The 57671-nt window shown below is 58.3% G+C and carries 45 protein-coding genes and 1 pseudogene (1 of these 46 running past the window's edge); 26 read left to right on the top strand and 20 right to left on the bottom strand.

Annotation, left to right across the window (positions count from 1 at the left end; all coding sequences use genetic code 11):
- The 4 genes from AACY11_RS18650 to AACY11_RS18635 all read right to left on the bottom strand — a co-directional run.
- Positions 1 to 273, bottom strand: partial view of an acyl-CoA thioesterase gene (locus tag AACY11_RS18650; RefSeq protein WP_339431553.1) — the 5' portion only. 147 nt of this gene lie to the left of the window's left edge; the window shows 273 of its 420 coding nt (coding positions 1-273); the start codon lies at positions 271 to 273; the stop codon falls past the left edge of the window.
- 104 nt (positions 274 to 377) lie between these two features.
- Positions 378 to 1601 (bottom strand): 3-hydroxyacyl-CoA dehydrogenase, encoded by a 1224-nt coding sequence (locus AACY11_RS18645; RefSeq protein ID WP_339495491.1) that lies wholly within the window; start codon positions 1599 to 1601, stop codon positions 378 to 380.
- Between the two features lie 142 nt (positions 1602 to 1743).
- A complete protein-coding gene (locus AACY11_RS18640; protein WP_339495490.1) occupies positions 1744 to 3678 on the bottom strand; it encodes a RecQ family ATP-dependent DNA helicase in 1935 nt (644 codons plus the stop codon).
- Positions 3679 to 3840: 162 nt separating this feature from the next.
- Positions 3841 to 4344: a polysaccharide deacetylase gene (locus tag AACY11_RS18635; protein WP_339431556.1), complete on the bottom strand. Its 504-nt coding sequence runs from the start codon at positions 4342 to 4344 to the stop codon at positions 3841 to 3843.
- Positions 4345 to 4637: 293 nt separating this feature from the next.
- On the opposite strand from AACY11_RS18635, the gene AACY11_RS18630 reads away from it, so the two are divergent.
- The 6 genes and pseudogenes from AACY11_RS18630 (at position 4638) to AACY11_RS18605 (ending at position 11793) form a co-directional block, all read left to right on the top strand.
- Complete coding sequence (locus tag AACY11_RS18630) at positions 4638 to 4925, top strand: hypothetical protein (RefSeq protein ID WP_339431557.1); 288 nt, start codon at positions 4638 to 4640, stop codon at positions 4923 to 4925.
- A 96-nt stretch (positions 4926 to 5021) separates the two neighbouring features.
- A pseudogene (locus AACY11_RS18625) lies at positions 5022 to 6149 on the top strand (hypothetical protein).
- Between the two features lie 356 nt (positions 6150 to 6505).
- Positions 6506 to 6805, top strand: coding sequence for a hypothetical protein (locus AACY11_RS18620; protein ID WP_339431559.1), 300 nt, complete (start codon positions 6506 to 6508; stop codon positions 6803 to 6805).
- 310 nt (positions 6806 to 7115) lie between these two features.
- A complete protein-coding gene (locus AACY11_RS18615; RefSeq protein ID WP_339495500.1) occupies positions 7116 to 7610 on the top strand; it encodes a helix-turn-helix domain-containing protein in 495 nt (164 codons plus the stop codon).
- A complete protein-coding gene (locus AACY11_RS18610; protein WP_339495489.1) occupies positions 7607 to 8866 on the top strand; it encodes a type II toxin-antitoxin system HipA family toxin in 1260 nt (419 codons plus the stop codon). Before AACY11_RS18615 ends, AACY11_RS18610 begins: the two co-directional genes overlap by 4 nt.
- A 323-nt stretch (positions 8867 to 9189) precedes the next feature.
- Positions 9190 to 11793: an AAA family ATPase gene (locus AACY11_RS18605; protein WP_339495488.1), complete on the top strand. Its 2604-nt coding sequence runs from the start codon at positions 9190 to 9192 to the stop codon at positions 11791 to 11793.
- Between the two features lie 69 nt (positions 11794 to 11862).
- On the opposite strand, the gene AACY11_RS18600 is transcribed toward AACY11_RS18605, so the two are convergent.
- Both AACY11_RS18600 and hslO read right to left on the bottom strand, forming a co-directional pair.
- Entirely contained in the window at positions 11863 to 13404 is a 1542-nt protein-coding gene (locus AACY11_RS18600) for a phosphoenolpyruvate carboxykinase (protein WP_339431562.1), read from the bottom strand.
- 181 nt (positions 13405 to 13585) lie between these two features.
- Positions 13586 to 14488, bottom strand: a complete 903-nt coding sequence (gene hslO / locus AACY11_RS18595; RefSeq protein ID WP_221731029.1) for an Hsp33 family molecular chaperone HslO — start codon at positions 14486 to 14488, stop codon at positions 13586 to 13588.
- Between the two features lie 104 nt (positions 14489 to 14592).
- Here hslO and AACY11_RS18590 point away from each other — a divergent pair, with 104 nt between their 5' ends.
- Positions 14593 to 15393 (top strand): phosphatase PAP2 family protein, encoded by an 801-nt coding sequence (locus tag AACY11_RS18590; protein ID WP_339431563.1) that lies wholly within the window; start codon positions 14593 to 14595, stop codon positions 15391 to 15393.
- A 109-nt stretch (positions 15394 to 15502) separates the two neighbouring features.
- Here the strand turns inward: AACY11_RS18590 and AACY11_RS18585 are convergent, their stop codons facing one another.
- Positions 15503 to 15907, bottom strand: a complete 405-nt coding sequence (locus tag AACY11_RS18585) for an RNA-binding S4 domain-containing protein (RefSeq protein WP_339431564.1) — start codon at positions 15905 to 15907, stop codon at positions 15503 to 15505.
- 216 nt (positions 15908 to 16123) lie between these two features.
- Here AACY11_RS18585 and rimB point away from each other — a divergent pair, with 216 nt between their 5' ends.
- Complete coding sequence (gene rimB / locus AACY11_RS18580; protein WP_401138337.1) at positions 16124 to 16603, top strand: retropepsin-like aspartic endopeptidase RimB; 480 nt, start codon at positions 16124 to 16126, stop codon at positions 16601 to 16603.
- On the top strand, positions 16600 to 17505 hold the full coding sequence (rimK, locus tag AACY11_RS18575; RefSeq protein ID WP_221731026.1) for a 30S ribosomal protein S6--L-glutamate ligase: 906 nt from the start codon (positions 16600 to 16602) through the stop codon (positions 17503 to 17505). Before rimB ends, rimK begins: the two co-directional genes overlap by 4 nt.
- Positions 17506 to 17589: 84 nt before the next feature.
- Here rimK and AACY11_RS18570 read toward each other — a convergent pair whose 3' ends face one another.
- Positions 17590 to 18903, bottom strand: a complete 1314-nt coding sequence (locus AACY11_RS18570; RefSeq protein ID WP_221731025.1) for an ATP-binding protein — start codon at positions 18901 to 18903, stop codon at positions 17590 to 17592.
- Between the two features lie 114 nt (positions 18904 to 19017).
- Positions 19018 to 19758 carry an osmolarity response regulator transcription factor OmpR gene (gene ompR / locus AACY11_RS18565; protein WP_339431565.1) on the bottom strand — a complete coding sequence of 247 codons (741 nt, stop codon included), beginning with the start codon at positions 19756 to 19758 and terminating at the stop codon, positions 19018 to 19020.
- Between the two features lie 358 nt (positions 19759 to 20116).
- On the opposite strand from ompR, the gene AACY11_RS18560 reads away from it, so the two are divergent.
- The 3 genes from AACY11_RS18560 (at position 20117) to gshA (ending at position 24726) form a co-directional block, all read left to right on the top strand.
- Positions 20117 to 22441: a Tex family protein gene (locus tag AACY11_RS18560; protein WP_339495487.1), complete on the top strand. Its 2325-nt coding sequence runs from the start codon at positions 20117 to 20119 to the stop codon at positions 22439 to 22441.
- Entirely contained in the window at positions 22441 to 22824 is a 384-nt protein-coding gene (locus tag AACY11_RS18555) for a PaaI family thioesterase (RefSeq protein ID WP_339431567.1), read from the top strand. The genes AACY11_RS18560 and AACY11_RS18555 overlap by 1 nt, the downstream gene beginning before the upstream one ends.
- A gap of 318 nt (positions 22825 to 23142) precedes the next feature.
- On the top strand, positions 23143 to 24726 hold the full coding sequence (gshA, locus tag AACY11_RS18550; RefSeq protein ID WP_339495486.1) for a glutamate--cysteine ligase: 1584 nt from the start codon (positions 23143 to 23145) through the stop codon (positions 24724 to 24726).
- Positions 24727 to 24780: 54 nt separating this feature from the next.
- Here gshA and mgrA read toward each other — a convergent pair whose 3' ends face one another.
- The 3 genes from mgrA to epsC form a co-directional block, all read right to left on the bottom strand.
- A complete protein-coding gene (gene mgrA, locus AACY11_RS18545) occupies positions 24781 to 25818 on the bottom strand; it encodes an L-glyceraldehyde 3-phosphate reductase (protein ID WP_339431569.1) in 1038 nt (345 codons plus the stop codon).
- 190 nt (positions 25819 to 26008) lie between these two features.
- Entirely contained in the window at positions 26009 to 27970 is a 1962-nt protein-coding gene (gene betT / locus AACY11_RS18540) for a choline transporter BetT (protein ID WP_339431664.1), read from the bottom strand.
- A gap of 385 nt (positions 27971 to 28355) precedes the next feature.
- Complete coding sequence (epsC, locus tag AACY11_RS18535; protein ID WP_339431570.1) at positions 28356 to 29282, bottom strand: serine O-acetyltransferase EpsC; 927 nt, start codon at positions 29280 to 29282, stop codon at positions 28356 to 28358.
- A gap of 190 nt (positions 29283 to 29472) precedes the next feature.
- On the opposite strand from epsC, the gene AACY11_RS18530 reads away from it, so the two are divergent.
- From AACY11_RS18530 to AACY11_RS18480, 11 genes are all read left to right on the top strand, one after another.
- Entirely contained in the window at positions 29473 to 30465 is a 993-nt protein-coding gene (locus tag AACY11_RS18530) for a D-cysteine desulfhydrase (RefSeq protein WP_339431571.1), read from the top strand.
- 235 nt (positions 30466 to 30700) lie between these two features.
- On the top strand, positions 30701 to 31501 hold the full coding sequence (tcyJ, locus tag AACY11_RS18525) for a cystine ABC transporter substrate-binding protein (RefSeq protein ID WP_339495485.1): 801 nt from the start codon (positions 30701 to 30703) through the stop codon (positions 31499 to 31501).
- Positions 31501 to 32166 (top strand): cystine ABC transporter permease, encoded by a 666-nt coding sequence (tcyL, locus tag AACY11_RS18520; protein WP_339431573.1) that lies wholly within the window; start codon positions 31501 to 31503, stop codon positions 32164 to 32166. Before tcyJ ends, tcyL begins: the two co-directional genes overlap by 1 nt.
- Positions 32167 to 32170: 4 nt before the next feature.
- A complete protein-coding gene (gene tcyN / locus AACY11_RS18515) occupies positions 32171 to 32920 on the top strand; it encodes an L-cystine ABC transporter ATP-binding protein TcyN (protein WP_339431574.1) in 750 nt (249 codons plus the stop codon).
- 471 nt (positions 32921 to 33391) lie between these two features.
- A complete protein-coding gene (locus tag AACY11_RS18510) occupies positions 33392 to 34156 on the top strand; it encodes a hypothetical protein (RefSeq protein WP_339463960.1) in 765 nt (254 codons plus the stop codon).
- Positions 34157 to 34423: 267 nt separating this feature from the next.
- Positions 34424 to 35665, top strand: coding sequence for an SfnB family sulfur acquisition oxidoreductase (locus AACY11_RS18505; protein WP_339495484.1), 1242 nt, complete (start codon positions 34424 to 34426; stop codon positions 35663 to 35665).
- 36 nt (positions 35666 to 35701) lie between these two features.
- On the top strand, positions 35702 to 36895 hold the full coding sequence (locus AACY11_RS18500) for an SfnB family sulfur acquisition oxidoreductase (RefSeq protein WP_339431577.1): 1194 nt from the start codon (positions 35702 to 35704) through the stop codon (positions 36893 to 36895).
- Complete coding sequence (locus AACY11_RS18495) at positions 36895 to 38247, top strand: LLM class flavin-dependent oxidoreductase (RefSeq protein WP_339463957.1); 1353 nt, start codon at positions 36895 to 36897, stop codon at positions 38245 to 38247. Before AACY11_RS18500 ends, AACY11_RS18495 begins: the two co-directional genes overlap by 1 nt.
- Positions 38248 to 38364: 117 nt before the next feature.
- Positions 38365 to 39174 (top strand): MetQ/NlpA family ABC transporter substrate-binding protein, encoded by an 810-nt coding sequence (locus tag AACY11_RS18490; protein ID WP_339495483.1) that lies wholly within the window; start codon positions 38365 to 38367, stop codon positions 39172 to 39174.
- Positions 39175 to 39176: 2 nt separating this feature from the next.
- Complete coding sequence (locus AACY11_RS18485) at positions 39177 to 40298, top strand: methionine ABC transporter ATP-binding protein (protein WP_339431580.1); 1122 nt, start codon at positions 39177 to 39179, stop codon at positions 40296 to 40298.
- Entirely contained in the window at positions 40288 to 40932 is a 645-nt protein-coding gene (locus AACY11_RS18480) for a methionine ABC transporter permease (protein WP_339431581.1), read from the top strand. Before AACY11_RS18485 ends, AACY11_RS18480 begins: the two co-directional genes overlap by 11 nt.
- Positions 40933 to 41026: 94 nt before the next feature.
- Here the strand turns inward: AACY11_RS18480 and AACY11_RS18475 are convergent, their stop codons facing one another.
- Positions 41027 to 43804, bottom strand: a complete 2778-nt coding sequence (locus AACY11_RS18475) for an RHS repeat domain-containing protein (RefSeq protein ID WP_339495482.1) — start codon at positions 43802 to 43804, stop codon at positions 41027 to 41029.
- A gap of 146 nt (positions 43805 to 43950) precedes the next feature.
- On the bottom strand, positions 43951 to 45285 hold the full coding sequence (locus AACY11_RS18470) for a hypothetical protein (protein ID WP_339431583.1): 1335 nt from the start codon (positions 45283 to 45285) through the stop codon (positions 43951 to 43953).
- On the opposite strand from AACY11_RS18470, the gene AACY11_RS18465 reads away from it, so the two are divergent.
- Together AACY11_RS18465 and AACY11_RS18460 are read left to right on the top strand one after the other, a co-directional pair.
- Complete coding sequence (locus AACY11_RS18465) at positions 45284 to 45634, top strand: hypothetical protein (protein ID WP_339495481.1); 351 nt, start codon at positions 45284 to 45286, stop codon at positions 45632 to 45634. The two genes, AACY11_RS18470 and AACY11_RS18465, sit on opposite strands and share 2 nt — an antisense overlap.
- Before the next feature lie 146 nt (positions 45635 to 45780).
- Positions 45781 to 46407 (top strand): class I SAM-dependent methyltransferase, encoded by a 627-nt coding sequence (locus AACY11_RS18460; RefSeq protein WP_339431585.1) that lies wholly within the window; start codon positions 45781 to 45783, stop codon positions 46405 to 46407.
- Between the two features lies 1 nt (position 46408).
- On the opposite strand, the gene AACY11_RS18455 is transcribed toward AACY11_RS18460, so the two are convergent.
- From AACY11_RS18455 to AACY11_RS18440, 4 genes are all read right to left on the bottom strand, one after another.
- Positions 46409 to 48661, bottom strand: a complete 2253-nt coding sequence (locus AACY11_RS18455) for a glycoside hydrolase (RefSeq protein WP_339495480.1) — start codon at positions 48659 to 48661, stop codon at positions 46409 to 46411.
- A gap of 89 nt (positions 48662 to 48750) precedes the next feature.
- Complete coding sequence (locus AACY11_RS18450; RefSeq protein WP_339495479.1) at positions 48751 to 51816, bottom strand: efflux RND transporter permease subunit; 3066 nt, start codon at positions 51814 to 51816, stop codon at positions 48751 to 48753.
- Positions 51813 to 52877 (bottom strand): efflux RND transporter periplasmic adaptor subunit, encoded by a 1065-nt coding sequence (locus AACY11_RS18445; protein WP_339463951.1) that lies wholly within the window; start codon positions 52875 to 52877, stop codon positions 51813 to 51815. Before AACY11_RS18445 ends, AACY11_RS18450 begins: the two co-directional genes overlap by 4 nt.
- Positions 52874 to 53977, bottom strand: a complete 1104-nt coding sequence (locus AACY11_RS18440) for an efflux RND transporter periplasmic adaptor subunit (RefSeq protein WP_339431589.1) — start codon at positions 53975 to 53977, stop codon at positions 52874 to 52876. The genes AACY11_RS18445 and AACY11_RS18440 overlap by 4 nt, the downstream gene beginning before the upstream one ends.
- A 153-nt stretch (positions 53978 to 54130) precedes the next feature.
- Between AACY11_RS18440 and AACY11_RS18435 the strand changes: the two genes are divergently transcribed.
- The gene (locus AACY11_RS18435) at positions 54131 to 55291 is read left to right on the top strand and encodes an AAA family ATPase (protein WP_339431590.1); all 1161 of its coding nucleotides are present in this window, start codon (positions 54131 to 54133) and stop codon (positions 55289 to 55291) included.
- Between the two features lie 395 nt (positions 55292 to 55686).
- On the opposite strand, the gene AACY11_RS18430 is transcribed toward AACY11_RS18435, so the two are convergent.
- Together AACY11_RS18430 and AACY11_RS18425 are read right to left on the bottom strand one after the other, a co-directional pair.
- Positions 55687 to 56484, bottom strand: coding sequence for a MetQ/NlpA family ABC transporter substrate-binding protein (locus AACY11_RS18430; RefSeq protein ID WP_339431591.1), 798 nt, complete (start codon positions 56482 to 56484; stop codon positions 55687 to 55689).
- Between the two features lie 168 nt (positions 56485 to 56652).
- Positions 56653 to 57525, bottom strand: coding sequence for a sigma 54-interacting transcriptional regulator (locus tag AACY11_RS18425; protein WP_339495499.1), 873 nt, complete (start codon positions 57523 to 57525; stop codon positions 56653 to 56655).
- Positions 57526 to 57671 lie beyond the last annotated feature (146 nt).

Raw genomic sequence — 57671 nt, 5'->3', positions numbered from 1 at the left:
CACCGAACTGTTGCCCAGTTTGCCCACCCGCAGACCGATCTCGATCAAGTCCGGGAAAGCGATGGAAGCGAAGTAATCACACGCCGAACTGACCACAAAGCCCACCACCTCACCGTCATGGATATCCAGCCCACCGACCTGAATCAGGTAAGTGTTCACGGCAGTGTCGAAGAAGCTGTAATAGGTGACGTTGTTGACGTGGCCGTAGGCGTCGTTGTCGTGCCAGCGCGTGGTGATGGGCTGGAAATGCCGGTAGTCGGTGCGTTGGTTCATGCGCAGTTCTCGTCTTGATCGACCTCACACTGACAGCGAGGACGAGCACTATACCTGTGGGAGCGGGCTTGCCCGCGAAGGCGCCAGCACTGGCGCCCCATCACTCAACGGTCGGCAAACCCCTTCCCCTGCGCTGCCAACTCACCGATCAACCGCGCCGGTTTCCACTGATCGCCCTGCCGTGTCTCCAACGCCAGCAAGCGCTGATGAATATCCGCCAGCCCTTGCTGATCCGCCCAGGCCATCGGCCCGCCCTTGTCCGCCGGGAAGCCATAGCCGTTCAGATAGACCAGATCAATGTCATGCGCCGACTCGGCAATGCCTTCCTGCAAAATCTTCGCCCCTTCGTTGACCAACGCGAGCAAACACCGCTCAAGGATCTCTTGCGGGCCAATCTCACGGCGCTGGAAACCCAATGCGTCACTGACCCGCAACACCAGCGCATCGACCTCGGGATCATGCTCAGCCTGACGACTGCCCGGCTCGTAATGGTAATAACCGTTGCCGGATTTCTGCCCAAACCGGCCCATCTCGCACAAGCGGTTGTCCACCTGAACTTCTGGAGCCTCCTGGCCCTTGCCGGCCAACTCACGCGCACGCCACTCCAGATCGATGCCGACCACGTCGTACATGCGAAACGGCCCCATGGCAAAACCAAAGCCCTGCAAGGCTGCGTCGACCTGCTGTGGGTAAGCCCCTTCCAGCAGCATCTTGCGTGCTTCAAGCACATACGGATGGAGCATGCGATTGCCGATAAAACCGTGGCAGTTGCCCGATACCACACTGACCTTGCCCATGCGCTCGCCCAGCGCCAGCGCGGCGTGCACCACGGCCGGTGATGTCTTCGCGCCACGGACAATTTCAAGCAGTTTCATGATGTGCGCCGGGCTGAAGAAATGCAGGCCCAGAACTTGCTCAGGGCGTCGGGTGGCGGCAGCAATCGCATCGATATCCAGCGCCGACGTATTACTCGCCAGCAGCGCCTCGGGATTGAGCAGGCCATCGAGTTCGCGAAAGATCTTCTGCTTGAGTTCAAGGTTTTCGTACACCGCTTCGATCACCAGATCGACATTGCGGATTGCCGCGTAATCCGCCGCCGCACTGACCCGGGCGAGCCGCGCATCTGCCTCAGCCTGATCAATGCGCCCCTGACGCACGTTGTGTGCATAAGTGTCGGCCACCGTGGCGAGCGCCTGCTCAAGCATCTGTGGATTGTTGTCGACCCACTGCACCGTCACCCCAGCGTTGGCCAGGCACATGACAATGCCGCGCCCCATGGTCCCCGCACCGATCACGGCAGCCTGCTGAATATCGAATGTCTGGCTCATGTTGTTCTCTTGTTGGCGATCCATAGACGGGTCTCACCATAGTCAGCCCGCGACGGTTTTTGAAGTTTATTCCCGTGATGATCGACATTCAGCGGATGGATGCAGCCGCGCAAAGACTGTGCACTCTCCCACGGGGCGGGGCTTAATCGAGCAGGTGATTGTCAGCCCAATGGCGGACTTCAGCGTAGGGATACGCCTCCAACGCCGCATACCCGGAAATCGTCCGCGCCTTGAGCTTGGTGAACAGCGGCACACTGATCCCGCACAGAAACCGCGTCAGCCGTTCCGCCGTCGGCGCATGGCCCGTGTGCTGCTCATGCTTGTGGATAAAATCACCGCACAGTGCCGCAAAACTTTTATCCACAAGCGCAGGCAATTCCGGTGGCGCCGGCAACCGGGCAATGTGGCCATGGCACACCGAACAATGCCCACAGCGCTCAGGGGCATTGTGATCGCCGAAGTACTCGGCCAGGCGATACCCCAGGCAACGATCGGTGGCGAACACATCCAGCATGGTGTGAATCCGCGCGACTTCGGTTTGTTCATGGCGAGTGAAGTCATCGTGCAGTTCTGCGCTCAGAACATCGCTGTCGAAGTCGCTGTGCAACAAGCTGTAGACCTCGGTCATCTGCTTGCTCTCAAGCTCGATCCAGGCCTTTTCCTGGAAGTAATCCAGCGCCTTCACCACCCGATTACGCTCGGCCGAATACTGCGTATACATCGCCTCGAAATCCACCGTAGCCCAGGTGCGCGCCCGGCTTGAGGTGTGGATGATCGCCGCGACGAAATCCCGGCGCTCGCCCTCGAAACGCTCAAGCAACGCCTCGGGCTCCAGCAGGTATTTGAAACGGTATTCGGCGTAATAGGCGTAACGCGGTGCGATCAAGCCACGCAACTCCAATTGCACCAGCAAAGTCTTCAGGGGCAACGCCCGGATGTTGCTGTGATCGGCCAATGGCCCGAGCAGAAACTCCCACTGCCCTTGCGGTGCCGAAGCTTTCAATTCATCGAGTACATAACGAATGCCTTCGCGTTCCGGCGTGTCGCCGTAGACGAAGTTTTCCAGGACATTGAGGCTGTCGCGATTGGCCAGCACCAGACAGTCCGAAGGCTGCCCGTCACGTCCGGCGCGGCCGATTTCCTGGCTGTAGTTTTCGATGGATTTGGGCAGGTCGAAGTGCACCACATTGCGGATGTCGCTTTTGTCGATACCCATACCGAAGGCGATGGTCGCGACGATGCAATTGGACTGCCCGGCCATGAAGCGTTTCTGGATGCCCTCGCGCTGATCGTGGGGCAGACCGGCGTGATAGGCCTCGGCCTGAATACCGTTGCGCTCGAGGTGTTCGGCGATGTGTTCGGCGGTTTTCTGCAAAGTCACATAGACGATGCTCGGCTGGCCCGGACGCTCGGCCATCCACTCCACCAGACGCCGGCGCTTGTCCTGCCCGCGCACCGGTTCCACCAGCAAATTGAGATTGGGCCGGTAGAAACCGGTGGTCACCACATCGTCAGCGGCAATGGCAAATTTTGCCTGCATGTCGGCGATGACTTTCGGCGTGGCGGTGGCCGTCAGCAGCAAGGCTTGCGGGATGTTGAACTGGCGCTGGTAGTCCGGGAGTTTGAGGTAGTCGGGGCGAAAGTTGTGGCCCCACTCCGAGATGCAATGCGCCTCATCCACCACCAGCAAAGAGATCGGCACCTGCTGCAGGAAATTGCGGAAGCGCTCGTTTTTCAGACGCTCGACCGAAATCATCAGAATCTTCAACTCACCCGAACGGGCGCGGGCCATCACGTCATTGGCATCGTCTCGACTCTGCGCAGAATCGATGCTCCCCGCCGAAATGCCGTGGCGTTGCAGGAACGCCAATTGATCCTGCATCAGCGCCAGCAACGGCGAAACCACCAGGGTCAGATTCGGCAGCATCAGCGCCGGTAGTTGATAGCAGAGGGACTTGCCGGATCCGGTGGGAAAGATCGCCGCCGCCGAGCGCCCGGCCAGCACCGCGCTGATGGCGGCCTCTTGTCCGGGTCGAAACTGTGGATAACCAAAAACCTGTTCCAGGGTGTTGTGCATTCGCTGTCACTCCTTTGACCGCTGCCATGCCAACAGCCTAGCGGGCGATCGCAGCGAGTCGAGAAAAGGTCGGGGCCAAATCGATACGCAATGATACAGCGAAAGGCGCGGACAACTCAGTGCCCGCGAGACGGCCTGCCAAAGCCATACAACATCCAGAACTCAGGGCCGCAACACCGCCACGCGCAACTGCTCGTTCAGCATTTGCTCATGCACATCCAGGCTCTTGCTCGCCCACAGCGCATGGGCCGGGCTGATGTCTGCGGTGAACGCCGCCGCCAGTTGGCGCAGATCGGAGATGCTACGCACCTGTGGACAAAAGGGTTGCCCGTCACAGTCCTGACTGGCGTTGCGATAGGTGCTCAGCAAACGATCCCAGAGATCATTGCGCACTTGCCTGATCGACTTGAGCTGCACTTGCGGCACGCCCAGCCGTTGCTTCAAACCTGACTCGTCCAGCGCTTCGCTGGCGAGCAAGGCTTTGGCGAACATCAGCACTTCGGCGCGAGAGGCCGTGTCGACATTCGCCTGGTTGGTAAGCGCGCCTGGCCAACCGGTTCGATCCAGATGATCCAGTACCAGCGCATTGCCAATATCCGCTGCCAACGTCAAACGGTAGCCAATAGCCCACAGCAATATGATCGAGGCCATTCGTAGCCACTGCATACCTAATTCCCTTTAAGCGCGTATCAGAAGTTTGGAAACGTCCCACAGATTCTGGCGCGCACAATACAGATGTTTACCCAGAAGCGCCTGATAAAGCCGTGGGAAATTTCCTGTCTAAGGGTTTTGCCTTAAAAAGGTCATGAAAACCTGTAGGGCAAATACCCGCCCCCCCGGAAAACCCCCTACAAACGCTGTCCATCCTGGCCGTCTTGTCCCGCTGCGCAGCACCCTCCTATAGTGGCCGGCGCGACTGAACCTCGCCGTAGCGACTTCTCAAAGGACAGACTTCATCCATGAACTCACTGCATCCACCCATCAACCGCTATCGCCGCTTGAAAACTGTCTACAGCGACAATCCGGTACTGGTTATCGACACTGACGCCAGCCATGAAGACTTGCTGAATGCCGCTCAACAAAGACTGTGCGCCGCCAACAATCTGCTGGAAACGCTTTACTGCATGTGTTTTCAACAAGCGGATGTCAAAGACATCCCCAACATCGTCAATGCGCTTTACTTATTGACTCAGGATGGTTGCGAACTGCTGGAAGTGGCGAAGTTCAAAGCGAATAATAAAAACTGAAAAACAATACGCAACAAACTTGGCAACAACCCATTGCTTCACCACAAAAAACAACCGCACTAGATTGATTGCTCTTCCATTAACAGAGCAACAAACATGACGACTTTAACTGTCTTTTTTTGCGGTACCGGCTCCACCAGATTTGATACGAACAACCCGAACTACTGGAACGGCGAACTGGTTTCCACACTGGCTTCGCACCACAGCGGCCGGGAGTTTGCCGAATGGGTCATCGTCGACGGCCCGGGCACCAGCAATTTGTAGACCGATGAACTGTTTACCGAATCCGGCGATTACGACCTGAGCGGTACGCTGTTCGGAAAAGGTTGGGAGGAGAATGTCCAACATGCCGTGAACATTATCAAAGGCCAGTGCGACTGGCAGCGTGAACAACTGACCGAAGCAGAATACAACCGACTGAAAGCTGCCGGTATTCCCATCGAAGACGTAAAAATAGAAGGCTCGTGGATGTGGCGAAAATATAACTACGGAAAGCGAAGCGTTACTCAGCAAAAGTTACAGGAACAAATCATCAAGACGTTCCGTAAGGATGGCGTCATTCCCACTCAAGTCAACCTGGTGGGATGGAGTCGTGGCGGCGTCAGTTGCCACATGTTGGCCAACGCCTTGTACGCCGACGACGCGCTGAAGAATATTCCGGTCAGGATCTTCGCCATTGACCCGGTTCCGGGTATCGGCAACTTTCAGGAACACCGGGTGAAACTCAACGCCAACGTCAAAGAATACGTCGGCTTTTATGCCCGGAACGAGCGCTCCAAAGGCTTCAGTTGCGTCATCCCGCAAACCGCCACCGGCACCAGAACCAGCGTTTTCCCAATGCCCGGCCGCCACGCCACACTGGTGGGCAACGCCGCCGTTGACGGCGACAGAGGCCCTAACGTGCTGGCCGAACCCGGCCTGATCGTCCGCCACTTCGCCGAAGTGTGCCTGCAGCGCTGGGGCACGCCGCTGAGCAAAACCCTGAACCTGAGTGACGCTGACCTGCGCCAGCACACCGACGCCATCGTGAGGGCCGCCGCGAAATACCAGGCCATGGAAAAGTGTTCGTACACCTACTTCACCGAACTGGATCAAGACGAACGGTGTGTGTCGCTGGGCAGCAAAGGTGTGCCGTTTTCAGCGGTGAAAGGTTCGATTTACACACCCGAAACCGGGCTGACGACCAGTGTGCTGGATACGGCGGCGTACAAGAATCTTGGTTGACGGTGAACCGACGAAAAAACCTACAACAATCTCCTATCTGATCTTCGTACCGATCCTACAGGTCTGGACTCCGTTGCCGCCTATCGGCGCCTGGTAGTTCAAACCTATAGTCGTGACTATCGCTGCCAAATCAGCGGTTCGGGCTTGGTCACCCGTATGAGTTGTGCACTCGCACTCGTTGTATGCTGCTGGCGCTTTTTGTGTCGGCACGCTTTATGGCGGCTGAGTTCGGGACGCCTTCGGGCGTGCCGGTTGTGAGTGCCTCACCGGTTGACCAACCCGAACGCAGTCCGCCACCTATCCCTTGTGGTCACGGTGGGTGCGAATTCTCATGACATATTTCGAGGCCAAAAATAATGAAAACATGGAACCCGCTCACCCCTGATCGCTACCGCCCACTCGAATCCAACCTCACCGACACCAAGCCCCTGATCATCGACGCTGCAGCCAACCCGCAAGACATCCTCGAATGCGCCGTCCAGCGCCTGCGCGCCTCCAGCGACCTGCTTAAAACCCTCTACTGCCTCAGCTTCAAACAAGCCGACGTCGAAGACATCCCCCACATCACCCACGCCCTCTATCTGCTGACGCAGGATGGCTGTGACCTGCTGCAAGTCGCGCAGCAGCAAATGCTCAACTGGAAAGCGCCAGTCTGAAATTGAGGATCGAACCGCTCCTATGAACTCTGTGAGAGCTATCAAAAACTGTTATCAAACATCGGAGTAACCATGAGCAAATTCTTTGATGAGCTGACGGAAAGCATTATCGAAAAGTACTGGCAAAAACCGGGATGACCCGAGAAAGCGCTAACGTTCAAGTGGAAATATTCTAGCTATACGGACTAAAAACAGATGGAATAATGCCACTTAACTTCGTTTTTTCAGGGGTCTTACGGCAAACAGCGTCCTTCAGCTTAAGTGCTATTATTCTGGCAGTTAAGGTTTAAAAATGAAGGAATACTGCCATATGGCCAAAAAAACAGCGCCGCTCTTGCCCTCCACTGCTCGGCTTTTGGTCGACCTTGGTGAACGACTGAAGCTGGCGCGCCTACGCCGCAAATTGACGGCCAAGCAGGTCGCAGAAAGATCAGGCATGTCGCTGACAACCTTGCGCCATCTGGAGTCAGGAGGATCAGGCGTCACCATCGGGGCCTACCTGTCGGTCATGCAAGTGCTGGGGCTGGAAAAGGATATGAACAAACTGGCTGCAACCGATGAAATGGGTCGCCAATTGCAGGATGCGCAATTAATGCCTTCAACACGATCCGCAGCCAAAAAGCCCCAGCGAGTACGAGCAGTCAGCGCGGTAAAAAAGGGCTCACCTGAACACGTCGGGACTTCAAACGTTATCGATGCCGCCACTACCACGAAAATTCCGGCTGACTTCCCATTCAATACACACTCACTCTCCAGCCTTTTGAACAAGAAGAAAAAGGCCGCCCCCCCAACAGGTGAAGAATGACGCTGATTGCTGTTTATGCAGACTGGGAATCCTTGAAAGGCGCCAGACGCCTCGGATTTCTGCATGCAAGGAAAACACGCAACACCAACGTGTTCGAATTTGAGTACGACCCGAAAGCGCTGGCAGATCCTGAGCTGAATCTCACAGCGCTAGATCCACGAATCGGACTTTTCGAAGGCCGCCAATTCCCCGGCCAACATCAGAGCCGCTTTGGCGTCTTTGCAGACTCAAGCCCTGATCGTTGGGGCCAACTGCTTATGAAACGCCGCTTGGAAAGGGACATTCGTGACGGCTTGATCCCCAAAGACAGCAAGCTGTTCGAATCCGACTACCTGCTTGGCGTGCACGACCTGTTCCGTGTCGGCGCCCTTCGCTACAAACTCAATGACGAAGGCAACTTCCTCGACGACCGCGACGGCATTGCTGCTCCACCCTTTGTCGAGCTGCGCGCGTTAGAGCAGGCAAGTCTCGCCCTGGAAAACGACAGGGACAACACAGCCAGCGAGGGCCGCGAATGGCTAAGAATGCTCATCGCACCGGGCGGCTCACTGGGCGGCGCCAGACCGAAAGCCAGCGTCGTCGACGAGTTCGGCCAACTGTGGATCGCCAAATTCCCAAGTACGAGAGATGACCACGATGTTGGTGGTTGGGAATTTGTAGTAAACGCTTTGGCGGTCAACTGTGGTCTACGTGTTGCGACCGGCATGGCCCGACGCTACGCAAGCGATCACCACTGCTTCCTGGTGAAGCGTTTCGACCGAACCGCGCGCGGCGGCCGACATCACTTCGCATCAGCCATGACCATGACCAACCGCGTCGACGGCGACGACGCCTCAACCGGCGCCAGCTATCTAGAGTTGGCGGAAGTAATCATGGAACACGGCTCGGAACCCAACACCGACCTCCGTGAACTCTGGTCGAGAATCGTCTTCAACATCCTGGTCTCCAACACCGATGATCACCTGCGAAACCATGGTTTTATTCTGGATCCTGGCCGAGGGTGGCGCTTGTCGGCAGCGTATGACATGAATCCCGTGGCGCATGCGGATGGGTTGAAGCTCAACATCACTGATTCTGACAATGCTTTGGATTTGGAGCTGGCGAGGGAAGTGGCGGAGTATTTTCGGGTTAGCGGGAGCGAAGCCGAGCAACTCATTGAAAATTACCAAGAAATAGTCAGTCAATGGCAGACGGTCGCTGGGGCACTAGGGCTGTCGAAGCGTGAACAGGACAGCATGGCACCCGCGTTCTGGTAATTAATAAAATCTAAGGTTCACCTATCGCTCTCCGAATATTCTGCACCGACGAGTGTCCGAATTTTTTCTCCTGCCAAACTACCCCCTGCACAATTTAGACTCTACGGGATCTCCGACGAAGGTCGGAGGCCTTTTTGCTATCCAAATACTAGCAATATGAAGCTTCTCCGCTAGTCTCGTAAAGAGTGGCAAATACGCGATCGGATTAATGAAAATAAAAATAACCGTATGAAAATTTAATTACCGCAAGACGCATTAGCAACGCCTTATACGTAACAAATAAGTCATGTACGACGATAAAAACAAAAAACAGGAGCAAAAAAATGACTGCTATAGCAAAGATAGTGGAGTGGGCTAATAAAACTGGTCGACCGATTTGGTGGAAACACACAGTTAGACTGCTTATAGAAAAACAAGAGCTTACAGGAGCAAATCAAGAATCAATCTATAAATTGGCTCGAAGAGAATCTGGCTTTCCAGAGTCGATCGAAGATTATGAAAATTATAATTCAAGCATCTCGGCAGAAGGTTTTGAAATAGAGGAAAAGCCAGTAACATTAAGCTCAATTGGACCTACAGAAAACATCTCAGCCTTGGAAAACACCCAAGTTTTAAAGTTCTCAAACATAGGGTTAACCGTTATCTATGGGGATAATGGTTCAGGCAAATCAAGCTACTCTAGGATCTTGAAAAATGCATGTTTGACTCGAGGTGAAAAACCCGCCGTCATAGGAAATGCTTTTACACCCTCAAAACTTAATTCAAATGCAAAAATTTCGTTTAACGAAGGTGGATTGGCTTTTAATGACATTAACTGGACATACAAAGGCGACGAAATAACAGCTCTAAAATCAATTCGCGTATTCGATTCAAAGTCAGCATTTCACTATATAGAAAAAGAAGGGGAGTTAGACTACCGACCTGCAGGCCTTCACATACTAGACGAACTGGTTGACATGTGTAACAAAATACGAACTACAGTCGACGAAAAAATAAAACCTCTTAAAAACCCTATAGTAGTTCCTGCAGCTGAACTCTCTACAAAAGCAGGTAAATTCATAAATTCGCTTTCTGCAAAAACTTCTTCTAGCGAACTTGCTTCATTTTGCATAACTGAGCAAGAACTGCTTGACTTAAACAACATTCAAACAGAGCTTAGAACTCTTAAATCACAATCCGCTGAAGAACTTAAAAAAAACCTAATAAAAATAGTCAACTCTGCAAACCCCCTACTAAACACTTTAAAAAAAGCAAACACATTAATCTCTGAGGAGAGTTTCGCAGGCTTCGCGAAGCTTATCGAAAACCAACAAGAAACCTACGACGCATCAGAAAAACTTAGAACTAGTACGTTCGCAAACCTTCCGATTCAGAAAATTGGAAATGAGGTGTGGAAGACCTTATGGACATCGGCTAAAGCCTTTGTGATGGATGTGTCACCTGTCGGAGGTTTTCCACCGAAGGCTGGTGAGAGTTGCCCACTATGCTTACAGCCTATCGGTGATGAAGCAGGCAAAAGGCTGGATAAATTTGAAACCTATATTAAGGACGAAATACAAAAAACAGCAAATAGCGCGAAAACAGCAAAAGATCAGCGAAAAAAAGAATTAGAAACAACAGCTTTCGACCTATCAATATTTGAACAAATAATTATAGACCTTGAAAACAGAATAGTAGGATTTCGAGAAAAAATATCGACCTACAACTCAAGCTACTCATCAAGAATAAAAACACTACTAGACGAAGATATCGACATTATAAGGACTAAAGCTAGTGATCTTGATGAAAGCATCGTAGCCACGCTTGAAAATCAACTAAACGAAATCAACAAAGAAGTAGCCAGCTTAGTAGATGAACAAAATATGGCTCTGCTAATCACCTCTAAAGAAACCACCGAAAAAGAATTAATTGCCAAAAAACTCGTAACAGATAACAAAGCTACAATTGAACTCGAAATAAAACGCAGAAAGACACTTGAGATTTACGAGAAGATAAGAGAACAAACCACTACGAGAAAAATCACGACCTTAAGCTCAGAAATTAGTGAAGTCTACTTAACTGCTTCACTGAAGAGCCACTTTACGGATGAGCTACGCCTCCTTGGATTCAAACACTACTCTGTTGAAGCAAATACGAGAAACGCCACTGGATCCCAACTATTTAAAATAGTACTCCCAGAGTCTACAGCAGCTAGCGTCCATCAAATTGCTAGTGAAGGAGAACAAAAATGCCTTGCTCTCGCTAGCATTTTTGCAGAGCTGCGGGCAGACAACAGGGCATCGGGCGTAATTTTCGACGACCCCGTAAACTCTTTAGATCATAAGTGGCGTTTAAAAATCGCCAATCGACTCATGAAAGAGTCTCTCGTGAGGCAAGTCATAATATTTACCCACGAGATCGTTTTCCTCAAGTTTTTAATTGAGGCCGCAGAATCTGACCCTAGTTACACACTTCAAATTACCAGTCTAGACAGAAACATGACTTCGACTGGGATTGTTAGAAACTCCCCACCATGGGATGCACTCACCACGGCAAAAAGAATTAAATATCTTAACGTGCTTTATGGTGAGCTAAAAAAATCAGAAACTAATGATACAGAGTCTGAATACAACAAACTCGCCGGGCAATTCTACGGTTTCTTAAGAGAGGCTTGGGAAAGACTAGTAGAGGAAAAACTGCTAAACAAAGTGGTAGAGCGATTTGGCCGAGGAGTACAAACGCAACGCCTAAATAAACTGAAAGATATTTGCGACGAAGATTTGGACAAAGTAAGCAATGCGGTGGCTAAGTGTAGCGGATTATTTAAGGGGCATGACTGCGCACCAGGTGTATATGAATCAATGCCAGCAGCAAATGAAATACTCGAAGACATCAATCTCATTAAAGATTTTGAGCAGGAGTTAACCAATATCAGAAAGAGAAATTAGTATAACTTTTTAAAACTCACAAAAAAGCCGCCCCGAAGGGCGGCTTCTTCATTCACCACAAACCAACGCTTACAACTTCGGCCCAGCAGCCTTGATCGCGTCGCTCACTTCGAACTTCTTGAAGTTCTCGATGAACAGACCGGCCAGCGCCTTGGCAGCCTCGTCGTACGCAGCCTGGTCAGCCCAGGTGTTGCGTGGGTTGAGCAGGTTGGTTTCAACGCCCGGTACGGCCAATGGCACGTCGAGGTTGATGGTGTCCAGGTGCTCGGTGGTGGCGCCGATCAGTGCGCCGCTCTGGATAGCGGCGATCACTGCGCGGGTGGTCGGGATGTTGAAGCGTTTGCCGACGCCGTAGCCACCGCCGGTCCAGCCGGTGTTGACCAGGTAGACCTTGGAGCCGAAGCCGCGGATGCGCTTGATCAGCAGCTCTGCGTATTCGCCGGCCGGGCGCGGGAAGAACGGTGCGCCGAAGCAGGTGGAGAAGGTCGACTTGATGCCGCTGCCCGAACCCATTTCAGTCGAGCCCACCAGTGCGGTGTAGCCGGACAGGAAGTGGTAGGCCGCTTGTTCTTCGTTGAGGATCGACACTGGCGGCAGCACGCCGGTCAGGTCGCAGGTCAGGAAGATCACAGCGTTCGGCTCGCCACCGAGGTTGTGCTCGGAGCGCTTGGCAACGTGCTCCAGCGGGTACGCGGCGCGGCTGTTCTGGGTCAGGCTGACATCGGCGTAGTCGGCGTGCTTGGCGTCATCGATGACGACGTTTTCCAGCACAGCGCCGTGCTTGATGGCTTTCCAGATGACCGGCTCGTTCTTCTCGGACAAGTCGATGCACTTGGCGTAGCAGCCGCCTTCGATGTTGAAGACAACGCCTTCGCCCCAGCCGTGTTCGTCGTCACCGATCAGGTAACGGCTTTCGTCGGCCGACAGGGTGGTTTTACCGGTGCCCGACAGACCGAAGAACAGGGTCACGTCGCCTTCTTCGCCGATGTTGGCGGCGCAGTGCATTGGCAGCACGTCAGCGGCCGGCAGCAGGAAGTTCTGCACGGAGAACATGGCTTTCTTCATTTCACCGGCGTAACGCATGCCGGCGATCAGCACTTTCTTCTGGGCGAAGTTGAGGATCACGCAACCATCGGAGTTGGTGCCGTCACGCTCAGGCACGCACTCGAAGTTGGCCACGTTGAGCACTTGCCACTCGTCACGACCAGCCGGGTTGTACTGGGCCGGGTTGATGAACAGGCAACGACCGAACAGGTTCTGCCAGGCCGTCTGGGTGGTCATTTTCACGGCCAGGTAGTGATCTTCAGCCGCGCCGACATGCACATGGGACACAAAGTGCTCTTGCGCGTTGTTGAACGCCTCGACGCGAGCCCACAAGGCATCGAACTTGTCGGCCGGGAACTTGCGGTTGATCGGGCCCCAGGCGATAGCGGCCTGGGTGGAAGGCTCTTCAACGATGAAACGGTCGACTGGCGAACGGCCGGTACGATGACCGGTGCGAACAACCAGAGCGCCGGTATCGGCAAGCTCGCCTTCACCGCGGTTCAGGGCTTCTTTTACCAGATCATCAACACTCAGATCGGTGTACACGGCGTTATTGGCTTGCGTCATGAGGTTCCCCGTCGGCCAGTGGCCGAGTGTGCTCCAAACGTTTTGTAGTAGAAAGTTGCGCACTACTACCGCGAAAAAAGTGGGCCGGATTATGCCAGAAAAGCCCAAAAAGAGTAGGGTCCTCCCGTCGTAACGGCGAAATTCCGTCGTTGAGCAGTGAATTTACCTGCGCTGAACCGTTTTAGTGCCGGGTATCTGACGGCGTGTCGACGCCCGCACCAGCGAACAATTGAGCGATGTCGGCCGCATCGAACAAGTAGCGTTCGTTGCAGAACTGGCAATCGATCTCGACGTTGCCGCCCTGTTCGGCAACCAGCGCCTGCGCATCTTCCAGACCCAGACTGACCAGCGCATTGCCCGAGCGTTCACGCGAGCAGCTGCAACGGAAACGCAGCTTCTGCACGTCGAACAGGCGCACTTGCTCTTCATGGTAGAGACGATGAAGCACGGTTTCGTTGTCCAGGCTCAATAATTCATCGGCGGTCAGCGTGCTAGCCAGCGCGGTGATGTGCTGCCAACTGGCGGCGCGGTCTTCTTCGTCTTTCAGACGATCGGCCGGCAGTTGCTGCAGCAGCAGACCACGGGCGCGGCGGCCGTCGGCGAACAACTTGAAGCGGGTGCCGACCTGTTGCGACATGACGAAATAATTGGTGAAGCAATCGGACAGGGTTTCGCCGTCGAGATCGACGATGCCCTGATAGCGCTGGCCAACCGTCGGGTCGACGGTCAGGGCCAGCACACCCTTTGGCATCAGGTCGCTGAGGGTCGCATCGGCGGCAATCTGATCGGCGTGGTAGCGCGCCAATCCTCGGATCTCGCGCTCGCTGGAGCATTCGATCATCAGCATCGGGATCGGGCCTTCAGAGCGCGCCTGCAAAATCAGCAAGCCGTCGAACTTCAGGGTGCCCACCAGCAAAGAGGCCGCCGCCATCAATTCGCCCAGCAATTGCGCGACCGGCTCGGGGTATGGGTGTTTGGCGAGCACTTCAGCGTAGCTGCGCTCAAGCGCCACCAGTTCGCCACGGGTGTCGCTGTCATCGAAGATGAAGCGTTGGGTGAAATCGGTATCCGTTAGGTCGGTCATAGGTCCGGTATCTGAAAGTGATGACAAAATGATTACAAAGAATGAAAATTCGCGTTTCTTGGCACCCTCTTTGGTGCCGACTGCTACGCCATGGGAGGCATTTTATGAACAATCCGGGTTTGTTCCAATCAAGGTGGAACCTCGGCCGGCTGGTTCTGTGCAACGTGGTGCCGTTAGCGCTACTGGCTTTCTGGTTATGGCCTACGGGTAACTCGCTGTGTGTGATTTTCGACGAGTGGCTGTTCCGCTCGCTCAATGCACCACTGGCCAGCAACCCCATATGGCTCCACATCTGGGCAATTGCAAGTATGCGTCCGTTCGACATCGTCGTCGGGCTGATTCTGCTGACGCTGCTGATCAAAGGTGACTGGGTATTCAAGGCGATTGATGCGCGCCGTGCTTTTTTCGGTTTTTTATCGATTCTGCTGTTGATGGTGGTGATCCGTACGCTGTTTTCCAAGTTCGCCGATTTCATGGACTGGCAGCACAGCAGTCCGTCGATGGTGCTTGAAGGCGCGGTACACCTCAGCGATTACTTCCCGCATCTGGAAAAGACCTGGGAGTTGAAAGATCGCTCGAGCCAGAGCTTCCCGGGCGACCATGCTTCGGTGTTGCTGATCTGGGCATTATTCATGGGGGTGTTCAGCCGCTCGGTTGGCCAGTTCCTGACGATCTGGGGCCTGGCGGTGCTGTTCATGCTGCCGCGGCTGGTGGCCGGGGCGCATTGGGGTCAGGACGATTACATCGGCGGCGTGTTGCTGGCGGTGCTGGCGTTGGGCTGGGGCTACTACACGCCATTTGCGTATCACGCCGCGAATTTCTGGCTGAAAGTGACGGCGCCGATTTTCAGTTTGCTGGGCAAGCTGCCGCTGATTTCGCGGATGAGTGTGGTGCGTAGCGCCTGATATCGCGGCGTCCATGGCGAGTGCTGTGCACTCGATTCGCCAACAGGCTAGCTCCCACATTGGAATGCAATCTTGTGTGGGAGCTTGCTCGCGAAGAGGCAGTGACGCCCTACTCGCTGCCGCTACCCCGAAACTTGAACAGATCCCGCCGCTGCTTCTTGCTCGGCTTGCCATCGGTGCTCACGCCCAACGCACCGGCCTTGCGCATCGCCGCAGCCGCTTCGCGCTTGGCGATACTCGCCTCGGTCTCCGCATACAGCGTTTGCGCTTCGGGCGCGCCACGACGCACGATAGACAGTGCCTCGACCCTCACTATGCGCACTTCGAAACCGGTGCGAATCTCAAATTCGTCGCCAATGCGTGGCTCTTTGCCAGGCTTGCAGCGCTCGCCTCGACAATGCACCTTGCCACTCTCGATCGCTGCTTTGGCCAAGGCCCGGGTTTTGTAGAAACGCGCGGCCCATAGCCACTTATCGAGACGGACCTTGTCGTCGTCTTCGTTTTTTTGTGCCATGGAATGTCCTCATTCTGAAATATTGGTGAACTGTACTACCGTTTCTGTCGTGCCATGAATGACCCCATCCCGGATTACAATTCACACATTCCGGCGCCTGCTTCAGGCGCCGGTAATCCGGGCTGTAGATATCTGTCGCCTTTTAACCATTATTCTGCGTGAATACCGCGAATCCGGCCCCTGCGGACTGAGCGGTTGTCACGGTTGAGCATTTTTTTGAAGACATTTGACCATTTGACCGTTGTCGGTCTGCGCGAGTGGGTGGCGCTCCCTGATTTGGGAGTCGCGGGCCTGCGGGCAAAAATCGACACCGGTGCCAGCACCTCCAGCCTGCACGCCACTGACATCGAGCCGTTCGAACGCGACGGCGCGAAGTGGGTGCGCTTCACTGCGCACCTGGGCACAGTGGTGCAGTTGCGTCACCGGCGTTGCGAAGCGCCTTTGGTGGCGCGCAAGACCATTAAAAGCTCCAACGGTCAGGCTCAGGTGCGCTATGTGATCAGCACCACCCTGGCCCTCGGTGATCGGGTCTGGTCGGTCGAGTTCACCCTCGCTTGCCGCAAGTCCATGCGTTATCGCCTGCTACTCGGTTCCAAAGCTTTGATTGACGGCCAACTGGTGGTCAATCCGGGCATCAAATATGTACAAGACAAGCCGGTGTTCCCGGTATCTACCTCCTCCACAGGTGTTGCATGAAGATCGCTGTGCTGTCGCGGAACCCGCGTCTGTATTCCACCCGTCGCCTGGTCGAAGCCGGCACCGAGCGCGGGCATGAAATGGTGGTGATCGACACCTTGCGCGCCTATATGAACATCGCCAGCCACAAGCCGCAGATCCACTATCGCGGCAAACCGCTGGAAGGTTTCGATGCGGTGATTCCACGGATCGGCGCGTCGGTAACGTTCTATGGCTGCGCGGTGTTGCGTCAGTTCGAAATGATGGGGGTCTTCCCGCTCAACGAATCGGTGGCCATTGCCCGTTCCCGGGACAAGTTGCGCTCGTTGCAACTGCTGTCGCGCCGGGGGATCGGCTTGCCGGTGACCGGGTTCGCTCACTCACCGGATGACATTCCGGACCTGATCGACATGGTCGACGGTGCTCCGCTGGTGATCAAAGTGCTGGAAGGCACTCAGGGCATTGGTGTGGTGCTGTGTGAAACCGCGACGGCGGCGGAGTCGGTGATCGAAGCGTTCATGGGCCTGAAGCAGAACATCATGGTCCAGGAATACATCAAGGAGGCTGGCGGTGCGGACATCCGCTGTTTCGTGGTCGGCGACAAGGTGATCGCGGCCATGAAACGTCAGGCCAAACCGGGCGAGTTCCGCTCCAACCTGCATCGTGGCGGTAGCGCCAGCCTGATCAAGATCACCCCGGAAGAACGCATGACAGCGCTGCGGGCGGCCAAGGTCATGGGCCTGGCGGTGGCGGGGGTGGATATCCTGCGTTCCAATCACGGGCCGCTGGTGATGGAAGTGAACTCGTCGCCGGGGCTTGAAGGGATCGAGACCACCACCGGGAAGAATGTGGCGGGGATCATCATTGAGCATCTTGAGAAGAATGGCGGGCCGAATATGACTCGCACCAAAGGCAAGGGCTAAACCCGGAAATATGTGGCGGCTCAGAGGCCGCCTTCGCGGGCAAGCCCGCGAAGGGGCCATCAGCCTCACCCTGGATGTCAGTGTTTAAACAGCATCGCGAGGCAGCATCAACCCCAACGGCAACCTGACCCGCGCCTCCAGTCCACCCCCGGACCGATTACGCAACTCAACATTGCCGCCATGCATCGAAGCGATCCGCTTCACGATCGCCAACCCCAAACCGGTGCCTTTGCCGCCACGAGCGCGGTCACCACGGGTGAACGGGTTGAAGATCGCCTCAAGCTCCGAAGGATCGATCCCCGCCCCACGGTCCATCACACTCAGCACCACATACGGGGCACTGGTGTCGCCAGACACATACGCGGCGACTTCAACGCCGCTGCCGGCATGATTCAAAGCGTTGCCAATCAGGTTGTTCAACAAGCGCTTCATTGAAACCCGACGCAGCGGAAACGGCTGGATCGGTTCCAGACGCAACCGAACCTTCTCTTCACTCTGGTTGTACGGCGCCACGACTTCACGTACCAGATCGCTGAGATCCACTTCCTCCACAGACTCGTCCCGACCGTCGCGAATGAACGCCAGGAACTGGTCGAGAATCGCATCCATGTCCTCGATGTCGCGCACCATGTCGTCGGTCAGGTCGTTACGGTCGCCCATCAATTCAAGCGACAGCCGCAACCGGGTCAACGGCGTGCGCAAATCGTGGGAAACCCCGGCCAGCATCAACTCGCGCTCACGCCCGGCCTGTTCGACGTCCTCGGCCATCTGGTTGAAGGCGCGATAGACCTCGGTCATCTCGCTTGGCGTGTCGCTGATCGGCAGGCGCACGCTGCGGCCCTGACCGAGTTGCCGGGCGGCATACACCAGTCGCTTCAAGGGTTGGTTGAGCTGGCTGACGAAAATCCATGCCGACGCGGTCGACAGCAAACCAATGGCGAGGAACCAGCCGAGGACGTTCCAGATTTTCTGGCCACGCAATGGATGCGGGTACAGTGGGACTTTCAGCCAGCCATCACCCAGGCTCGGTGCTCGGACCCAGAGCGCCGGCGGTGAGTGCATGCGTAATCGCACCTCGGTGTCGGGGCCCAGCTCTGTCTGCATCTGCCGCTGATAGATTTCGCTATAAGGCCAATGTTGTTCGCCTTCCGGCACACCCGCCCCGACCACCCTGATCAGGGGCACCTTATCGGCGATCTTCGCGCGGTTTTCTTCGTCTGCGGCCCAATAGGCGCGCAGCGTCAGAGCGACGCCGTGACTGTATTGACGATCCACCAGCACGTCCTCGTTCATCAACAGATAAACCAGGGTCAGCGCCTTGGAAAACAGCACGACGATGAGCACCAGCCAGAGGGTGCGGGAGAAAAAACTTTGGGGAAACCAGACGGGGGTTTTCATCTTTAACCGCTACACACTTGCAGGAGCGAGCCATGCTCGCATATTGCGGATTGCGAGTCTGTGAGATGGGTCATTCGACCCGCCCCCGACAGACTCGCTCCTACAAATCACCGATCACTTGGTGGCGGTGCCATCCGGTACAAACACATAGCCCACGCCCCAGACCGTCTGGATGTAGCGCGGTTTGGACGGATCGGGCTCGATCATCCGGCGCAGACGGGAAATCTGCACATCGATGGAACGCTCGAGGGCATCCCACTCGCGGCCACGGGCCAGGTTCATCAGTTTATCGCGGGTCAGTGGCTGACGCGCGTTCATGACGAGGGCCTTGAGTACCGCAAACTCACCGGTGGTGAGCATGTGTACTTCGTCGCCGCGCTTCAGTTCGCGAGTGGCCAGCGACAACACGTAATCACCGAAGGTGACGTTTTCGTCTTCGCTGCCAGGTGCGCCCGGCACCGGTGCGGCCTGACGGCGCAGCACTGCTTTGACCCGTGCCATCAGCTCGTCCGGGTTGAACGGCTTGGCCAGATAGTCGTCGGCACCCAGTTCCAGGCCCTTGATGCGGCTCATCTCATCGCCCTTGGCGGTGAGCATGATGATCGGAATCTGGTTGTTCGCCGCCCGCAGACGGCGGCAGGCGGTCAGACCGTCTTCGCCAGGCAGCATCAGGTCGAGGACGACCAGATTGAAAACTTCACGCGAGAGCAGACGATCCATCTGCTCGGTGTTCGGTACGGTACGGGCACGATAGCCCTTGCTGACGAAAAAGCGTTCCAGCAGGCTACTCAGCCCTGGATCGTCGTCAACGATAAGAATTTTTTCGCCTTCAGCAGGTTGTGCAGTGCTGCTCATTGGATGCTCCTTTTAGCTCGGCGCGCATTATGGCGTAGCTGCCGTTATACGCACCGTGTGCATTGTTAGCAGATTTTTCCTTCACTGCCAGAAAACCGGGGTTTATGCCTACAGACTGCAACGCCCCCGAATGACAGAACGCTGGTTATAATGCGCGGCGTTTTGTGCCAGGCAACGTCTGAATCGTTACCGGAGTTGGCCGGGCTTTTTTCCCGGTGGCCGCAGTAATTGTTCGATTTCACGGGTCAATGGGGTGCCTTTTGACCCAGGCAGCGGCAATCCTCTAGCCGTTCAACCAGACTCCGGGCCTTTGTTTCCGTGCCTGCGAGCCTGCTTTCACACTATGTCAGGTGGTTTTATGGACAGCATCAACAGCCGCATTGCCGAGGAACTCGGTGTACGCCCACAACAGGTCGAAGCGGCCGTCGCGCTACTCGATGAAGGCTCTACCGTTCCCTTCATCGCCCGTTACCGGAAAGAAGTGACCGGCAGCCTTGATGACACGCAACTGCGTCATCTGGAAGAGCGTTTGCGCTACCTGCGAGAACTCGACGAACGGCGTATCAGCATCCTCGCCAGCATCGAGGAGCAAGGCAAACTCACCCCCGCCCTTGAACGCGATATCAAACTCGCCGACACCAAGACCCGCCTTGAAGACTTGTACCTGCCGTACAAGCAAAAGCGCCGCACCAAGGGCCAGATTGCCCTGGAAGCCGGCCTTGGCGACCTGGCTGACGGCCTGTTCAACGACCCGAATCTCGCTCCGGAAACCGAAGCCGCACGCTTCGTCGACGCCGAAAAAGGCGTGGCCGATGTGAAGGCTGCGTTGGAAGGCGCCAAATACATCCTGATGGAACGCTTCGCCGAAGACGCCAGCCTGCTGGAAAAACTGCGCAGCTACCTCAAACAGGAAGCAACCCTCAGTGCCCGCGTGATCGCAGGCAAGGAAGAAGAAGGCGCCAAGTTCCGCGACTACTTCGAACACGACGAGCCGCTCAAAAGCATGCCGTCGCACCGCGCACTGGCGATTTTCCGCGGCCGCAACGAAGGCATCCTCAGCTCCGCACTGAAGGTCGGCGACGAACTGCCGGGCGCCATGCACCCGTGCGAAGGCATGATCGGCCAGCAGTTCGGCATCCAGAATCAGAACCGTCCGGCCGACAAATGGCTCGGCGAAGTGGTGCGCTGGACCTGGAAGGTCAAGCTCTACACCCACCTGGAAACCGACCTGCTGGGCGAGTTGCGCGACGGCGCCGAAACCGAGGCGATCAACGTGTTCGCCCACAACCTGCACGACCTGCTGCTGGCGGCACCGGCCGGCCCGCGTGCGACCCTGGGTCTCGACCCGGGCCTGCGTACCGGTTGCAAGGTGGCCGTGGTCGACTCCACCGGCAAGCTGCTGGATCACGCCACGGTTTACCCGCACGTTCCACACAACAAGTGGGATCAGACCATCGCCATCCTGGCCGCGCTGTGTGCCAAGCACTCGGTTGACCTGATCGCCATCGGCAACGGCACCGCCAGCCGTGAAACCGATAAACTGGCGATCGAGCTGATCAAAAAATACCCAGCCATGAAGATGACCAAGGTCATGGTCTCCGAGGCCGGCGCATCGGTGTACTCGGCGTCGGAACTGGCGGCCAAGGAATTCCCCGATCTGGACGTGTCGATCCGTGGCGCGGTGTCCATCGCCCGTCGTTTGCAGGATCCGCTGGCCGAGCTGGTGAAAATCGACCCGAAATCCATCGGGGTCGGCCAGTACCAGCACGACGTGTCGCAGCTGAAACTGGCACGAGGCCTGGACGCGGTGGTCGAGGACTGCGTGAACGCCGTCGGTGTCGACGTCAACACCGCTTCGGTAGCGCTGCTGGCACGGATCTCCGGCCTCAACGCCACACTGGCGCAGAACATCGTGGCGCACCGCGACGAACACGGCGCATTCAAAACCCGTGCAGCGCTGAAGAAAGTCGCACGCCTGGGCGAAAAAACCTTCGAACAGGCCGCCGGTTTCTTGCGCGTGATGAACGGTGACAACCCGCTGGATTCCTCGGCGGTTCACCCGGAAGCCTATCCGCTGGTGCAGCGTATTGCCGCTGAAACCGACCGCGACATCCGCTCGCTGATCGGCGACGCCGGGTTCCTCAAGCGTCTGGATCCGAAGAAGTTCACCGACGAGACCTTCGGTCTGCCGACCGTGACCGACATCCTCCAGGAGCTGGAAAAACCGGGCCGCGACCCGCGTCCCGAGTTCAAGACTGCCGAGTTCCAGGAAGGCGTCGAAGACCTCAAAGACCTGCAACTGGGGATGATCCTCGAAGGCGTCGTCACCAACGTGACCGCGTTCGGTGCCTTCGTCGACATCGGCGTGCATCAGGACGGTCTGGTGCACATCTCGGCGCTGTCGGAGAAGTTCATCAAGGACCCGCGTGAAGCGGTGAAAGCCGGTGACGTGGTGAAAGTAAAGGTCATGGAAGTCGACATTCCTCGCAAACGCGTGGGCCTGTCGATGCGCATGGGCGACACCCCGGGCGAGAAGATTGATGGCGCCCGTGGCTCGCGTCCGGGCTCGGCGCAACGCCAGCCGTCGAACAATGCGCCACGCAAGGAAACCGCAACAGCGACGCCCGTGAACAATGCGATGGCCTCGCTGTTCGCCAACGCCAAGCAGTTGAAGAAACGCTGATGGACATTCCGGCCGGGCTCGTCGAGAGCGCGTTTTTCAAGCTGTTGGGCTGCCGCCTGCACAGCCTGGAAACCGGGGTGGCGCAAGTCGCCCTGGTGCTGGAGCCGGAACTGCGCAATCGCGGCGGCAAATTGCACGGTGGCGCGCTGTTCAGCCTGGTCGACATCGCCATGGGTCTGGCCTGTTCCAGCACCCACGGTTTCGATCAGCAGAGCGCGACCATCGAATGCAAGATCAACTATATCCGCGCCGTTTCCGACGGCGAGGTGCTGTGCACGGCGCGGGTCATCCACCCGGGCCGCCGCACGCTGGTGGTCGAAGCCGACGTGATGCAGGGCGAAAAACTGGTCGCAAAAGCGCAAGGCACGTTCGCTGTCCTGTAGATGTTGTTCATCATTTTGAGTTAATTTCGGCGCAGTGATCGCCGCGTCGAGCTTTTCTGTGAGAGCGGGCTTGCTCGCCAAGGCTGTGTGTCAGTTTGCATGTCTGTGACTGATACACCGCCTTGGCGAGCAAGCCCGCTCCCACAAGGATCGCGTTTACTTCGCGTGCATCTGCCAGATTCAGGGATTGAAGTCGGCGGTTCGAAAGGGGCTTCGTGAGCCCAAAAAACCAGGCGAAAACGCCAGTTTCAACTTCACCCTTGTAGACCGTCTTGCCCACCCCCATATTGGGGCGACTGACGCGTGAAGGAATCCAAATTGAGCGAACTTCTCAACCGCCGCCTGGCTCTGCTCGGCGAGCGCGCTAACCTCTCTCTGCTCGAACAGTGCCTCCACGGTATCGAACGTGAATGCCTGCGCGTGACCAGCGAAGGTCGTCTGGCGCAAACGCCGCACCCCGAAGCCTTGGGTTCCGCGCTGACCAACGAAAAAATCACCACCGACTATTCCGAGTCGCTGCTGGAATTCATCACGCCCGCCCTGCCCGACCCGGCAGATACACTGGCGAGCCTGGACAGGATTCACCGTTTTGCCTACAGCAAACTCGGCAACGAGTACCTGTGGAGTCCATCGATGCCGTGCCCATTGCCGGCCGAGGAAGACATCCCGATTGCCTATTACGGCACGTCCAATATCGGTCAGCTCAAGTACGTCTATCGCAAGGGCCTGGCCCTGCGGTACGGCAAGACCATGCAGTGCATCGCCGGGATTCACTACAATTTTTCCCTGCCGGAAAAACTCTGGCCGTTGCTGCGCGAAACCGAGGGTTTTGTCGGCACTGACCGGGATTTCCAGTCGTCGTCCTATATCGCGCTGATCCGCAACTTCCGGCGCTACAGCTGGTTGCTGATGTACCTGTTCGGCGCCTCACCGGCGCTCGACGCGGGCTTCCTGCGCGGTCGTTCGCATCAGTTGGAACAGCTCGATCCAGACACGCTCTACCTGCCGTACGCCACCAGCCTGCGCATGAGCGACCTCGGTTACCAGAGCAACGCCCAGGCCGGCCTGACGCCGTGCTACAACGATCTGACGAGCTACACCGACAGCCTGCGCAAGGCCGTGGCTACGCCGTACGCACCGTACGTTGAAGTCGGCACGCACAAGGATGGCGAGTGGGTTCAGTTGAACACCAACATCCTGCAGATCGAAAACGAGTACTACTCCAACATCCGCCCAAAACGCGTGACCTACAGCGGCGAGCGGCCGATTCAGGCGCTGGTGGCCCGTGGCATTCAGTACGTCGAAGTGCGCTGCCTGGACATCAACCCGTTCCTGCCGATGGGCATCGACCTCACTGAATCGCGCTTCATTGATGCGTTCCTGCTGTATTGCGCACTCAACGACAGCCCGCTGCTGACCAACACCAGTTGCAGCAACGCGACCTCGAACTTCCTCAGCGTGGTCAAGGAAGGTCGCCGTCCGGGTCTGCAATTGCAGCGCGACGGTGAGCCGGTCGAGATGAAGGCATGGGCGGTAGAGTTGCTGGAAAAGATTGCCCCACTCGCTGCGCTGCTCGATCAAAGCCATGGCGGCGATGCCCACAGCAAGGCACTGGATGCGCAACTGGCAAAAGTCCGCGACCCGTCGCTAACGCCTTCTGCCCAAGTGCTGGCCGCGATGGCCGAGCACAAGGAAAGCTTCGCGCAGTTTTCCCTGCGTCAGAGTCAGGCACATGCCGAGTTTTTCCGCAGCGAGTCGTTGACAGCTGACGAGCAGGCGAAGTTTGAGGAACTGGCGCGCTCTTCCCTGGTGGCGCAGGCTGAGCTGGAGCAGAACGAGGTGGGCGATTTCGATGTGTTTGTCGGGTCGTACCAGGCGAGCATTCTGGCGATCAGCAACTGAAAAAAACCTCACCCTGATCCTCTCCCGCAGGGAGAGGACTGGGTTGAAGGATGCTCACTGCGCCATCGAGGGCTTCTCCCAAAGATTGATCCCGCCCTCTTGGGCAAACCGGTCAATCTCTGCCAGTTCTTCAGCACTGAAGCTCAGATTCTTCAACGCCCCGACGTTCTCGATAATCTGCTCCGGTCGGCTTGCGCCGATCAGCGCCGAGGTCACGCGCGGGTCACGTAGCGTCCAGGCCAGTGCCAGTTGCGCCAGGCTCTGGCCACGACGCTTGGCGATCTCGTTCAGCGCACGGACGTGGGCGATGTTGGCTTCGGACAAATGCGAAGCCTGCAGCGAACCACCGCCCGGACGATTGACCCGCGCATCCGCCGGCACGCCGTTGAGGTATTTGTCGGTCAGCAGACCTTGCGCCAACGGCGTGAAGGCGATGACGCCAGTGCCGAGTTCATCGGTGGTGTCGAGCAGGTCTTTTTCCACCCAGCGGTTGAGCAGGTTGTACGCCGGCTGGTGAATCAGCAGCGGCACCTTCCACTCTTTGAGCAGCGCGGCGATCTCGCGGGTTTTCACCCCGGAGTACGACGAGATGCCGATGTACAACGCCTTGCCCTGTTGCACGGCGCTGGCGAGGGCGCTGGCGGTTTCCTCCAGCGGGGTGTCCGGATCGAAGCGATGCGAATAGAAGATGTCCACATAGTCCAGGCCCAGGCGCTGCAGGCTCTGATCAAGGCTGGCCAGCACATATTTACGCGAGCCACCGCCCTGACCGTAAGGGCCAGGCCACATGTCCCAACCGGCCTTGCTGGAGATGATCAACTCATCGCGGTATGGCTTGAAGTCTTCGCGCAGCAGGCGACCGAAATTGATCTCGGCGCTACCGTACGGAGGGCCGTAGTTGTTGGCCAGGTCGAAGTGGTTGATCCCCAGGTCGAACGCAGTGCGCAGCAGGGCGCGCTGGGTGTCGATCGGCGTGCTGTCGCCGAAGTTGTGCCACAGGCCCAGCGATAGCGCCGGCAGCACCAGACCGCTGCGCCCGACGCGGCGGTAAGGGATGGACTCATAGCGGTTTTCGGCAGCGGTGTAAGTCATCGAATCCTCTCTTGTTTGATGAACAGCTAATGGACGATTGACGTAACCCCTGTGGGAGCGGGCTTGCTCGCGAAGGCGTCAGAACCGTCGATGATTATCCACCCTGCACACCCCAATCATCCTCTTCGGCCTGATCCTGGCAGGGTGCTTGAGCACCGAGTCTTGATCCGACTCGGCGCTCAACCCACGATCAACGCACCAGATGCAGGAACTGCATGTGCCGTTCGTACTGGTCGAGGATGTCGTTGATGATCTGCTCTTTGGTGTAGCCGACCATATCGTAGTCCTGACTGCCCTCGCTCAGGTGCACTTCGGCGCGGTAGTAGCGGCGATTGTTGAGCTGCTTGGAGCCCATGCCACCCCGGGCGAATGATGGCGTGAAGTAGCCGCGCATCTGCACTTGGTAGATGAACGCATGCTGCTCGCCATGGCCGATTTCCAGGCTGACGCTGTCGTTGGCCGGGTCCGGCTGGGTGACCACGTTCAGGCCTTTTTCGACAAACACCGCCGTCACTTCTTCAATTGCCGGGCGCACGGTGGTGTCCATGAAACGGTACACCTCGTCACGCGACGGGAAGTGCACGGCCTGGCTCAGACGCTGTCGCCAGCCCCCTGAACCACGCCGCGAGCCGGACACCGGCGCCAGCGAGTGCAGTTGCGCGATCTGCTTCTGCGACTCCAGATAGAACGCCTTGTGCAGGCCCCACATCATCAAAAGCAGGATCAGCGAGAACGGCAACGAGGTCAGCACCACCGCCGACTTCAGTGCATCGATGCTGCCGGAGAATAGCAGCGAGCTGGTGATCAGCGCCGTCATCACGCCCCAGAACACCCGCAGCCATTTCGGCCCGTCTTCGTCCGGGTTGCCGCCCTTGGCCGACAGTGTCGAGAGCACCACGGTACCGGAGTCGGCTGAGGTGACGAAGAACACGAAGCTGATGAACACCGTCACAGCGATGACGGTTTTGCTCCACGGGTAGGTTTCCAGCAACAGATAAATGCTCATCGACGGGTTGTCGAGGGCCGACATGCCGAGCGCGCTCATGCCGTGATTGAGCACCTGATCGAGGGCACTGTTGCCGAAGATCGACATCCACGCCAAGGTGAAGCCGAGCGGGATCAGCAGCACGCCGAAGACGAACTCACGAATGGTGCGGCCACGGGAAATCCGTGCGATGAACAAGCCCACGAAGGGCGACCATGCGATCCACCAGGCCCAGTAGAACACCGTCCAGCCGCCAAGCCAGTCGCTCGGTGTGTCATAGGCGTAGAGGTCAAAACTCTTCATCGGCAAGGCACCGAGGTAGTCGCCAACGTTCTGGATCAAGGTATTGAGCAGATGCTGGGTGGGGCCGGCGAACAGCACGAACAGCAGCAGCGCGCAGGCCAGCAGCATGTTGATGTCGGACATCACCCGCACGCCTTTATCCACACCGGCGACAGCCACGATGATCGCCGCGCCCATCATCAGGGTAATCAAACCGACTTGAATCCACTGGGTGTGCGCGATGCCGAACAAGTAGTCCAGGCCCGAGTTCAGGTGCAGCACGCCAAAGCCCATATCGGCGCCGAGGCCGAACACGGTAGCGATGATGCCGAAGCCGTCCACCGCGTAACCGATGGGGCCGTTGATGCGTTTGCCGATCAGTGGATACAGCGCCGAACGCAGGGCCAGCGGCAGGTTGTGACGGTAGGCAAAGTAGGCCAGCGCCATGCCGACGAAGGCGAACACCCCCCAGCCGTGCAAGCCCCAGTGCAGAAACAGAATCTGCATCGCCTGGCGCGCCGCGTCCGCCGTGCCGGCCTCGCCTTGCGGCGGTTGCAACATGTGGGTCAACGGTTCAGACACGCAGAAGAAAAACAGCGTGATGCTGATCCCGGCAGCGAACAGCATGCCGGCCCAGGACAGGTAACTGAATTCGGGTTCGTCGTGGTCGGCACCGAGTTTGATCTTGCCGTAGCCGGATAACGCGGTGACCACCACGAAGACCAGATACAGGCTCATCGCGAGCATGTAGTACCAGCCGACCGTGTTGGCTGCCCAGTTCTGCGCTGCCAGCAGCCAGGCACCGGCTTGTTGTGGCATGGCGATGACCACGAGACCAAACAGCAGAATGACCGTCGCGGCAAAGTAGAACACCGGCGGATTCATGCGTACCAGGCCGCTGGCGGGAGTTGAAGATGCACTCATGAAACACGCACCTCGATGGATTGAGACGTGGCTGAAATGATCGGACTCAGCAAAGGCAAGCCTCCTGTTGTGAGCGGGCAGCGAACCACCGGTTTAACTTGATTGAACGTTCAAGTAAAACATGGATAGGACGCTAAGGACTAATCGTACGGCCAGCCGGTAGTGTTCCTACGCTAGCTCAAGGAGAGGTATGACGTGGGGTTGGGGAGATTCGTTCAGTGGAGAGTTGGCGCAGGGACACTATCTGGATTCACCCCGAAATCCATTCGCGAGCACGCCCACTCATTCCAAATGTGGGAGCGGGCTTGCTCGCGAAGAGGCTGGATGCCGCAACAAAAATCAGAAGCTACTTCTGCGTCCCGTCATCATGCTGCAAATTGGCCTGGGTCAAATTGCACCCCGCCGGCACGCTGCGGGTCAGCCACACATTGCCGCCGATGGTCGACCCCTTGCCGATGGTGATCCGCCCAAGAATCGTCGCCCCGGCATAAATCACCACGTCGTCCTCGACAATAGGATGGCGTGGATGGCCCTTCTGCAACTGCCCGTCTTCATCGGCCGGGAAGCGCTTGGCGCCTAACGTTACCGCCTGATAGATCCGCACACGCTCACCAATGATCGCCGTCTCGCCAATCACCACACCCGTGCCGTGATCAATAAAGAAACTACGGCCGATCTGCGCGCCCGGATGGATATCAATGCCGGTGGCCGAGTGCGCAATTTCTGCGCTGATCCGCGCCAGCAACGGCAGCCCTGCACGATACAAATGGTGGGCGAGACGATGGTGAATCACCGCCAGAATCCCCGGGTAGCACAGCAGTACTTCATCCACACTGCGCGCCGCCGGATCGCCGTGATAGGCCGCCAGCACATCGGTGTCGAGCAACGTGCGCAAGCCCGGCAATGCCAAGGCAAAATCCTGAATGATCTGGAGCGCCCGGGTCTCCACTTCGCTGTCGTCCTGGGCGCTGTGGCGGGCGACGTAGCGCAGTTCCAGACGTGTCTGGGCGAGCAACGCATTCAGCGCGACATCGAGGGTGTGGCCGACGTAGAAGTCTTCGCTTTCCTCACGCAAATCCACCGGCCCCAGACGCATCGGGAACAATGCCCCACACAGCGCTTCAAGAATCTGCGCCATCGCGGCGCGGGACGGCAGTTCGCGCCCACCCTGCTCGCCGGATGCCCGGCCATTCTGGGCGCGCCACTGATCCCGCGCGCTGCGCAGTTGACTGACGATGGTCTGTAATTGCCAATGGCTGGAACGCTCGCTCACGGTAAAGACTCCTCACGGGCGGCCGGAGTGCCTGGCCGCGTCAACGGCGACTACTTTAAGGCATGCCTGTGAGGGCGAATTAAGAACCGATAGTGCTGGGCTCAGTCCATTTGGCTATAAGCGATTGATGGTTGCCCGTGCAAAAGCGCGTGCCTATAGTCCCTTCATCTTTCTCCTCCAGTACGCAACCATGATTAAACAACAGCTGGATCGCTTTACTCGCCTGGAACTGCTTGGCCAGCCGACCCCACTGGAAAAACTTGAGCGCCTGTCCACCTGGCTCGGCCGTGACGTCTACATCAAACGCGATGACCTGACGCCGCTGGCCATGGGCGGCAACAAGCTGCGCAAACTCGAGTACCTCGCCGCCGACGCCCTCGCCCAGGGCGCCGACACGCTGATCACCGCCGGTGCGCTGCAATCGAACCACGTTCGCCAGACGGCGGCGCTGGCCGCCAAACTCGGCCTGAGTTGCGTGGCGTTGCTGGAAAATCCGCTGGGCACCGAAGACAGCAACTACACCGGCAATGGCAATCGCCTGCTGCTGGATCTGTTCGACACAAAAGTTGAGCTGGTCGACAACCTCGACAACGCCGATGAACAACTCGCGGCCCTCGCCGTGCGTCTGCGCAGCAACGGAAAAAAACCGTATCTGGTACCGATTGGCGGCTCCAACGCCCTCGGTGCCTTGGGTTATGTGCGTGCCGGGCTTGAGCTGGCCGAACAGATCAAAGACACCGGGCTCGACTTCGCCGCCGTGGTACTGGCATCGGGTAGCGCCGGGACCCACAGCGGCCTGGCGCTGGCGTTGAGTGAGGCATTGCCGCAACTGCCGGTGATCGGCGTGACCGTGTCGCGCACTGAAGAAGAGCAGCGCCCGAAAGTGCAGGGGCTGGCGCAACGTACTGCTGAGCTGCTCGGCGTTGAGCTGCCGGCCAGCTTCAAGATTGAGCTGTGGGACGAATATTTCGGCCCGCGTTATGGCGAACCCAATGCCGGGACGCTGGCAGCGGTGAAGTTGCTGGCCAGTCAGGAAGCGGTGTTGCTCGACCCGGTATACACCGGCAAGGCCATGGCCGGGTTGCTTGATGGCATCGGTCGGCAGCGCTTCGAAGAAGGCCCGATCATCTTCCTGCATACCGGCGGGGCGCCGGCGTTGTTTGCCTATAAGGACTTCTTGTAAGCGGAAGACGAGACCGTTCCCACGCAGAGCGTGGGAAGGTTTTATATTCAAATAAGGAATATCAATTTAAATATTAAGTATTTTCAAGTCTAACCAAGTCGTCATATAGTCTCGCCGCAGGCGAATTTCGCGCGAGACGCTTAAGCTGCTTTAAGGCAGGATAGCGCTGTCGTCCAATTCCCGAATTCGCCAACTTTCCTTAAGCGTCTTCCATAAGAAAACACAGGGGCTTGTCATGAATTTTTCCGCACTACGTCGCAATCTGCTGGTCGGTTCGCTGGGCCTGGCGCTGAGCGCCGGTCTGATCAGCCAGGCGGTTGCCGGTGAGCAACTGCAACAGATCAAGGACAAAGGCGTAATCAACGTCGGCCTGGAAGGCACTTACCCACCGTTCAGCTTCGTCGATGCCGACGGCAAGCTGTCCGGTTTCGAAGTCGAGCTCTCCCAAGCGCTGGCGCAGAAACTGGGCGTCAAAGCCAAGATTCAGCCGACCAAGTGGGACGGTATTCTCGCGGCGCTGGAATCCAAGCGCCTGGACATAGTGGTCAACCAAGTGACCATCTCCGAGGACCGCAAGAAGAAGTATGACTTCTCCCAGCCGTACACCATCTCCGGGATTCAGGCGTTGGTGCTCAAAAGCAAAGAAGCCGCGCTGAACATCAAGACCGCAGCTGACCTGTCCGGCAAGAAAGTCGGCGTAGGCCTGGGCACCAACTACGAACAATGGGTTCGTGCCAACGTGCCTGGCGCTGACGTGCGCACCTACGATGATGATCCGACCAAGTTCGCCGACCTGAACAACGGCCGTACCGACGCCATCCTGATCGACCGCCTGGCCGCGCTTGAATACGCCAAGAAAGCCCCGAAAACCGTGGCGGCCGGTCAAGCGTTCTCCCGTCAGGAGTCCGGCATTGCCTTGCGCAAAGGTGAACCGGAACTGCTGGCTGCCGTGAACAAAGCCCTCGACGAGCTGCGTGCCGACGGCACTCTGGCCAAGATCTCGGAAAAATACTTCCAAGCTGACGTCACTCAATAATGGAAGAAGCTTTCCAACTCGCACTCGACTCCGCGCCCTTCCTGCTCAAGGGCGCGTACTACACGGTCGTCCTCAGCCTTGGCGGGATGTTCTTCGGCCTGCTGCTGGGCTTTGGCCTGGCGTTGATGCGTCTGTCGCGTTTCAAAACAGTCAACTGGCTGGCCCGTATCTACGTGTCGTTCTTTCGCGGCACGCCGTTGCTGGTGCAACTGTTCGTGATCTATTACGGCTTGCCGCAAATGGGTGTGGAACTCGACCCCCTGCCCGCCGCGCTGATTGGCTTCTCGCTGAACATGGCCGCTTACGCCTGTGAAATCCTGCGCGCGGCGATCGGTTCGATCGAACGTGGCCAGTGGGAAGCTGCGGCGAGTATCGGTATGACCCGCGCGCAGACTTTGCGCCGGGCCATCCTGCCGCAAGCGATGCGCACGGCACTGCCGCCGCTGGGCAACAGCTTCATTTCGCTGGTCAAGGACACCGCGCTGGCCGCCACCATCCAGGTGCCGGAACTGTTCCGTCAGGCGCAGTTGATCACCGCCCGGACTTTCGAAGTCTTCACCATGTATCTTGCCGCCGCGCTGATCTACTGGATTCTGGCCACAGTGCTCTCGCACTTGCAGAACAAGTTGGAAGAGCGGGTCAACCGGCACGACCAGGAGTCCTGACCCCATGATTGTCGTGGAAAAACTGACCAAGCAATTCAAGCATCAAGTCGTGCTCAACGGCATCGATCTTGAAGTCAAGGAAGGCGAGGTCGTGGCAATCATCGGCCCCAGCGGCTCGGGTAAAACCACGTTCCTGCGCTGCCTGAACTTCCTTGAACAACCCACCAGCGGCCGGATCAAGGTCGGCGATATCGAGATCGATACCAGCCGCCCGCTGAACCAGCAGCAAAGCCTGGTGCGCAACCTGCGCCAGCATGTGGGTTTCGTGTTCCAGAACTTCAACCTGTTTCCCCATCGCACTGCCCTGGAAAACGTCATCGAAGGCCCGGTCGTGGTCAAGAAGATGCCGCGCGAGCAAGCCATTGCCCTGGGCATGAAGCTGTTGGCCAAGGTCGGCCTCGCCGGTAAGGAAGACGCCTATCCGCGTCGTCTCTCCGGTGGCCAGCAACAGCGCGTGGCGATTGCCCGGGCGCTGGCAATGGAGCCGGAAGTGATCCTGTTCGACGAGCCGACTTCGGCCCTCGATCCGGAACTGGTGGGCGAAGTACTGGCGACCATCCGCGGCCTCGCCGAGGAGAAACGCACCATGGTCATCGTCACCCACGAAATGGGCTTCGCCCGCGACGTGGCCAACCGCGTGGTGTTTTTCGACAAGGGCGTGATCGTCGAACAAGGTGAAGCCAAAGCATTGTTTGCCGACCCCAAAGAAGAGCGCACCAAACAGTTTCTCAGCAAGTTTTTGAATCACACCTGAAAACCCTTGCTGTGCGAGACGTCAACTTCCATGGATGGAAGTTACCTTTTTCGCCGCGTAAAACTTTCCTGAATATATACAACCTGCCTGGAACCGATGCGATACATGTATATATTCTGAAACCACTATTGCGTGTATAAAATCCGCCGCGCCTTTCATCGCAGCTACCAAATAACGCTGCGCCAAAACTGGCAAAAAGCCCGGAGTTCTGTGGTCTCGTTCACCATATACCCTAGGCACACGGCTTCAACAACGTAGGAATATTCTGATTAGTTCGTAATTCATTGATTAACTAACGCCGTCTATTGACACCCCTTCCCGCACACTCTTATCTAGTCGCCAACCGGCGCTACTTAGTTCAATCAACCCGCACTAACTTGAACATCAGTTCACAGATTTATTGCCCGTTGATTCACGCCTTTTGTTCTTTCAGAAACGGACTTCGCTGCAAGGCTTCAAGGAGAGAAATCGATGACTCGCACTTCGCATACCCCCGAACTGGCAGCGCCGACCCTGGCGTCAGCGCAAAAAAACGGCATCAATCTGGCTGCTGCCGCTCATCTGTTGATCGAGGTGTCGCCCTACCCCGACATGGACTGCGGCGACCTGATCGAACTGTTCTGGAACAAATGCTATGTCGCCTCCAAGGTACTGACGACCGAGGACGTTGGCGCGACAGTCAACCTGCGGGTGCCGGAAAGTTTTATTGTCAATGGCACCGCCCGCATTCACTACCGGGTGATGCAGGTCGGCCAAGGCCCGGCGCTGTCGGCGGCAAGCCGTGTGCAGGTCAAACTCGATTGCCCGGGCGGCCAACCGTCGGCATTGTGCGGTGACGAAAACCAGCAACTGGCGCCGGTAACGATCCCTGACACCATTCGCCGCCAGGGCGTGAACCCGAACCAGATCAAACGCGGTGTGCCGTTGACCATCGAGCCTTACACGAACATGGCCGAGGATGACGCCATTACTGTGCGCTGGGGTGATGTTCGCATGGATCTGGCGCCCATCACGGCAGCGGATGTCGGCCTGCCGATTCAGGTCTGGGTGCCGCCGGCAGTGATTGTCGAAGCCGGCGAGGATCTGCGCCTGGACGTGACCTATTGCATCCTCGACCGGGTCGGCAACAACTCGCGCTGGGCGCCGCCAAGGACGCTGAAGATCGGTTGCGTGAATCCTTATCTGAAAGTGCCGTTGAAGCCCACCTGCAAGGCGGCTGAATCCCGCAAAAAATAAAGCCTAAGGCGGAGTGAGGAGCCTTGGCCCCTCACCGCAAAGGGCTTGAGCATCCCGACCATCACACCTTCATATGCATATTCCTAAAAGTTAGTTTATTTAATTTTTATACACGCCTAGGGTATATAAACCGGACCACCGGACATTCTTTCGTTCGCCGCACTTCGCGGCGTTATTCATGAGATGTGAGGTAGGTCGTATGGTCCGGAACACAATCACCCCAGTGCAGATCGCCAGGGCATTGCGTGCAGCCAGGGAGTGGCGCTGATGTCCAGTCTGGCAGACGCGAACGTCCAGTCTGATCTGGACATCGCCCCCTTGTTGTTGCCCGCGCAGGTCCTGCGCAACGACGCCCAAGCCATTGAGGCCGCCCATGAGCTGGCGCAAGTCGCGCTCGTGCAAGCCGCCAATCGCGACCGCCAGCGCCAGTTGCCTTGGTCACTGATCGAACAGTTCACCCGCAGCGGTCTGGGCAGCATTGCCATCGCGCGCCAATACGGTGGCCCGCAGGTTTCGTTCGTCACGCTGGCCGAGGTGTTCGCGATCATTTCCGCCGCCGATCCGGCGTTGGGACAGATCCCGCAGAACCAGTTCGGCATCATCCATCTGCTGCTCGGCAGTGCCACCGACGCGCAAAAACAACAGCTGTTCCAGAGTGTTCTCGAAGGCTGGCGCATCGGCAATGGCGGCCCTGAGCGTGGCACCAGAAACACCCTCCAGTTGAAAGCGCGAATCACCGCCGACGGCGACGATTACCTGCTCAATGGCCAGAAGTTCTATTCCACTGGCGCGCTGTTTGCGCACTGGGTTGCGGTCAAAGCGCTCAACGATGATGGCAAGCAAGTGCTGGCGTTCGTCCGACGTGGCACGCCAGGTTTGCGCATTGTTGATGACTGGTCGGGCTTCGGTCAGCGCACCACCGCCAGCGGCACGATCGTGCTCAACAACGTGCGCGTCGAAGCGGCTCTTGTCGTTGATAACTGGAAGATCAACGAAACCCCGAACACCCAAGGCTCAATCTCGCAATTGATTCAGGCGGCGATCGACGCCGGCATTGCCCGTGGCGCTATCGAAGACACCATCGAATTCGTCAAAACCCGTTCGCGACCATGGATCGACGCCAAGGTCGAACGCGCCAGCGATGACCTCTACGTGATCGCCGACATCGGCAAACTGAAAATCGAACTGCACGCCGCCCAGGCGCTGCTGCGCAAGGCCGGGCAAGTGCTCGATCAAGTGCACGCCGCGCCGATAACGGCCGAGTCCGCCGCCCGCGCTTCAATTGCCGTGGCCGAAGCCAAAGTGCTGACCACCGAGATCTCGCTGCTGGCCAGCGAAAAGCTTTTCGAACTGGCCGGCAGCCGCGCGACCCTCGCCGAATTCAACCTCGACCGTCACTGGCGCAATGCCCGGGTGCACACCCTGCACGACCCGGTGCGCTGGAAATATCACGCGGTCGGCGCCTATCGCCTCAACGGCAAGCTACCGGCTCGCCACTCCTGGATCTGACGACCGCACACCTTCTCAAGAGCCTTGGAGAAACCTATGCCTCTTTCCCATCCCGTCGCGGTCATCACCAGCGATGAGCAAGCCCTGATCATCGCCAGCGACCTGGCCGAAGATTTCAAACGCGACAGCGCCGTGCGGGACCGTGAGCGGCGACTGCCGCTGCCGGAACTCGACGTGTTTTCCCGCTCCGGCCTGTGGGGCATCAGCGTGCCGAAAGAATACGGCGGCGCCGGTGTGTCCAACGTGACGCTGGCCAACGTCATCGCCCTGATCGCTGAGGCCGATGGCTCTCTCGGGCAGATTCCGCAGAACCATTTCTACGCCCTCGAAGTGCTGCGAGTGAACGGCAGCCACGAACAGAAACAACGGTTGTACGCCGAGGTTTTAGCCGGTCAGCGCTTCGGCAATGCGCTGGCGGAACTGGGCACCCAAACCGCCCACCATCGCGTCAGCAGCCTCAAGCGTGAAGGCGAGGGCTATCGCATCAATGGCCGCAAGTTCTATGCGACCGGCGCGATTTACGCGCAACGCATTCCAACGTCCGTCGTCGATGAAAACGGCGTGCAGCAACTGGCCTTCGTGCCTCGCGACAGCCAGGGCCTGAGCGTGATCGACGATTGGAGCGGCTTCGGCCAGCGCACCACCGGCAGCGGTTCGGTGCTCTTCGAAGACGTGTATGTCGCCGCCGAAGACGTGATCCCGTTCCAGAGCGCCTTCGAACGTCCGACCACCGTCGGTCCGCTGGCGCAGATTCTTCACGCCGCTATCGACACCGGCATCGCCCGCGCCGCTTACGAAGATGCGTTGCACTTTGTGCGTAGCAAGACGCGCCCATGGATCGACGCCGGCAACGACAACGCCACCGAAGACCCGCTGACGTTGAAGAGCTTCGGCCACTTGAGCATTCGCCTGCACGCCACCGAGGCGCTGCTGGAACGCGCCGGTGAGTTCCTCGACAAGGCTCAGGCCCAGACCAGCGCCGAAACGGTCGCCGCCGCCTCGATTGCCGTCGCCGAAGCACGGGCGATCAGCACAGAAATCTCCCTCACCGCCGCCAGCACCTTGTTCGAACTGGCCGGCAGTCAGGCCACCCTGATCGAGCACGGCCTCGACCGCCACTGGCGCAACGCCCGCGTGCACACGCTGCACGATCCGGTGCGCTGGAAGTACCACGCGGTGGGCAATTACTACCTCAACGATGAAAACCCGCCATTGCGGGGCACGATCTGATGAGCAAGAAAAAGATCCTGCTCAACGCGTTCAACATGAACTGCATCGGCCACATCAACCACGGCTTATGGACGCATCCACGCGACAACTCAACCCAGTTCAACAGCATTGAATACTGGACCGAACTGGCGCAGTTGCTGGAGCGTGGCTTGTTCGACGGTTTGTTCATCGCCGACATCGTCGGCGTGTACGACGTCTACCAGAACTCGGTGGACGTCACGCTGAAAGAGTCGATCCAGTTGCCGGTCAACGATCCGTTGCTGCTGGTGTCGGCGATGGCGGCGGTGACGAAAAACCTCGGTTTCGGCCTGACCGCCAACCTCACCTATGAGCCGCCGTATCTGTTCGCCCGACGCCTGTCGACCCTCGATCATTTGAGCCGTGGCCGCGTCGGCTGGAACATCGTCACCGGATACCTCGATAGCGCCGCAAAAGCCATGGGCCTGCGCGAGCAGGTCGAGCATGACCGTCGTTACGATCAGGCTGACGAGTACCTGGAGGTGCTCTACAAACTCTGGGAAGGCAGTTGGGAAAACGGCGCGGTGCTCAATGATCGCGAGCAGCGGATCTACGCCCAACCGGAGAAAGTGCACAAGGTCGAGCACAAGGGCGAGTTCTATCAGGTCGAGGGTTATCACCTCTGCGAGCCTTCACCGCAGCGCACGCCGGTGCTGTTCCAGGCCGGCAGTTCCGATCGCGGCTTGCTGTTCGCCGGGCGTCACGCCGAGTGCGTGTTCATCAGCGGCCAGAACAAACCGTCGACCAAGGTGCAGGTGGACAAAGTCCGCGCCAGCGCCGTCGAGGCCGGGCGCAATCCCGAGGACATCAAGGTGTTCATGGGCCTCAACGTCATCGTCGGCGAAACCGAAGAAGCGGCGTGGGCCAAGCACGCCGAGTACCTGAGCTACGCCAGTGCCGAGGCCGGCGTGGCACATTTTTCGGCGTCCACCGGCGTCGACTTTTCCCGGTACGCGATCGACGAACCGATCCAGTACGTGAAGAGCAACGCCATCCAGTCCGCGACCAAGAATCTGCAGAACAACGACTGGACCCGACGCAAATTGCTCGAACAGCACGCTCTGGGCGGTCGCTACATCACCGTGGTCGGCTCGCCTGCGCAAGTGGCGGATGAGCTGCAATCGTGGATCACCGAAACCGGGCTGGACGGCTTCAACCTCACGCGCATCGTTACCCCGGAAAGCTATGTCGATTTTATCGAGCTGGTGATTCCGGAGTTGCAACGGCGTGGGTCGTACAAAACCGCGTATGACAGCGGCAGCTTGCGCGAGAAGCTGTTTCACGCAGGGGCGCAGTTGCCCGAGCAACACATCGGATCTTCATTTCGTCGCTAAAAGCTTCGCGAGCAAGCCCGCTTCCAAAGGGGAACGCATTCCAAATGTGAGAGCGGGCTTGCTCGCGAAGAGGCCCTACCAGACACCCATATTCATGCACTGACTGGAAACCACACCATGACCCAGAAATTCCTGACCCACCCAGTCAAAGCACTGGCCCTGACCTTCGGCCTGTTCAGCTCGGCGGTATTCGCCGCCGATGCACCACTGAAAATCGGCACCACCGCCGCGTTCGCGATTCCGCTGGAAGCCGCCGTCGAGGAGGCCTCCAAACAAGGCCTGAAAGTCGAGCTGGTGGAGTTCACCGACTGGATCGCACCGAACGTCAGCCTCGCGGCCGGCGACATCGATGTGAACTACTTTCAGCACATCCCGTTCCTTGAAAACGCCAAGGCCGCCGCCGGTTTTGACCTGGTGCCGTTCGCCCCGGGGATCATCAACAACGTCGGCCTCTATTCGAAAAAATACAAAAGCTTCGACGAGTTGCCTGAAGGCGCCAGCGTCGCCATCGCCAACGACCCGATCAACAGCGGTCGCGGTCTGCAACTGCTGGCCAAGGCCGGGTTGATCACGCTGAAACCGGGCGTTGGCTACAAGGCCACCGAAGACGACATCGTCGCCAACCCGAAGAAAATCAAAATCCTTCAGGTCGAAGCCGTGCAACTGGTGCGCGCCTATGACGACGCCGATCTGGTCCAGGGCTACCCGGCCTATATTCGTCTGGCCAAGACCTTCGATGCCGGCTCCGCGCTGCTGTTCGACGGTCTCGACCACAAGGAATACGTGATCCAGTTCGTCATCCGGCCCAAGAGCAAGGACGATCCGCGTCTGATCAAATTGGTCGACATCTACCAGCACTCGCCGGCCGTGCGTGCCGCGCTGGATAAGGCCCACGGCAAGCTGTACCAGGCCGGTTGGGAAAGCTGAACATGACGGCCGCGATCCAACGGCGACTGGAGATTCCAGAGCCCAACAATGCTGAAAAAACCGAACTGCATCCCGAGCTGAATCGCGCCCACATACGCTTCATCGGCCTGGGCAAAACCTATAACGGCCGGCAAGGTCCGGTCGCGGCCCTGCAAGGCATTGATCTGGCGATCCAGCGCGGCGAGGTGTTCGGCATCATCGGCCGCAGCGGCGCGGGCAAATCGTCGCTGATCCGCACGATCAATCGTCTGGAGCAACCGACGTCGGGGCGTGTGCTGATCGATCAGGTCGACATCGGCGAGTTCGATGAAGATCGCCTCGTCGCCCTGCGCCGACGCATCGGCATGATCTTTCAGCACTTCAATCTGATGTCGGCCAAGACCGTTTGGCAGAACGTCGAATTGCCGCTGAAAGTCGCCGGGGTGCCGAAAGAACAGCGCGAGAAAAAAGTTCGCGAACTGCTTGAACTGGTCGGTCTGCAAGCCAAACACAAGGCCTATCCGGCACAGCTTTCCGGCGGCCAGAAACAGCGCGTCGGCATCGCCCGGGCCTTGGTTCACGACCCGGACATTCTGCTCTGCGACGAAGCCACTTCGGCACTCGACCCGGAGACCACGCAATCGATCCTCGGCCTGCTGCGCGAGATCAATAAACGTCTGGGCCTGACCATCGTGCTGATCACCCACGAGATGGCGGTGATCCGCGAAATCTGCGACCGCGTCGTGGTGCTGGAGCACGGGCGGATCGTCGAGCAAGGCCCGGTCTGGGAAGTGTTCGGCGACCCACAGCACGCGGTCAGCCAGACGTTGCTCGCACCGCTGCAACACGCTTTGCCACAAGAATTGCAGAGCCGTTTGCACACGCTACCGCCCTCGCCCGGCGCCGCTGTGGTGCTGCGTTTGCAGTTCACTGGGGCGGCCGGCGATGAGCCGGACCTGGCGGCCTTGTTCGCCGCACTCGACGGACGGGTGAAATTGCTTCAGGGCGGTGTGGAACGGATTCAGGGCCACGCGCTGGGGCAACTGCTGCTGGCCGTCAGTGGATCATCGCTGAGCACCGAGCAGTTGCGTCAGCGCGCGGGTGATTGGGCGCAACGGGTGGAGGTGTCGGGTTATGTGGTTTGAGCGCTTGCTACAGGGGTTTATCGACACGTTTGTGATGGTCGGTGTGTCGTCGCTGATCGCCCTGCTGGTGGGGATTCCCATGGCGGTGATTCTGGTCACCAGCGACAAGGGCGGGATCTACCAGGCGCCGGTGCTGAATCGCGCCTTGGGTGCGTTCGTGAACCTGTTCCGCTCGGTCCCGTTTCTGATTCTGATGGTGGCGCTGATTCCGTTTACCCGGTTGATCGTCGGCACCACCTACGGCGTGTGGGCGGCGGTGGTGCCGCTGACGATTGCAGCGACGCCGTTCTTTGCGCGGATTGCCGAAGTCAGCCTGCGCGAAGTCGATCATGGTCTGATCGAAGCCGCGCAAGCCATGGGCTGCCGGCGCTGGCACATCGTCTGGCATGTGCTGTTGCCCGAAGCGCTGCCGGGAATTGTCGGCGGTTTCACCATCACCTTGGTGACGATGATCAACTCCTCGGCCATGGCCGGGGCGATTGGTGCCGGTGGCCTGGGCGACATCGCTTATCGCTACGGCTATCAACGCTTTGACAGCCAGGTCATGTTGACGGTGATCGTGCTGCTGGTGGCGTTGGTGGCGGTGATTCAGTTGGGTGGCGATCGGTTGGCGCGGGGGTTGAACAAGCGTTGAGTGGGTTGTTCTTGTTCATTGTGGCTTGGGGTACGCCCCCCAAGTCACTCAACCTTTTGTTGGAGTGTAGCTATCGAGTCACCCGCATCGAATTTCAACCATAAAGCAAATTGTTGAATAAATTGTTGTCTTCCTGCCTGGATCGATACAGATCACTCATACTTTTTGCTGCGTAAACAAGACTATCCGCGTTATTAGCCGCCATTTCCGCACGCAGATGAGGAGCCTGATTAAACATTTCAATCGACGTTTCAAGATCCAATATATCCGGCATCCCCATATAGTTACCAACCGAGGTAATGAAATCACGATGAGACGCCGGGTACTGTTGTGAAAAAACAAGATTCAAACCGCCGTGCATGATGGCTTCGGACAGACCTCGAGCAGGCAAATCATATTGCATCACTGGGTAATTCAAAAGCTCCGGCGAATTAGAGTTCAGGTAGAAATTATCTAACGCACCAGGCCCGACCGCGCTAACCCGGCTAACCCTGTTCAAGTGCATTAATTCATGCCCCAATACCAGACCTGAGTTGCCATTAACTCTGTCTAGATTAATAGCAATACGCCCATAAAAATCGCCAGGTCTGACCTCTGCAGTTGAGTGCCTCGCTGTTCCTGGGACCGCTATAAAACCTAAAAACTTTCCTCTCGCCGCTGGCCTACCGTAGGCATTTGCCAGTTCCCTTCCACGCGTCCAAATTCCCGGAAGCCTGTTTTCTACCGCGCTGTATTGCGGACCAAAGTAACTCTGCAAGATTCCTGAGGTTTCTGCGTACCCTTGCGTTAACACATAAGTTGCCTCTGCGAAAACCTTCTCCACTTCAGACAACTGCGAGCTTATTACAGACGCTTGGTCCATAGGAAACGCATCAAGTCCTCGTGCAGCAATCAGTTTCTCCGAGCCGATGAGTGCTGTTTCCACAAAATCATCTTTACCTTCGTAAAAAAACCTGCCATCCACGTCTTTCCTAGCGACAGGATTATTTGCAACAAAACAGAAAATGTTCAAGCCATTGATTTCTCCAGCTGGATCCGGACTAATCCAGCGCTGCAACCATGGCGCGTAATACCGATGTCCATAGTAATAGAGCCCGGTCGCATCCCTCTCCTTGCCCGAATAACGAATGGTTTTGTCATTCGCCACCCCTGCACTTTTACCCGCCCAGCACGCCGTACCGCCAAAGGGATAATAGTGTTCCTGCGTTAGCACAGTCGCTTGCTCATTCAGTTCCAATGTGCTGGAACCGAGATGATCGCTGAGGCTGTACCTCTGTTGGTCGACGTAATTACCTTCGGGCCAGTGCAACACTCGAACGCTGCAAGGTCCGGCTTCGACGCGGACGACATGGCGTACTTCGCCACTGGCCTGTCGATGGATTTCCAGGCCAGGGAGATAACGGATTTCACTGTGCAAAGTCCGGCGATTGGATTGGCTGAAAATTGCCTTGCGCAACCGATGGCCTGGTCGGTCATAGGCATACGACTCATAGTCGTCAGCTTCGCCCTCGCGTTTGACCAACGTCACCTGACTCAACTGATTGCGGATGTCCCAGAGCATAGCCTGTCCGCGTTGCAGCTCCAGTTGATTGCCGCAGGCATCAAAGCCCAGCGTTATTTGTGGCTCTCCCGGCAAAGTACCGTCATCCCGTTGCCCCAAACCTCGATTGCTGTGCGCGGAGGTGAACATCGAAAACCCCGGCGCACCACTGTGGTGTCGGGTGATCAGGTTGCCCGCCGTGTCATAGTCGAATGTCTGGGTGTAGTTGCGCCGTTGATTAGGGTCCAGCGGTGTGGGCAGCAGATCCGGTAACGCCGGGCCATGGCTCGGCTGACTGACTTCCCAGCCCTTGGCCTCAACCAGTTGATACAGGCTGTCGTAGCGATAACGGCTGATCGGCTCGATGCGCTGGTGATTGAAGTACGTGACGGCCTGGGTTTTATCTTCCAGGCTGACGATGTTGCCCACCGGGTCGTAGCCGTAATGCAAATTCTGCAATGGAGGTTGCTCGCCAAGACCGGCGATCAGGCTGAGCAACCGGCCGTCATCAGGGCTGTATTCCGCGCGGCTGACGACGCCGTTTCCGGCGGTCTCACGTTCGATCTGTTCTTGAGCGTTGTATTGGATATCACTGAACAGACACTGCGACGGCTTACCTTCACCGGCCAGTAGAAGCCAGGTCGCGGAGGGTTTGCCCGATACGTTGTAATGAACGGTTTGGGTATTGCCCATGGCATCGATCTGGCGCTGCAGTTCGCCCGTCGGGTAGAAAGCGTGACGGGTTATGTACGACTTTTCTTCAAGATACTCGTCACGAACGTCGGGATCGGTGGGCCAGTCAGGCAGGTCGAGCACTGTCAGAAAGCGCCGGGATTCGGCCAGCTCGGCACCGGTCAGACCGTAGTCGTTGATGATGCGGTTACCGGCCGGATCGTCATGGCGGATCAGGCGACCGCACTGGTTGTGCTGCTCGAACGCATCGCTGGCAGCGGCATAGGTCAATCGCTCGACCACACGAGATGGCTCGCCACGGGCCTGCTCCTTCAGTGCCACCGGACGCTGCTGTTCGTCGAATTCGGTGTGACGCTGGCTACCTCGTGCATCCCAGAACGAACAGGTCAAACCCGCCTGGTTCAGCAAACTCAACTGCCAACCCGCATCGACACTGTCCGTCAGCAAGGCCTGACCGCTCAGCCCATAAGCCGTGGCCAGATTCGGTTTCGGTGCCGTTCCCCACAATCGCGGGTCCCACGACGCCACCTGACGTCCAGCCGCATCGAACATTTGCCGAGTGATGCGCGGGTCGATGTCGGGCTGGTCCGGATGTCGGCAATAGCCGACGCGGCGGATCACCTGCGAGCGAGAGTCCATGACAGACAGCGTCGGCGTGGCAGTGTCGTGGTGAACAATCATGGTCGGCGGCGTCCGTCATACACATGGGTGAAGACTGAACGCTTTTGACTCGCGCCGATACTGTAAGAACTAACAGGTGCAGAGTCGGCGCCGCCCAATTCAACTCAAAGATCCTCGATCAGGCTGTCGAGCCATGCATATTCAGTTTTGCTTCGATGCAACTCTTGCATGCTTTTTGTCGCGCAGATAATGCTGTCAGCATTATTGGCGGCCATGTGCGCGCGCATCTGCGGGTTTGCATTGAAGAGATCAACGGCCGTCTGAAGATCCGGAACGTCGCGCATTCCCAGGTAATGGCTGACCCCCGACAGGAACTCACTGTGGTCGTTCATAAAGACATTCAAATATTCGGCTGTCAGTCCACCGCGCATGATGACCTCGGAAACACCGCGCTCTGGAACGTCGTAAACGGTTAGCGGTTCCGACGTCAGAAAACCACGCGCCTCGACGCCCAGGTAGAAATAATCCGACGCGTTGGGTCCGATGGCCGCGAACCGATCGATTCTGTTGGTGTGCAACATTTCATGGCCCAGCGTCAGGCTCAACGCCCCGGCACGCAGGTATTTGCGATTGATGAACACCCGGCCATGGAAATCACCTTTGTACATCCAGGCCAAGTGATTGCCGGCAGTATCAACCCCCAGGAATTTATCGTCCCCCCAAAACCCTTGATACTCTTTGGAAACTGCCAATCCTCGCGAGACGCACTCAGAGAATCGCGGCGAAACGGTTTGGTGGTCGGTCCCAAAGTAGCTTTCGTAGACGGCATCGGCTTCCTGGTATTTCAGCGCGATTGCCCGACTGGCATCAGAGAACGTGCTTTGGACCACTCGCAACTCCGAGCGGATAATGGCTGCCTGCTCCGCAGGAAATTGCCGCAACCCACGCGCCACCAGAGTGGTGCCCGCGTCGAGTCCGAGCTCAAACACGTCATCCTTGCCGGTATGAATGCGGTCGCGTTCCAGTTTCCAGGTTTTGCTTTGCGGCTCGAAAAACAGTACCGGTCCCGAGGGCTCCAGTTCAGACAACAGGGTCGCTCGATACTCTCCGCTCGTCCGGTCTCGCCTGACCTGGGCGATCTTGCCGGGCGCGATATCGACGTACAGCCGCCCCTTGACCACCCTGAAGCCTTGAGCATTGGCCTCAGCCAGTTTCTCCGGAGGTTTCAACAGATAGTGTTCAAGTGTTTTAACCTCGGGGCGAATAGGCAAAATCCCGGCAGACAGCAACGGGGTAATCGTAACGGCCGGGACTGCAGGAACCGACGCGCCAGGGTCGCGGGCAACCTCCATGTGTGCTTGCTCCGCATCAGGGCGAAAATTCTTTATCGCAGGCCCATCTCCGTCCAGCGGATTGCCGGGTCTTCTGCGGGGTGAATCTACGTCTGCCGGGCTACGGATGGTCGACGAGGTAGTAGCGGGTTTGCGAACAATGCTCATGAAAAAATCCTTTTTTCTAAGTGAATCTCCCCTTAAAAAAAACCGGGCAGACATCGCGACAGTCGTCTATCGCGCAGGCGTCATTACATCCCGAAGCGGACAACGCGGTGCGGTACATATGTATTGCACAGACGTTGGGGTTTTATGCTTTGCCGTGAGTAGCGATTCACACCGAAAAGGAAAAATTTCGCACAGGAAAATCAGAGAACCTACAGGCCTGTTCCCTTTCCTTTGTCATCTGAAAGGCGCGGACCGGGCCAGGGTTTTTTCGGTCTGGCATTTGCTGAAGATGGCCAAGACGATGGTGGATCGTTCGATTGATTGTCTGGGGATGAAACCTTCTGGCTGAAGTACTTTGTCGCCAGTAAAACCGCTTTCGCGGGCAGGCTCGCACAGTCGGAATGCGTGCTCCTGTGTGTGGCGATGAGTTGCGCAGCAGCCCCCAGCCTGATGGCGTATATTCGCCAAACCTCCATCGCCCCACGCAGCCCAGCCATGAAGCAGACGCCCTCCGACCTTCAACAGATCACCGCCACCACCCTCGGCCACTACAACTCGGTGGCCGAAGACTTTCGCGAAGGCACGCGCGATCACGATGTCAGCCAGAACATTGATGCGCTGTTGCGGCACATTCAGGGTGCCGCGCCGTTCACCATTCTTGATTTCGGCTGCGGCCCAGGGCGGGATTTGCAGACGTTCACACGTTTGGGCCACGTCGCGGTCGGCCTCGACGGCTCGCAGGAGTTTGCGCGCATGGCCCGCGAGGACAGCGGTTGCGAGGTCTTGCAGCAGGACTTTTTGAAACTCGATCTGCCTTCAGAGCGCTTCGACGGTGTTTTCGCCAACGCCGTGCTCTTTCATGTGCCCTTGCAGGAGTTGCCACGGGTATTGCAGCAGTTGCGCAACGCACTGAAACCCGGTGGCGTGCTGTTCAGCTCCAATCCACGCGGGGATAACAGCGAGGGCTGGAACGGGCCGCGGTATGGCGCGTATCACGACCTTGAGGCGTGGCGCCGGTTGCTTACCACGGCCGGGTTCGTCGAACTGGAACATTACTTCCGCCCGGCCGGGCTGCCACGCGAGCAACAACCCTGGCTGGCCAGCGTCTGGCGCAAGGCCTGAGTCAGGGAGCAGCCTGCACCCGGTAGTGGCTGACGGCGCCGTCGGGCGTCAACACCGTGATGCTCTCGCCGGGCAAGGTCTGCCCCTGCACTTCACGCGATGCCTGATCAAAATTGGCCAGCAGTCGAGTGCCGTCTTCAAATGAAGTCTGCTGCACCTGCCGATCCTCGCTCAGCCATTGGAAACCGGTGAGTGCCTGAGTGGCCAGCCGCTCATGCAGCGGGCGGAAAAACGCATCCTGCCGCGCAATCAAAGGTAAGCGCTGCGCCAGCGTCGCCGCACTCAGGTGATACAGCGGCGGCACGTTGTAGAGCAACTGCGTGAGTTCGTTTTCTACCCGTACGTTGCTCAGCTTCAGGCTGTCGAACAACCAGTGATGCGTGGTGATGACCGAGCCGTGAAACACCGCTTGGTACAGCGGCAAACGGCTGGCCGGATCAAAGTGAATGCGTCGATACGGCGCTTTAATCGGCACCGGTTTGAAGAACACCGCCGGTTGCTCGGGTGGATACCATTGGCCCGTGAAGTATTCGGAGTCGCGGTTCTTGCTCATGTCGACATCACCCCATCCGATCACGGGCGTCTGCATACCATGGGCGAACAACACGCCCTGCGCCGTCGTCGCGTTGCCGTCCTCGGAACCGCTGGGCAGTTGCAGCGTTTCATTGATCCAGCGTGATGCCTGGACGTTACCTTCAGCGTTTTGCGCCTGGGTCATCGTCGAGCCCGGCCGATAGCTGTCGAACACCATGCCCGTGGCATAGGCGTCGAGGAACCAGCTGTTGAAACCAGCGGCAGCGCTGACCGCTTTGACTCGCTGCTCCAGCAACGGGCGCACGCAACGAGGATCGGTGTAATGGCCCGACTGCTGAAAGCCGGTTTTCGGCTCACCGCTTTGCAGCACGATGGCGCAGTCCACGTTGGCTTTGTCCCCCAGGTGCGCCGTCGTCCAGTCCGGGTTCTCGTCACGGCTCAGCGCCGTCTCGTAGGAGTCGTACGGTGCCATCAGATACCCCGCCGCCACGCCAGCGCGAACCGCCTCAGGATGCCAGAGTCCACCCTCCCAGCCTTCGCCGAGCCCCAGCCACAGGCGTGTCAGCCCGGCACTCTGCAAGCCTTTGATGGTATCGAGCGACAAGGTACTGCCCCAACGCTTAGGATCGTCCGTCAAGGCGTCAACAAACTCAGTGGCCAACTGCGCACGCAGCGCAGCGTACCCGTCGACCAGCGCTTGCATGTCGGGCTGCGCGCGGGCCTGCCAGGTTTTGCGCGCCTGCGTGGCCAGCGCACGGTTGAGACCGCGCAACAGGACGGTTTGCGGGTAGCGGTTGACCACCGTTTGGGTGGCGAGCAGTTGCAATGCCTCACGATCCATCCCGGCGCGCAGCGCGCTGGCGAGCTCGCCCTGGCCGCGTAACTGGCCGAGCAGTGCCGGCCAGTCGCGCACATCCTTTGACCCCAGCAGATCATTGCCCCACAGGTAGACATGACTGGCACCCAACAACTTGCTGGCCTGCGGGGTTTTCTCAAGTTTGCTGTTCAGGGTTTCGTAGCGCCCGTTATCGATCAGCCATTGCCGGTAGCGCTTGGCCCCCGCCAACGGCTCGGCCGCGCCCAGGTACAGGCTGAAGGTCAGCGGCGTTGAAGGGGCGAGTGCAGTGAATTGGTGCCGCGCCGCCAACGCCAGCGTGTCGCCGTCAGCGCTGAACAGCAGTTGATTGTTGTAGGGGTTGGTCAGCAACCAGTTGAGGCTGAACCCATCATGCTCAACGCCCCACAGCGGCAGGCTCAGGTCCTGGGTCGTGTTGAATTCGCCCTGCCCCAGCAAAAACTGTCGCCACACCGGATCAGCCCGGGGCACGTAATGTCCTTCGGCCAGTGGCCAGATCAGGCCTTTGCCCATGGCGCTGCCGGGTTGGCGCAGGAACTCCAGTTCGGCGGGGTCGCGCGCGGTGATCGAGAAGGACAGGTCACGCTGATCGAGTTCTACGCTGAGCGACCAGGCGCCATCGTCCCATTGCCAATCGAGGCGATTGCCGCGTCTGACCAGTTGGCTGACCTTGTGCGCTTGCCCCCCCGATGATGCCTGCACGGTCGCGCTGTTGGCCGGGGTGACCCGTAACGCGAGCGTCGCGGGGTCGATCTGCACCTGCCACAGCGAGTTTTCCAACAGCGTTTCGGCCAGCGATGAGGGCGACAGGCACAGGCCGGCCATCAACAGCAGTTGGCGCAGCCAGCAAGCGACAGTCGACATCGGGTGTCCTCCTCCAAATGGAGGAGGGACGGTAACGCAATAAATCATGGTTGTAAGTCAGACCGTTCCCAAAGGTGTAACAGGCGCCCTCAACGGGCCGATGTTGAAGCGTCTTCCTTCGGCTCGCGAATCTTGTACCAGGCCACATACAGCGCCGGCAGGAACAGCAGCGTCAGCAGCGTCGCCACCACGATCCCGCCGATCATCGCGTACGCCATCGGCCCCCAGAACACTTCCCGGGCGATCGGGATCATGCCCATGCTCGCCGCCGCCGCAGTCAGCAGAATGGGCCGGCGTCGATGCTCGGTCGCCTCCACCACCGCATCCCACGGCGCATAGCCTTTGCTCTCGTACTCATCGATTTGCGTCACGAGGATCACCGAGTTACGGATGATGATGCCGATCAGCGCGAGAATCCCGAGGATCGCCACGAAGCCCATCGGCGTACCGGTCGGCACCAGCGCCAGCACCACGCCGATCAGCCCAAGCGGCGCGACACTGGCCACCAGAAACATCTTCTGCACGCTGTGCAACTGGATCATCAGGAAAGTCGCCATCAGGAACAGCATCAGCGGCAGAACCTTGGCTATCGGCCCCTGAGCTTTGCCGCTTTCTTCGACCGTACCGCCGGTGGCGACCTTGTAGCCCACCGGCAGTTTGTCGGCGAAGGCATCAATCGACGGTTTGAGCAGTTTCACCAGATCGGTCGGCTGGATTTCGTCGCGCACCGACGCCTTGATGGTGATGGTCGGCAAGCGGTCGCGACGCCACACCAGCGGTTGTTCCAGCTCATAACGCACCGTGGCGAATGCCAGCAATGGAATCGACGCGCCGTTGGGCGTGACGATCTGCAGGTTCTGCAGGGTTTCTGGCGTGCCCCGCTCGGAGTCCACCGCACGACCGACGACGTTGATCAGGTAGATATCATCATCGACCTGGGTCAATGGCGAGCCGCTGACGATGCTGTTCATCACGTTCGCCACGTCTTCGGACGACAGCCCGAGTTGGCGGGCCTTGTCCTGGGCGATGTCGATGCGCAGGACTTTGCCCGGCTCGTTCCAGTCATAGATGATCTCGCCGATGTGCGCGTTCTTGTCCAGTTCGGTGGCCAGGTCGATGGCGTGCTTGCGCACCTGATCGATGTCTTTGCCGCTGACCCGGTACTGGATCGGACGCCCGACCGGCGGGCCCATTTCCAGTGCCTGGACATAACTGCCGATGCCGACGAAATCTTTGCGCAAGCGCTCACGCAAGCGTTGACTCAAGGCCTCGCGTGATTCGAAATTTTTGCTGACGATCACCAGTTGTGCGTAGTACGGGTTTTGCAATTGCTGATCGAGCGGCAGATAGAAGCGGATCGCACCCTGACCGATATAAGTGCTCCAGCGCACGATGTCCGGATCACCCTTGAGGGTTTCTTCCAGTTTGTCGACGACCTTGCGGGTCTCGTTGATCGAGGCGTTCTGCGGCAGGTTCAAGTCGACCAGAATTTCCGGTCGATCCGAGGAGGGAAAGAACTGGTTCTGCACAAACCGCATGCAGAACACCGACAGCGCGAACAACAGCACGGTGATGCCGATCGCCCACCAGCGGTTGCGCATGCACCACAGCAGACCACCGTTGAAGGCCCGCCCGATACGCCCGGGCTCGGCCTCATGGGGTTTCACATTGGCGCTGAGAATGTGGACACCGATGACCGGCGCAAACAACACCGCCACCACCCACGACACCAGCATCGCCACCGCAATCACCGCAAACAGGGTGAAGGTGTATTCACCGGCCGAACTGGCGTTGAGACCGATCGGCACGAACCCGGCCACGGTCACCAGCGTACCGGTGAGCATCGGGAAAGCCGTCGAGGTATAGGCGAACGTGGCGGCCTGCTCCTTGGTCTCGCCCATCTCCAGGCGCGTGACCATCATCTCCACGGTGATCATCGCATCGTCCACCAGCAGGCCGAGGGCAATGATCAGTGCGCCAAGGGAGATCCGCTGCATGGTGATGCCGCTGTATTCCATGAACACAAACACCATCGCCAGCACCAGCGGAATCGAGCACGCCACCACCAGACCGGCGCGCACGCCGAGGCTGACGAAGCTCACGACCAAAACGATGATCACCGCTTCGAACAAAGCGCTGGTGAAACCGCCGACCGCCTCTTCCACCACCACGGCCTGATCGGACACGGAGTGAACGCCGACACCGACCGGCAAGTCTGCCGTGAGCTGATCGATGCGCTCGTGCAGGGCCTTGCCGAAGGCCTGAACGTTGCCGCCCTTCTGCATGGCAATGGCCAGCCCGATGGCCGGCTTGCCGTTGAAGCGGAACTCGGGCGTGGCCGGGTCGACGTAACCGCGACTGATGTCGGCGATGTCGGCCAGACGGTAGAAGCGGTCATTGAGCTTGAGATTCACCTCGGCCAGGTCTTTCTCCGAGGCGAACTGCCCCGAGGTCCGCACGGAAATCCGCTCCGGCCCGGCTTCGATCACCCCTGCCGGGGTCACCGCGTTTTGCGATTGCAGGCTTTGCACAACCTGACGCTGATCGATGCCCAGCGCCGCCAGTTTGCGCGTGGAGAAGTTCAGGTAGATCACTTCATCCTGCTGACCGACCATCTCGATCTTGCCCAGCCCCGGCACATCACGGATCTCCGCCCGGGCCTGTTCCACGTAGTCGCGCAACTGGCGCATCGTCAGGCCGTCGGTGGTAAACGCATACACCGAGCCGTAGACATCACCGAACTCATCGTTGAAACCAGGCCCTTGAATCCCTTTGGGAAACTGGCCGCGAATATCGTCGACTTTCTTGCGCACCTGGTACCAGATTTGCGGAATGTCCTTGGCACTGGTGGTGTCGCGCAGGTACACGTAGACCGTTGATTCACCCGGCCGCGTGTAGCTTTTCACGTAGTCGAGGGAGTCGAGTTCTTCGAGTTTTTTCTCGATGCGGTCGGTGACCTGCTTGAGGGTTTCCTCTTGGGTCGCGCCCGGCCATTTGGTCTGGATCACCATGGTCTTGATGGTGAACGAAGGGTCTTCTTCACGCCCCAGATTGAAGTACGAGAACACCCCCATGAGTAATCCGACGAACATCAGATACCAGACGAAAGACTGATGCTTGATGGCCCATTCGGAGAGGTTGAAAGAGCCTTTCATTGACTGTCCTCGTCAAGATTCACGGATTGTCCGGGTTTGAGGCTGTTGACGCCGGCGCTGACCACCTGCTCACCATTCTTCACACCGCCAGCCAGCACCACGGTGCCGTCGGTGCGACTGATCACGCGAACGTCGCGAGGGCTGACGGTTTTGCTTTGGGTGTCGATCACCCAGACGCGCGATTGGCCATCGACGTCCTGTATCGCCGTGGCGGGCAATTCGATGCGTGGTTTGATCGCCGAGCTGAGGGTCACGCTGATCGCCGTGCCGAGACGCAAACCGCTCGGGGTATCGGCCAGGGTCAAGCGTGCGCGGCGGGTGCGCGTAGCGCTTTGTGCCTGAGGCTCGATTTCGCGCAGGGTCGCTGTGGCGTTGATGCTCGGGTCGAGTTGCGCAGCGACCAGAAACACCACGTCGCGGGGGATCTGATCGACCAGGGTGTCGGGCAGGTCGATCACCGCTTCCTTGATATCGGGCTGCGCCAGGGTCACCACTTGCTGGCCGGCCGTCACCACTTGCCCGGCCTCGGCGTTCCACGCGGTGACCACGGCTTTGTGATCGGCGCGTAACTGGGTGTAGCCAAGTTGATCCTTGCTCTGATTGACCGCCGCCTGCGCCTGCTCCAGCGAAGCCTGGGTGGTTTTCAGATCCGTATTGGCGATGTCCAGTTGCGCTTGCGCACCGACCCCGCGATCAAACAGTGCTTGCTGACGCCTGGCGTTGGCCTGAGCGTTGATCAATTGCGCCCGGACCTGCGCCAGATCGCCCTGGGCTGAACGCAATTGGTTCTGCTGGTCGGAGGGGTCGAGGGTGGCGAGCAGCGTGCCCTTTTCAACCTCGGCGCCGACATCGACGTTACGGCTGGCGATGCGCCCGCCCACGCGAAAACCGGTGTTGCTCTCGTAACGCGCCTGAATGCTGCCGGCAAAACGCCCAAGGGTCTCCTCGTTCAGCGCTTGAACCCTGACCGACAGCACCGGACGCACCGGCTCCGGCGGCGGCTCGCTTTTCGAGCACGCGGCCAACAACACCGCCATGAACAACAGCCCCAGACGTTTCATGGCTGTGCTCCCGGTTGCAGATCCTTGTAAGTGTTTTCGGCAATCTCGACTTTGATGCCCGGATGCAACAACTGCCCACCGGCCACAATGACCTTCTCGCCGCCCTTGAGGCCGTCGCTGATGATGACTTTGCCGGTCAGGTATCGGCCGACCGTGACCGTGTGCAATTGCGCTTCACCTTGGTCGTCGACCATCCACACCGCCGGTTCACTGACTTTTTTCGTCAGCGCCGACCACGGCAGTTCCACCGCCGACGTGCCACTGCCCTTGGCAGTAGCGCTGACCACCGAACCGAGTTGCATGCCCGGCGGCAGGCTGTCGAGGGTCACTTTGACCTGCACCGTGCCGGACTGCGCCGACACCGCCGGCGTAATTTCGCGCACGGTGCCGGTGGTTTTGATCGCCGGGTTATCCAGCAGGCTGACCACAATCGAACGATCCGAAGGGCGCTCGGCCAGTAGCGACTCGTACACGTTGAACACCGCATCACGAGCACCGTCGCGGGCCAGCGTGAAGATCGGCGCAGTCGCCTGAACCACCTGGCCGACTTCGGCCTGACGCTCGGTGATGATGCCCGGTGCATCGGCAATCAATGAGGTGTAGCTGAGTTGATCTTTGGCATTGGCCAATTGCGCCTGCGCGGCGCTCAACGCACTTTGGCTACTGCGCAATGCTGCCTGCGCGGAATCGTATTCGCTCTGGCTGGTGTAACCCTTGGGCAACAGTTTCTGCTGACGCACGAACGCGGCCGCGGTCTGCTTGACCCGCGCCTGTTCGGCGGTCACTTGCGCCTGGGCGGAGTCGACATTGGTCTGCAAATCCTTGGGATCGAGTTTGGCCAACACTTGTCTGGCGCTGACGCGGTCACCGACATCGACCATGCGCTGGATGATCTTGCCACCGACCCGGAACGACAACTCGGTCTGCACCCGCGCCTGCACGTCACCGGTCAGGGTCACGGCGGCGGCGTATTCGGCGGGTTTCACCACTTGCACAAAGACCCGTGGCAAGTAGTCCTCAGGCGCTTCTTTCTTGCCGCAAGCGGTCAACAACGTGAACAGGCCCAGCATGACTGCTGTTTTCAATCCGGGACTCGCCATGCAGACTCCTTCCTGTGTACGAACGTGCAAGTGACGATACGACTGTGAGCTTAGAACAGGGTTCCGCGTCTGTATGCCCGATCCCTATACTCCCTGCGGTCGTTCACGGGGGCATTCCCACGCCGAGCGCCGGAACGATCAATGAGGAGCCCCATGCTCAAGACCCTCGCGGTGGCCAATTACCGCTCAATCAATAAATTGGTGATCCCGCTGGGCCGTCTGAACCTGATCACTGGCCCCAACGGCAGCGGCAAATCCAATCTCTATCGGGCCTTGCGCCTGTTGGCGGAGACCGCTCAGGGTGGCGTGGTCAACGCACTGGCCCGCGAAGGCGGACTGGACTCAACCTTCTGGGCCGGACCGGAAACCATCAGCCGGCGCATGCGCAACGGCGAAGTGGCGATCGAGCCGACGGTGCGCCAGGGCGTGAAGCGTCTGCGCCTGGGCTTTGCCGGGGAGGATTTCAGTTATTCGATTGCCCTCGGCTTGCCTGCGCCGACCCACTCCTGTTTCTCGCTTGATCCAGAAATCAAAAAGGAATGCATCTGGGCCGGGCCACTGTATCGCCCGGCCAGCCTGCTGGTGGATCGCGACGGCCCGATGATCCGCGCCCGCGACGGCCGCCGCTGGGACGTGCTGGCGCAACACACACCGAACTTCGACAGCCTGTTCGATCAGGTCGGCAACTTGCGCAGCTCACCGGAAGTGTTCCAGATGCGCGAATTCATTCGGCGCTGGCGCTTTTATGACCACTTTCGCAGCGATGCCGACGCCCCGGCGCGCCAGCCACAACTGGGCACGCGCACGCCGGTGTTGCATCACGATGGCCGGGATCTGGCGGCGGCGTTGCAGACCATCGTCGAAATCGGTGATCCCGAAGCGCTGCGCACCGCCATCAGCGATGCGTTTCCCGGCGCACGGCTCGACATCGCTCCGTTGGCGGGAGGACGTTTCGCCATCGAGTTTTATCAGGAAGGGTTGTTGCGACCGCTGTCGGCGGCGGAGTTGTCGGACGGAACGTTGCGCTATCTGCTGCTGGTCGCGGCATTGCTGACACCGCGACCGCCGTCACTGATGGTGCTCAACGAACCGGAAACCAGCCTGCACCCGGATCTGTTACCGGCGTTGGCACGCTTGATTATCCGCGCCTCTGAGCAGTCTCAGGTATGGGTGGTGTCCCATGCGCGGCGGTTGATATCAGCGTTGCAGCAAGACCCGGAGTGCAACTGCATCGTGCTGGAAAAGACGCTGGGCCAGACCGGGATTGTCGGGCAGCGAGTGCTGGATGAGCCGGCGTGGAATTGGCCTGACTGATGCTGATCCCCACGCGAACGGTTTTACTTGTTGGCGGAGAACAAATAACAAGGCTATTTTTCCTTTTGCTGTAGGAAGGATCTTTTTTTCAAAAAAGGCCTCCAAGGACGAACAGCTTTTGGCCAGACTCCCCCGGCCCAACCATCACAAGGAAGAGAATATGGCTGACTTAAAAGTGCCGCAGCGCCTGGATCCGCAGGACATCGTGAAATTGCTGGTGGCGTTGCGAAGGGCATTGAAGGCCCAGGCGGTCTGAGATCACGGTCAACAGCAACCTCACCCAGCCCTCTCTCGGTGGGCGAGGAAACTGAGCACACACAAAAACGCCGATGACTATTTCCAGCCATCGGCGTTTTCATATCCAAACCCTGGAAAGGGTTTGCCGAATCGTCAAATCAGAACGCCGGCAGTACCGCGCCGTTGTACTTCTTCTCGATGAACGCTTTGACTTGCGGGCTGGTCAGGGCAGCGGCCAGTTTCTTGATGGCGTCGCTGTTCTTGTTGTCCTCACGGGCCACCAGGAAGTTCACGTAAGGCGAGTCGGCGCCTTCGATCACCAGGGCGTCCTTGGTCGGGTTCAACTTGGCTTCCAACGCGTAGTTGGTATTGATCATGTCCAGATCAACTTCGTTCAGAACGCGCGGCAGCATGGCCGACTCCAGTTCCTTGAACTTGAAGTTATGCGGGTTCTTGGCGATGTCTTTTGGGGTCGCCAGGGCGTTTTTCGGGTCTTTCAGTTCGATCAGGCCAGCCTTCTGCAGCAGGATCAGCGCACGGCCGCTGTTGCTGCCTTCGTTCGGGATGGCGATGGTCGCGCCGTCAGGCAGTTCAGCCAGGGTTTTGTATTTACTCGAGTAGCCACCGAACGGTTCAACGTGAACACCTTGCACGGTTACCAGGTACTTGGACTTGTCGTCCTTGTATTTGCCGGCGTTGAAGCTGTCCAGATAAGGCTTGGTCTGGAAGTAGTTGGCGTCCAGGCGCTTCTCGCCCACTTGCACGTTCGGCTGCACGTAGTCGGTGAAGACTTTGATTTCCAGATCCACGCCTTCTTTGGCGAGGGTCGGTTTGATCAGCTCAAGAATTTCAGCGTGTGGGACCGGCGTCGCCGCCACCACCAGTTTCTCGCCGGCCTGGGCCAGGGAAGCCGTCAGCGCAGCCGCCAATGCGGTAAACAACAGAACCTTTTTCATGCAGTGTCCTTATCGAAAATCACGGTCGTCATCGACGACGGCATCTAATAGCGGTGCCAGTGAAGGGCTATCGCTGGCGTGAAGCGGACAATACCGGGATTTTTTATTCCCGGACAATAACGTTTATTCAGCTTCATATTCCATTTTGTTCATACAGAGTTACACGGCTCAAAGCCTCTCACTCAGGCTAATCAGCCACTCTTTCAATGCCTTGCGCTCGGCCACGCTGCCGCCAATGTCGATGTGCGTCACCAGCCGTTCGATCTGAAGCTGCGGCCCAGACGCCTCAGGCAGGTTCAGGTGCTGCGGCAAAATCTCGTCGCCGGTGCTCACCAGCAAGGCAAAGTGAATGACGTTTTCCAACTCGCGGGTGTTGCCCGGCCAATTGTGTTGCTCAAGTACATGCTGCGCCGCTGCGCTGATCAACGGCACCGGCAGACCCAGTCGCTGGCTATAAATGCCGAGAAAATATTCAGCCAGCGGCAGAATGTCGCCAATGCGTTCGCGCAGCGCCGGCAATGCCAACGGCCCCTCGCTGAGGTAGTGATAGAGCCGTTCGTGGAATTTCCCGGCGTCCACCGCTTGCGCCAGATCGATGCTGGTCGCGGCCACCAGACGCACATCCACCGAGCCTGACTGATGCGCACCGACGCGGGTGACTTCGTGGGTTTCCAGCGCGGCAAGCAATTTGATCTGGATCGGCAGCGGCAAGTCGCCGATTTCATCGAGGTACAAGGTGCCGCCATTGGCCGAACCGAACCAGCCTGCGCGACTGCTGGCCGAACCGCTGTAACTGCCGGCAGCGTAGCCGAACAGTTCAGCATCGGCGTAGGTCGGGCTGATCGCGCCGCAATTGACCGACACGAACAAGCCGCTGCGATCACTGGCGCGGTGGATGTGCCGGGCAAGCAACTCCTTGCCCGTTCCGGTCTCACCGCGAATCAATACTGAAATCGAACGCGAAGCCAGTTGCTCCAACTCTTCTCGCAACTGCCGCGAGCGCGGATCGACGAACACCAACGCCTTGGCGCGAATGCTCAGGGGGCTTTTTTCCGCATCGTGTCTCGTCCTGAATAAGGTTTACACCTTCTGGCTTCTTATCAGGAGGGTGCAATGGATACGGGCGCAAAACGTAGTCAGCGCGATTACACGCTGACTTTTAAATTGTCAGTTGTCGACCAAGTAGA

It is taken from the genome of Pseudomonas sp. RA_105y_Pfl2_P56, from assembly GCF_963970845.1.
Lineage (GTDB): Bacteria > Pseudomonadota > Gammaproteobacteria > Pseudomonadales > Pseudomonadaceae > Aquipseudomonas > Aquipseudomonas baetica_A.
Note: the sequence above shows the minus strand (reverse complement) of the source record. Positions and strands in the feature narration are given on the sequence as shown.

Coding starts and splice junctions, on each gene's coding strand:
- AACY11_RS18585 (WP_339431564.1), bottom strand. CDS start 15,907: ATGGCACAAAAAAACGAAGACGACGACAAGGTCCGTCTCGATAAGTGG.
- tcyJ (WP_339495485.1), top strand. CDS start 30,701: ATGAATTTTTCCGCACTACGTCGCAATCTGCTGGTCGGTTCGCTGGGC.
- AACY11_RS18630 (WP_339431557.1), top strand. CDS start 4,638: ATGAACTCACTGCATCCACCCATCAACCGCTATCGCCGCTTGAAAACT.
- AACY11_RS18485 (WP_339431580.1), top strand. CDS start 39,177: ATGACGGCCGCGATCCAACGGCGACTGGAGATTCCAGAGCCCAACAAT.
- AACY11_RS18555 (WP_339431567.1), top strand. CDS start 22,441: ATGGACATTCCGGCCGGGCTCGTCGAGAGCGCGTTTTTCAAGCTGTTG.
- rimK (WP_221731026.1), top strand. CDS start 16,600: ATGAAGATCGCTGTGCTGTCGCGGAACCCGCGTCTGTATTCCACCCGT.
- hslO (WP_221731029.1), bottom strand. CDS start 14,488: ATGACCGACCTAACGGATACCGATTTCACCCAACGCTTCATCTTCGAT.
- AACY11_RS18475 (WP_339495482.1), bottom strand. CDS start 43,804: ATGGACTCTCGCTCGCAGGTGATCCGCCGCGTCGGCTATTGCCGACAT.
- AACY11_RS18640 (WP_339495490.1), bottom strand. CDS start 3,678: ATGCACAACACCCTGGAACAGGTTTTTGGTTATCCACAGTTTCGACCC.
- AACY11_RS18470 (WP_339431583.1), bottom strand. CDS start 45,285: ATGAGCATTGTTCGCAAACCCGCTACTACCTCGTCGACCATCCGTAGC.
- AACY11_RS18480 (WP_339431581.1), top strand. CDS start 40,288: ATGTGGTTTGAGCGCTTGCTACAGGGGTTTATCGACACGTTTGTGATG.
- AACY11_RS18450 (WP_339495479.1), bottom strand. CDS start 51,816: ATGAAAGGCTCTTTCAACCTCTCCGAATGGGCCATCAAGCATCAGTCT.
- betT (WP_339431664.1), bottom strand. CDS start 27,970: ATGAATCCGCCGGTGTTCTACTTTGCCGCGACGGTCATTCTGCTGTTT.
- AACY11_RS18505 (WP_339495484.1), top strand. CDS start 34,424: ATGTCCAGTCTGGCAGACGCGAACGTCCAGTCTGATCTGGACATCGCC.
- AACY11_RS18560 (WP_339495487.1), top strand. CDS start 20,117: ATGGACAGCATCAACAGCCGCATTGCCGAGGAACTCGGTGTACGCCCA.
- AACY11_RS18430 (WP_339431591.1), bottom strand. CDS start 56,484: ATGAAAAAGGTTCTGTTGTTTACCGCATTGGCGGCTGCGCTGACGGCT.
- tcyL (WP_339431573.1), top strand. CDS start 31,501: ATGGAAGAAGCTTTCCAACTCGCACTCGACTCCGCGCCCTTCCTGCTC.
- AACY11_RS18460 (WP_339431585.1), top strand. CDS start 45,781: ATGAAGCAGACGCCCTCCGACCTTCAACAGATCACCGCCACCACCCTC.
- AACY11_RS18445 (WP_339463951.1), bottom strand. CDS start 52,877: ATGAAACGTCTGGGGCTGTTGTTCATGGCGGTGTTGTTGGCCGCGTGC.
- AACY11_RS18490 (WP_339495483.1), top strand. CDS start 38,365: ATGACCCAGAAATTCCTGACCCACCCAGTCAAAGCACTGGCCCTGACC.
- AACY11_RS18590 (WP_339431563.1), top strand. CDS start 14,593: ATGAACAATCCGGGTTTGTTCCAATCAAGGTGGAACCTCGGCCGGCTG.
- AACY11_RS18600 (WP_339431562.1), bottom strand. CDS start 13,404: ATGACGCAAGCCAATAACGCCGTGTACACCGATCTGAGTGTTGATGAT.
- AACY11_RS18495 (WP_339463957.1), top strand. CDS start 36,895: ATGAGCAAGAAAAAGATCCTGCTCAACGCGTTCAACATGAACTGCATC.
- AACY11_RS18635 (WP_339431556.1), bottom strand. CDS start 4,344: ATGCAGTGGCTACGAATGGCCTCGATCATATTGCTGTGGGCTATTGGC.
- ompR (WP_339431565.1), bottom strand. CDS start 19,758: ATGAGCAGCACTGCACAACCTGCTGAAGGCGAAAAAATTCTTATCGTT.
- AACY11_RS18440 (WP_339431589.1), bottom strand. CDS start 53,977: ATGGCGAGTCCCGGATTGAAAACAGCAGTCATGCTGGGCCTGTTCACG.
- AACY11_RS18510 (WP_339463960.1), top strand. CDS start 33,392: ATGACTCGCACTTCGCATACCCCCGAACTGGCAGCGCCGACCCTGGCG.
- AACY11_RS18530 (WP_339431571.1), top strand. CDS start 29,473: ATGATTAAACAACAGCTGGATCGCTTTACTCGCCTGGAACTGCTTGGC.
- mgrA (WP_339431569.1), bottom strand. CDS start 25,818: ATGACTTACACCGCTGCCGAAAACCGCTATGAGTCCATCCCTTACCGC.
- AACY11_RS18435 (WP_339431590.1), top strand. CDS start 54,131: ATGCTCAAGACCCTCGCGGTGGCCAATTACCGCTCAATCAATAAATTG.
- AACY11_RS18615 (WP_339495500.1), top strand. CDS start 7,116: ATGGCCAAAAAAACAGCGCCGCTCTTGCCCTCCACTGCTCGGCTTTTG.
- AACY11_RS18605 (WP_339495488.1), top strand. CDS start 9,190: ATGACTGCTATAGCAAAGATAGTGGAGTGGGCTAATAAAACTGGTCGA.
- AACY11_RS18500 (WP_339431577.1), top strand. CDS start 35,702: ATGCCTCTTTCCCATCCCGTCGCGGTCATCACCAGCGATGAGCAAGCC.
- tcyN (WP_339431574.1), top strand. CDS start 32,171: ATGATTGTCGTGGAAAAACTGACCAAGCAATTCAAGCATCAAGTCGTG.
- AACY11_RS18455 (WP_339495480.1), bottom strand. CDS start 48,661: ATGTCGACTGTCGCTTGCTGGCTGCGCCAACTGCTGTTGATGGCCGGC.
- AACY11_RS18570 (WP_221731025.1), bottom strand. CDS start 18,903: ATGAAAACCCCCGTCTGGTTTCCCCAAAGTTTTTTCTCCCGCACCCTC.
- AACY11_RS18465 (WP_339495481.1), top strand. CDS start 45,284: ATGAAAAAATCCTTTTTTCTAAGTGAATCTCCCCTTAAAAAAAACCGG.
- AACY11_RS18610 (WP_339495489.1), top strand. CDS start 7,607: ATGACGCTGATTGCTGTTTATGCAGACTGGGAATCCTTGAAAGGCGCC.
- AACY11_RS18620 (WP_339431559.1), top strand. CDS start 6,506: ATGAAAACATGGAACCCGCTCACCCCTGATCGCTACCGCCCACTCGAA.
- AACY11_RS18645 (WP_339495491.1), bottom strand. CDS start 1,601: ATGAGCCAGACATTCGATATTCAGCAGGCTGCCGTGATCGGTGCGGGG.